Annotated in this window: 41 protein-coding genes and 1 rRNA gene (1 of these 42 running past the window's edge); 24 read left to right on the forward strand and 18 right to left on the reverse strand. The window is 44.3% G+C overall.

Annotated elements, in window-relative coordinates; translation table 11 throughout:
* A 5S ribosomal RNA gene (gene rrf, locus Xinn_RS03665) occupies nt 1-97 on the forward strand; the annotation flags it as partial.
* A 127-nt stretch (nt 98-224) separates the two neighbouring features.
* Here rrf and Xinn_RS03670 read toward each other — a convergent pair.
* The 4 genes from Xinn_RS03670 to Xinn_RS03685 form a co-directional block, all read right to left on the reverse strand.
* Entirely contained in the window at nt 225-581 is a 357-nt protein-coding gene (locus tag Xinn_RS03670; protein ID WP_086953884.1) for a YfiM family lipoprotein, read from the reverse strand.
* Between the two features lie 121 nt (nt 582-702).
* Complete coding sequence (gene pssA, locus Xinn_RS03675) at nt 703-2,058, reverse strand: CDP-diacylglycerol--serine O-phosphatidyltransferase (protein WP_086953881.1); 1,356 nt, start codon at nt 2,056-2,058, stop codon at nt 703-705.
* A 101-nt stretch (nt 2,059-2,159) separates the two neighbouring features.
* Nucleotides 2,160-4,802: a bifunctional acetate--CoA ligase family protein/GNAT family N-acetyltransferase gene (locus tag Xinn_RS03680; protein ID WP_086953880.1), complete on the reverse strand. Its 2,643-nt coding sequence runs from the start codon at nt 4,800-4,802 to the stop codon at nt 2,160-2,162.
* Between the two features lie 99 nt (nt 4,803-4,901).
* Entirely contained in the window at nt 4,902-5,579 is a 678-nt protein-coding gene (locus Xinn_RS03685) for a tRNA-uridine aminocarboxypropyltransferase (RefSeq protein WP_086953878.1), read from the reverse strand.
* 270 nt (nt 5,580-5,849) lie between these two features.
* On the opposite strand from Xinn_RS03685, the gene Xinn_RS03690 reads away from it, so the two are divergent.
* The 8 genes from Xinn_RS03690 (at nt 5,850) to Xinn_RS03725 (ending at nt 15,190) form a co-directional block, all read left to right on the forward strand.
* The gene (locus Xinn_RS03690; RefSeq protein ID WP_086953877.1) at nt 5,850-6,923 is read left to right on the forward strand and encodes a tRNA/rRNA methyltransferase; all 1,074 of its coding nucleotides are present in this window, start codon (nt 5,850-5,852) and stop codon (nt 6,921-6,923) included.
* A 621-nt stretch (nt 6,924-7,544) separates the two neighbouring features.
* Nucleotides 7,545-9,761, forward strand: a complete 2,217-nt coding sequence (locus Xinn_RS03695) for a TonB-dependent siderophore receptor (protein ID WP_244590123.1) — start codon at nt 7,545-7,547, stop codon at nt 9,759-9,761.
* A 76-nt stretch (nt 9,762-9,837) separates the two neighbouring features.
* Nucleotides 9,838-10,872 carry an iron-siderophore ABC transporter substrate-binding protein gene (locus tag Xinn_RS03700; RefSeq protein WP_086953873.1) on the forward strand — a complete coding sequence of 345 codons (1,035 nt, stop codon included), beginning with the start codon at nt 9,838-9,840 and terminating at the stop codon, nt 10,870-10,872.
* Complete coding sequence (locus Xinn_RS03705) at nt 10,859-11,869, forward strand: FecCD family ABC transporter permease (RefSeq protein WP_086953871.1); 1,011 nt, start codon at nt 10,859-10,861, stop codon at nt 11,867-11,869. Before Xinn_RS03700 ends, Xinn_RS03705 begins: the two co-directional genes overlap by 14 nt.
* 3 nt (nt 11,870-11,872) lie before the next feature.
* Nucleotides 11,873-12,925 (forward strand): FecCD family ABC transporter permease, encoded by a 1,053-nt coding sequence (locus Xinn_RS03710; RefSeq protein WP_086953868.1) that lies wholly within the window; start codon nt 11,873-11,875, stop codon nt 12,923-12,925.
* Complete coding sequence (locus tag Xinn_RS03715) at nt 12,925-13,752, forward strand: ABC transporter ATP-binding protein (RefSeq protein ID WP_086953866.1); 828 nt, start codon at nt 12,925-12,927, stop codon at nt 13,750-13,752. Before Xinn_RS03710 ends, Xinn_RS03715 begins: the two co-directional genes overlap by 1 nt.
* Nucleotides 13,742-14,503 carry a siderophore-iron reductase FhuF gene (fhuF, locus tag Xinn_RS03720; protein ID WP_169923521.1) on the forward strand — a complete coding sequence of 254 codons (762 nt, stop codon included), beginning with the start codon at nt 13,742-13,744 and terminating at the stop codon, nt 14,501-14,503. Before Xinn_RS03715 ends, fhuF begins: the two co-directional genes overlap by 11 nt.
* A 39-nt stretch (nt 14,504-14,542) precedes the next feature.
* Entirely contained in the window at nt 14,543-15,190 is a 648-nt protein-coding gene (locus Xinn_RS03725) for a Qnr family pentapeptide repeat protein (RefSeq protein WP_086953862.1), read from the forward strand.
* A 22-nt stretch (nt 15,191-15,212) separates the two neighbouring features.
* On the opposite strand, the gene Xinn_RS03730 is transcribed toward Xinn_RS03725, so the two are convergent.
* Nucleotides 15,213-16,112, reverse strand: a complete 900-nt coding sequence (locus Xinn_RS03730) for a LysR family transcriptional regulator (RefSeq protein WP_086953860.1) — start codon at nt 16,110-16,112, stop codon at nt 15,213-15,215.
* 112 nt (nt 16,113-16,224) lie between these two features.
* On the opposite strand from Xinn_RS03730, the gene Xinn_RS03735 reads away from it, so the two are divergent.
* The 12 genes from Xinn_RS03735 (at nt 16,225) to Xinn_RS03790 (ending at nt 41,490) form a co-directional block, all read left to right on the forward strand.
* On the forward strand, nt 16,225-17,550 hold the full coding sequence (locus Xinn_RS03735; RefSeq protein WP_086953859.1) for a M20 family metallo-hydrolase: 1,326 nt from the start codon (nt 16,225-16,227) through the stop codon (nt 17,548-17,550).
* Nucleotides 17,551-17,651: 101 nt separating this feature from the next.
* Nucleotides 17,652-19,178 carry a p-aminobenzoyl-glutamate transporter gene (abgT, locus tag Xinn_RS03740; RefSeq protein ID WP_086953857.1) on the forward strand — a complete coding sequence of 509 codons (1,527 nt, stop codon included), beginning with the start codon at nt 17,652-17,654 and terminating at the stop codon, nt 19,176-19,178.
* 522 nt (nt 19,179-19,700) lie between these two features.
* Nucleotides 19,701-20,882, forward strand: coding sequence for an arginine 2,3-aminomutase (gene blsG, locus Xinn_RS03745; protein ID WP_086953855.1), 1,182 nt, complete (start codon nt 19,701-19,703; stop codon nt 20,880-20,882).
* Nucleotides 20,883-20,954: 72 nt separating this feature from the next.
* Nucleotides 20,955-22,127, forward strand: coding sequence for a pyridoxal phosphate-dependent aminotransferase (locus Xinn_RS03750; RefSeq protein WP_244590124.1), 1,173 nt, complete (start codon nt 20,955-20,957; stop codon nt 22,125-22,127).
* A gap of 25 nt (nt 22,128-22,152) precedes the next feature.
* A complete protein-coding gene (locus Xinn_RS03755) occupies nt 22,153-23,115 on the forward strand; it encodes a TauD/TfdA family dioxygenase (protein ID WP_086953854.1) in 963 nt (320 codons plus the stop codon).
* Between the two features lie 90 nt (nt 23,116-23,205).
* Nucleotides 23,206-28,200, forward strand: coding sequence for a type I polyketide synthase (locus Xinn_RS03760; protein ID WP_086956467.1), 4,995 nt, complete (start codon nt 23,206-23,208; stop codon nt 28,198-28,200).
* Between the two features lie 4 nt (nt 28,201-28,204).
* A complete protein-coding gene (locus Xinn_RS03765) occupies nt 28,205-33,826 on the forward strand; it encodes an aminotransferase class III-fold pyridoxal phosphate-dependent enzyme (RefSeq protein ID WP_086953852.1) in 5,622 nt (1,873 codons plus the stop codon).
* Nucleotides 33,823-35,073: an MFS transporter gene (locus Xinn_RS03770; protein ID WP_086953850.1), complete on the forward strand. Its 1,251-nt coding sequence runs from the start codon at nt 33,823-33,825 to the stop codon at nt 35,071-35,073. The genes Xinn_RS03765 and Xinn_RS03770 overlap by 4 nt, the downstream gene beginning before the upstream one ends.
* Nucleotide 35,074: 1 nt before the next feature.
* Nucleotides 35,075-36,097, forward strand: coding sequence for a ketopantoate reductase family protein (locus Xinn_RS03775; protein ID WP_086953849.1), 1,023 nt, complete (start codon nt 35,075-35,077; stop codon nt 36,095-36,097).
* Nucleotides 36,097-37,305, forward strand: coding sequence for an aromatic ring-hydroxylating oxygenase subunit alpha (locus Xinn_RS03780; RefSeq protein WP_086953847.1), 1,209 nt, complete (start codon nt 36,097-36,099; stop codon nt 37,303-37,305). Before Xinn_RS03775 ends, Xinn_RS03780 begins: the two co-directional genes overlap by 1 nt.
* On the forward strand, nt 37,298-40,708 hold the full coding sequence (locus Xinn_RS03785; protein WP_244590125.1) for a non-ribosomal peptide synthetase: 3,411 nt from the start codon (nt 37,298-37,300) through the stop codon (nt 40,706-40,708). The genes Xinn_RS03780 and Xinn_RS03785 overlap by 8 nt, the downstream gene beginning before the upstream one ends.
* A 23-nt stretch (nt 40,709-40,731) precedes the next feature.
* Nucleotides 40,732-41,490 carry a thioesterase II family protein gene (locus Xinn_RS03790; RefSeq protein WP_244590126.1) on the forward strand — a complete coding sequence of 253 codons (759 nt, stop codon included), beginning with the start codon at nt 40,732-40,734 and terminating at the stop codon, nt 41,488-41,490.
* 89 nt (nt 41,491-41,579) lie between these two features.
* On the opposite strand, the gene emrB is transcribed toward Xinn_RS03790, so the two are convergent.
* From emrB to Xinn_RS03815, 5 genes are all read right to left on the reverse strand, one after another.
* Nucleotides 41,580-43,121, reverse strand: a complete 1,542-nt coding sequence (emrB, locus tag Xinn_RS03795) for a multidrug efflux MFS transporter permease subunit EmrB (protein WP_086953846.1) — start codon at nt 43,119-43,121, stop codon at nt 41,580-41,582.
* Nucleotides 43,122-43,136: 15 nt separating this feature from the next.
* Nucleotides 43,137-44,333, reverse strand: coding sequence for a multidrug efflux MFS transporter periplasmic adaptor subunit EmrA (emrA, locus tag Xinn_RS03800; RefSeq protein WP_086953845.1), 1,197 nt, complete (start codon nt 44,331-44,333; stop codon nt 43,137-43,139).
* Between the two features lie 261 nt (nt 44,334-44,594).
* Nucleotides 44,595-45,122, reverse strand: a complete 528-nt coding sequence (gene mprA, locus Xinn_RS03805; RefSeq protein WP_086953843.1) for a transcriptional repressor MprA — start codon at nt 45,120-45,122, stop codon at nt 44,595-44,597.
* Between the two features lie 129 nt (nt 45,123-45,251).
* Nucleotides 45,252-45,587: an L-valine transporter subunit YgaH gene (gene ygaH / locus Xinn_RS03810; RefSeq protein WP_086953841.1), complete on the reverse strand. Its 336-nt coding sequence runs from the start codon at nt 45,585-45,587 to the stop codon at nt 45,252-45,254.
* Nucleotides 45,580-46,308, reverse strand: a complete 729-nt coding sequence (locus Xinn_RS03815) for an AzlC family ABC transporter permease (RefSeq protein WP_211285998.1) — start codon at nt 46,306-46,308, stop codon at nt 45,580-45,582. Before Xinn_RS03815 ends, ygaH begins: the two co-directional genes overlap by 8 nt.
* 1,453 nt (nt 46,309-47,761) lie before the next feature.
* Between Xinn_RS03815 and Xinn_RS03820 the strand changes: the two genes are divergently transcribed.
* Nucleotides 47,762-48,235, forward strand: a complete 474-nt coding sequence (locus Xinn_RS03820; protein WP_086953838.1) for a methylated-DNA--[protein]-cysteine S-methyltransferase — start codon at nt 47,762-47,764, stop codon at nt 48,233-48,235.
* 197 nt (nt 48,236-48,432) lie between these two features.
* Nucleotides 48,433-48,642 (forward strand): transcription antiterminator/RNA stability regulator CspE, encoded by a 210-nt coding sequence (cspE, locus tag Xinn_RS03825; RefSeq protein ID WP_045969514.1) that lies wholly within the window; start codon nt 48,433-48,435, stop codon nt 48,640-48,642.
* A gap of 69 nt (nt 48,643-48,711) precedes the next feature.
* Here the strand turns inward: cspE and crcB are convergent, their stop codons facing one another.
* From crcB to lipB, 3 genes are all read right to left on the reverse strand, one after another.
* Nucleotides 48,712-49,086, reverse strand: a complete 375-nt coding sequence (gene crcB / locus Xinn_RS03830) for a fluoride efflux transporter CrcB (protein ID WP_086953835.1) — start codon at nt 49,084-49,086, stop codon at nt 48,712-48,714.
* A gap of 12 nt (nt 49,087-49,098) precedes the next feature.
* A complete protein-coding gene (gene lipA / locus Xinn_RS03835; RefSeq protein WP_086953833.1) occupies nt 49,099-50,064 on the reverse strand; it encodes a lipoyl synthase in 966 nt (321 codons plus the stop codon).
* Between the two features lie 143 nt (nt 50,065-50,207).
* Nucleotides 50,208-50,843: a lipoyl(octanoyl) transferase LipB gene (lipB, locus tag Xinn_RS03840; protein ID WP_086956464.1), complete on the reverse strand. Its 636-nt coding sequence runs from the start codon at nt 50,841-50,843 to the stop codon at nt 50,208-50,210.
* Nucleotides 50,844-51,024: 181 nt separating this feature from the next.
* On the opposite strand from lipB, the gene Xinn_RS03845 reads away from it, so the two are divergent.
* A complete protein-coding gene (locus Xinn_RS03845) occupies nt 51,025-52,485 on the forward strand; it encodes a TrkH family potassium uptake protein (RefSeq protein WP_086953831.1) in 1,461 nt (486 codons plus the stop codon).
* Nucleotides 52,486-52,619: 134 nt separating this feature from the next.
* Here Xinn_RS03845 and ybeD read toward each other — a convergent pair whose 3' ends face one another.
* From ybeD to mrdA, 5 genes are all read right to left on the reverse strand, one after another.
* Complete coding sequence (gene ybeD, locus Xinn_RS03850) at nt 52,620-52,883, reverse strand: DUF493 family protein YbeD (protein WP_086953830.1); 264 nt, start codon at nt 52,881-52,883, stop codon at nt 52,620-52,622.
* Between the two features lie 120 nt (nt 52,884-53,003).
* On the reverse strand, nt 53,004-54,212 hold the full coding sequence (gene dacA / locus Xinn_RS03855) for a D-alanyl-D-alanine carboxypeptidase DacA (RefSeq protein ID WP_086953828.1): 1,209 nt from the start codon (nt 54,210-54,212) through the stop codon (nt 53,004-53,006).
* Between the two features lie 205 nt (nt 54,213-54,417).
* A complete protein-coding gene (gene rlpA, locus Xinn_RS03860) occupies nt 54,418-55,452 on the reverse strand; it encodes an endolytic peptidoglycan transglycosylase RlpA (protein ID WP_086953826.1) in 1,035 nt (344 codons plus the stop codon).
* Between the two features lie 12 nt (nt 55,453-55,464).
* Nucleotides 55,465-56,577, reverse strand: a complete 1,113-nt coding sequence (gene mrdB, locus Xinn_RS03865; RefSeq protein WP_086956463.1) for a peptidoglycan glycosyltransferase MrdB — start codon at nt 56,575-56,577, stop codon at nt 55,465-55,467.
* Nucleotides 56,578-56,581: 4 nt separating this feature from the next.
* A protein-coding gene (gene mrdA / locus Xinn_RS03870) for a peptidoglycan DD-transpeptidase MrdA (RefSeq protein ID WP_086953824.1) crosses the window boundary here: on the reverse strand, nt 56,582-57,671 show its 3' portion. The gene runs 839 nt beyond the window's last position; the window shows 1,090 of its 1,929 coding nt (coding positions 840-1,929); the start codon falls outside the window, past its right edge — the gene reads right to left on this strand; it ends in the stop codon at nt 56,582-56,584.

The following is a 57,671-nucleotide window of genomic DNA, read 5'->3' on the forward strand; positions in this document are numbered from 1 at the left end:
TGGTCCCACCTGACCCCATGCCGAACTCAGCAGTGAAACGCCGTAGCGCCGATGGTAGTGTGGGGTCTCCCCATGTGAGAGTAGGACACTGCCAGACATTAATTAGCCAGAGAAGCCATCCTTAACCGGATGGCTTTTTTGCATTCTGGAAGAAGTAAAATTTATTTTTAGTAGATGGAAAAGTAATTCACCAATTTGTCTTGAGATGATTCAGAATGTTTGGATCACTTCAAATATTGATACAGGCTGTAACCTGTTATTGCTCCGGCCACATCATAAACCAAATCCTGCCAACTCCAGCCTGTTCCGGCAGGGCGACTATCATAAAGTTCTTTTGCTGCACCAAGCCCAATAGACAGAAACACACCAAACTGAGCACTTTCGCGATGTTTCCAATCTTGCTGATCACCATAAGCGTTACCAGCGGCAGCTATTGCAGCAGAAAATAGAAAATGTTGGGCTTTATCCTTACCGGTCCACGTATCATTTGCCTGACGAATATTAGAACACGCGGTAGTAGTAGATAGGAGGAGTATTGATATTAATATATTTATAAGTTTATTTTTTCTGGCCTTATTCATCTTAATTTTACGCCATTGTTTATAATTTAATAAATCATAGCGTGCTGATAAATAAGATACAAAAAATCTTCTCCTGTTGTGACAAGAGAAGATTAATAAATGAATAGTTATTTATCTATGTTTACAATATTCTGCTGATTAAGCGGTCAACGCGGATACGACGTAAACGGCGTATTAATTTGCGAACCTTAACAGGATAGAGCTGTATACTATCCAGTTCCTGATAGTTGTTGATAATCGTTGTATGAGTACGAATACAATCCAGCTCTAAAGCACGTTGTTGGCGCATTTCGTTATGCGGATCGTGAATAAGGATCGCATTTTCCAAATCCAGCCCCCATGCTCGCGGGTTGAGGTTATTACCTGTGATCAGCTGCCATTTGTTATCGACCCAAACACCTTTTAAATGGTAGCTATTATCTTCATCTTTCCACAACCGGATAGTCAATTGCTGGCTGTCGATAAAATGTTGCAATCGATTGGTAAAACGGCGCAGGTTAATCTCATACAGATAAGGCAAAGCTCCGATAATCTTGAACGGTTCTTCTGGCGGAATATAAAAATCATTAGCGGTTTTGTCACCAATGATAATTTCAACCTGCTTTCCTTGCCGCAATAATCTTGAAATAGAACGAACTAACACTGCCGGCAAATTAAAGTAAGGAGTGCAGATTATTAATTTCTTGTTGGTGCTGGCGATCAGGTGGCAGATAGTTTTATTCAGTGGGTTTTTTTTTCCTAATCCAACAAGCGGAGTGACTGCCAGCTCTTCATTTGATGCCTGATTTTCGACATGATATGTAGCACTGCGTAAATTTCCCCGGAATTGCCTGATAAAATTCTTTATTTCAAGGCTGCGGGGGCGGTTTGGGCAGGCCAGATTATTGACTGCTTCGGTAGCAATAATGCTGTCGTCAATATACTGCTTCATGGTAGCTGCAAGTTTTGCATTATGCAGTAAATGATAACGATCATAACGATATTTTTCATGGCGGTGCAGATAGACATTATTAATGCTGGCACCACTGTAAATTACGGTATCGTCGAAGATAAAACCCTTTAAATGTAAGACACCTAATGCCTCCCGGGTATTAACGGGAACGCCGAAAATGGCGATATGGGCATTCGGGTACTTTTCAGCCATAGAGCAATACCAGTCTGCATTTGTTGCAGTTGCTTCTGCACCAATACGGCCTCGTTGTGCGCGATGCCAGTCGACCAAAATTTTGATATCCAGCTCAGGCCGTTTTTGCTTGGCTTCATATAACGCAGTTAAAATATCTTGTCCGGCATCGTCATGTTCTAAATATAATGCGGCGATATAAATATGCTTTTCAGCATCCGCTATGCGTTCCAACAGGGTGCTGCGAAACTCTTTAGAGTGATAAAGGGTTTCAATGTCAGCAACTGACTGTGGTAATTTAGGCAGTTGTGCAAGGTGTTGTTGGTGTTTTGCTTGTTTAAATTTAGACAACATCACAGTGCGATTTTTCTCTTAGTTTGGATGGTTAAAATTCCATCGTAAATTTGTAAATCAAAATGATCTGGCGATGATACCACTAGTTCTGTCAATTGTGGCTAAAGTTTTAAGACAAGATTCACAATACCCTCTTCCAGCTGGATATCTATGGTAAATCCCAATTTTTTTGCAAGCCTGATCATATTGCGGTTTTCTGGCATTGTTATCGCGGTTAAGACCTGAATGCCGTGCTCTTTGGCGTAATGAATAAGTTTAGCCATCAACTGAGATCCTAACGTAATTCCTTTCAGATCTGATCGCACCAACACAGCAAATTCTGCTTCGATATTATCGGGATCAGCCATTGCGCGGGCGACACCGATAATTTCTGGTTTTGTTGTCGGATAACGAATCGCGACAAAAGCCATTTCACGGTCATAGTCAATCTGAGTCATATTGGCGAGATCATCATGAGTGAATTCATTGATCTCACTGAAATAGCGATAATAAAGATCTTCTTTTGTTACCTGCTCAATAAACTCTTTTAATAACGGTTCATCCTCCGGCAGAATCGGACGCAGTAAACATGTAAAATCCTCTTTGATATAAATAGTTTCTTCCAGTTCATTGGGATAAGGTCGAATTGCCAGTCGATTTCGCGGGTCGCCGGTGATTGGGGTTAATTCCATTGTGACATCTAACAGCGTGAACTCACTTCCCGATGCCAGTAAAGGATGAATATTCAGACGGGTGATTTGCGGGCAATCGATCAGTAAATTAGATACCCGGACTAACAGCTGGCTGAGTGACGGAATATCGAGGGGTTGCAGTGATGCACCGGATTTTATTTTGCCGCTCTTAATCGCCTGAATGACCAGATAACGGGCCAGAGCCAGATTCAGAGGGGGGAGAGCAACCGCAGCCTGCGTTTCATTAACCCAATCTATCCCTCCTTCGCCAAGCATAATTAAAGGGCCAAACACTTCATCCTGCTCAATGGCAATTCTCAGTTCCTGCGCACCAGCACGATTTGCCATATTCTGAACTAATAAGCCCTCAATTCTGGCTTGCGGGAAATTTTGCTTTACACGCTCAACAATAGCTTGGGCGGCTGTTTTCACTTCCTCCGCAGTACGAAGATAAAGCATAACACCCTGCACTTCTGATTTATGCGGAATATCGGGCGAGCGGAGTTTCAGCGCCACAGGATAACCAATTTTTTCTGCAATATTGACAGCATCGTCGCTGGAGCGGGCAATCCATGTTGGCAATGTATTCAGTCCATAGGCTTCAAGAATAGAGTGAACTTCATGAGTATCTAACTGGGTATTACCTTTATTAAGGGCCTGCTGAATACAATCGTGGGCGTGAGCTGTATCTGAAGTAATCCCAATTGGCAGAGCCGGTGTTTCTTTGAGTTGTTTCTGGTTACGGCGATATTCCACCATATGCATAAATGCTGTGATTGCGCCTTCTGGAGTTCGATAGGTCGGGATGCCTGCTTCACTGAATAACCGTCTTACTTCCTGTGAAGAGTACTCTCCACACCAGTTTGTGAATATTGTCAGCCATTTTCCACGGGGGTGTTCTTTGATAGATTGAATAACGTTTACTGCTGTTTGCATACTGTCGGAAATTGCACAGGGGGAATGAATTAACAGTAAGGCATCATAGCTACGGCTATCCAGCAATATTTTCAGAGCGTCAATATATTGTGTCGTTGATGAAGCATCACCGAGATCCAAAGGATTTTGCAAAATTTGCACATCAGGTAACACACTTGCCAATTTAGCAACAATTTCTTCCTCTAAGTCAGCCAATTTACCGGCTCTTCTGATCAGTTCATCCAGTGCCATAGCGGCAGGAGCCGTGCCATTGCTGACAATTAACAGGCGCTCTCCACGCAGTGGGCGCATAAAGCTCAGTGTTTCTACGGCAGAAAACATTTCATGCGTATCCTGAACTCGTAACAATCCGGCCCTTTGAATTGCTGCATCATAAGCGACATCAAAATTTTGCTGTTCTCCCAGTAACTGCTGCGCTTTACGGGTACGGCTGCTTTTGACAACCAGAATCGGCTTATTACGTGATGCGCTGCGCGAAGCGGAAAGAAAACGGCGGGCATCGCTAATATGTTCCAGATGAAGGAGGATTGCACTGGTCTTACTATCTCGCGCTAAAAAGTCCAGTAAGTCATCAATATCAATATCAACGCTGTCTCCCAATGCGATAAAATACGAAAAGCCGATATTGCGATGGTTTGCCCAGTCCAGAATCGTGTTGGATATTGCGGCTGATTGTGAAATAAATGCCAGTTTTCCTTTAATAATAGGAATAGGAGAAAAGCTGGCATTCAGTCCGATCCACGGAGCCAGAATACCGAGGCTGTTAGGCCCGAGGATGCGGATATGATGTTTTTGGCTGTATTGTTTTAATTCAGCAAACTGAGAAGGATGAGATGAGAGAATGATAACGGTTGTACATCCCAGCTCGGTTAATTGTGCTAATAGCGATAAGTTACGGCTGTGATGAGTACAAATAACGGCCAAATCGGGAGTTAGCGGAAGCTTTTCGATAGAGGGATAAGCCAGTACACCGAGAACAGAGCTTTTATTGGGAGTTACGGGAAGGATCGGGCCGGTGAAATTTCCGGCTAACAAATTCCGCATCAGGAGCGAACTGGCTTTTTCTGGTTTCTCGGAAGCACCGATAACGGCAATGGATTTGGGATGTAGTAAGGCTTCAAGTCCACGCTGGCTCATTTTTCGCTCCTTGTTAATATCAATTCATTTAAACAATTGTTATCAGTTAAGAAATTATCATGAATAACTTTAGCTGTGATCGGCAGGAATTACTGTGATTTATACCGTTGGATGATTTGATTTTCCTGCCAGATATTGTTCTCGAAAATGATTGAAGTGATTCAGTAATTGTTGGGATGCTTCAACATCGTTTGCTAACTCCAATGCTGCGGCAGCGACTTCAGCAGTACAGTGTTGTTCTTCCCTTGAGGGTATTCGCAGCAAATAGTCCATTTTGGCAATGCTGTTGATTGATAACAAAGGAATATCATCCAAATATGGGCTTTTGCGGAACATTTTTCTTGCCTCAGGCCAAGTTCCATCCAATATAATGAACAGCGGTGCTTTTTGCCTGTCTGGAATTTGCTGATATACCGTACGTGATGGCGTGGCGTAGCTATCAGGAAAAATCAGATACGGTTGTCGGGTTGGATCACGCAATACTTCAAGCATTCTTTGATCCGGTTCGGTTCTTGACCAGAGAAAAGCCTGTGTATCAGGTAGAACATCTGCAATCAGCTTTCCTGTATTGCTGGGTTTCATTGGCTCTGTATCAAACATAATAAGGCAAAAACGGCTGGCCGCTTTTACGGGTGAAATATTTTCACACAAACACCTTTTGTGGGGTAATAAACAGTATGTGCAACGCTGAACTCGACAGCCTCTTGCTTGAAAAGGGCGGGTAGAACGCGCGAGGCGATGTTGGCGAAGCTGATAAACGGCGTTGTTATTTCTCATTTAAGAACTCAGAAATATTTATATAACCTGTCATCTTTCAGGCTGCCTCTTTGCTGACAGTGCTTTCCCCATTTCAGTCTCCGTTTTAATCAATATACGGTTATCTGTGTTCTTGGGGGCGCTCTCTTGCCGCCGTGATGCAACTCAAAATTCATCAGGTATAAAGTCAGAAAAAAATTGGCGGATATTTTAATTGATTGTCGTTGCCAGAGGTAGCTTCGGACGCGAACATCGGGTAATCTTCGCGCCATAGCGAAGTTGGAGAAATGAATGAACGATTCCTATAGTGGTAAAAGTGGCAAAGTCAAAGTGATGTATGTCCGTAATGAGGGCAACGATGACAGCCGTAATAATAATGATCGCCGTAACAGCCATGATCGTCGTAACAATAATGATCGTCATAGCAACAATGATCGTCATAACAACAATAAACGCCCGTCAGGAAAAGGTCGTGAACAGGGTGGCAGACGCTACGACAATGATCGTCCTGAGCACTCAAAAGAGCGTTCACCATGGAGAACGGTTTCCCGCCCGGCAGATGAAGAGTCAAAACCTGATCACGGCGGCATTAGTGGCAGAAGTCACATCGATCCTGAACAACTTCGCCGTCAGAGACTGGAAGAGACCCGGATCTATGGTGAAAATGCCTGTCAGGCCATGTTCCAGAACCGCCCTGATGCGATTGTAAGAGCATGGTTCGTTCAATCAGTGACACCTCGTTTCCGTGATGCGCTGAAATGGATGGCTGCAAACCGCAAGGCCTATCACGTGGTGGATGATGAAGAGTTAGCTAAAGCATCCGGTACGGAACATCATGGTGGTGTTTGTTTTCTGATTAAGAAACGCAATGGTCTGAATGCTGAGGCTTATCTGCAACAGGCACCGGCAAAAGACTGTGTGTTGGCATTAGAAAATGTAGGTAACCCGCATAACCTCGGTGCAATTATGCGTAGCTGTGCTCATTTTGGTGTACAGGGAGTGATATTGCAGGATACGGCAATGCTGGAATCTGGTGCGGCAGTTCGTACTGCGGAAGGTGGTGCTGAACATATTAAAGGTATTGATGCCGATGGTTTTACCACTGTATTGGGTCAATTCCGCGATGCAGGTTATACCATAGTGACCACATCAAGCCATAAAGGAAGTACAAAATTAGCAGAAGCTGAGCTTCCTGAAAAAATGGTACTGGTACTGGGACAGGAAGGCGATGGCCTGACTGACAGCGTTTGGGAAGATGGTGATATCCGTCTCTCGATTGGTGGTACTGGCCGGGTTGAAAGCCTGAATGTTTCTGTAGCAACAGGCGTTATGCTGGCGGAATGGTGGCGTCAGAATAAAGTCTGATTGTTAATTAATGTTATAAATAAGGCTCTGGTTTTTTAATCAGAGCCTTATTTTTTTTCGGTAATTGATTATTTATAAAAACAATCAATTATTTTTCTATTAAAAATAAAACCAAATAAACAATTTCAAAGGTAACAATTAATTTGAAATATTATGTCTGTTGATTCGGCGTTCTTAGATTATATCCCTCAGCTTGTTTTTATCTAAAGTCCTTATATTTGCATGGTTGTTAATGCTAATGATTTTAATTATCATTATTGAAAATTAAAATACTATCTTAGTGAATCACAGTTAATACCCATAATGGGACAGAGATATCTTCGGTTATGAAAATTATCACACTGTAAAAGATCATTGAGATATTGATGTTTCATCAATAAAGGAATTCAGTAATGCTCAGTTGAACCGAGAATCACTATTACCCGCCAAGACAGATTTCCCTTGATATTTTTTATGGCTTTCTCTGTTATCTGAGCCTGTTATTACAGAAATATCTGGCATGACTGGAACACTAATAAATCCTCTTTATTCTTTAAGAAAAAAATACTCGATTACAGTTTGAAAGCATAAAAAAGCAGCACCAACATAACCAACATAATAACAAATCATTTTGATAACAGGATGAATAGAGTGATCAACGCAATTTTGCATCGCAACCATTTAACCAAGAAAAAAGTGCTTTCAGTCTTAATTCCACTGCTTATTACAGGGAGCAGTGTTGCAATGGCGGAAGAGGAGCATGGGAAGAGTGATAAAATTGTCGTAACAGCAGGAACGCCGGGGCATGAAGGCGTCACTGAAGACAGTGAGATGTACAATACGACTTCGATGGTGACATCAACCGGCCTGAATTTGTCTGCCCGTGAAACGCCGCAAAGTGTCAGTGTGATGACCAAACAACTGATGGTGGATGAAAATCTGGATAGTGTAAAAAGTGCTATCGGGAGTATTACGGGGATGACCGTTAATCAGTCTGACAGTGATCGCTTTACCTTTTCGTCAAGGGGAATGGCAGTCAGAAATATGTTGCGTGATGGCGTTCCGACTTTTTACGACATTCGCTTCAATTACGGTGATAACTTGATGGATACCATCATGTTTGACCGTCTGGAAGTGGTACGTGGTGCTGCGGGTCTGATGGTCGGTCCGGGCACACCTTCTGCGGCGGTGAATGTGATACGTAAACGCCCGACCAGCGAGTTCCGGGGCGAAGTCACTCTTGAAGGTGGCTTCTGGAATAAATGGCGTACCGGCCTTGATCTCTCCAGTCCATTAAATGAAAGCGGCACAATCAGAGGCCGTTTTGTTTCCGCCTACCAGCGTTCCGATGCTTTTACTGATCGCGAAAAACATGAGAAATATCCACTCTACGGCATTATTGAAGCTGATTTGACAGACAATACATTGCTGACCATTGGTGCTGATTATCAGATTAACCATACCCGTGGCGGAATGTTTGGTGGTCTGCCGATTTATTTTAAAGACGGCAGCAAAACGGATTATAAACGCAGTAATAGCCATGCACCGGATTGGACATTTTCTAAGGTTCGTTCGTCCTCTATTTTCTCCAGTTTGCAGCATAGGTTTAATAATGGCTGGGGTGTGAAAGGCACTTTCACCTATGACAATAACGCCCTTGATCAAAAAATATTATGGCCGATGGGTTTTCCTGATCGTGTCACTAATCAGGGAATGTACCCGGGTAGTATGACTCTGATCGATGGAAGTCGTCGTCAGCATAATTTTGATTTGCAGGTCAATGGTAATTATGGGTTATTGGGGCGTACTCATCACGCCAGTTTTGGTCTGAATTACCAGAAACAGAATTTCAGGAATGACTATTATTCAGCTTTATGTATGTTGTCGCGCAATTGTCCGGGATTAGGCGATTTTACTAAATCATCATGGGGTTACCCTGAACCAACATGGAGTAAAACTCGTACAATGGGTTCTTATGGCAATATTGAACAGACAGCGGGTTATGCTGTTACTCAGTTGTCATTAACAGATCCATTAACGCTGATTCTTGGCGGCCGTATCACAAACTGGAAAACCCGCGGTGATAACTTTGGTACTCCACAAAATGGTACTTACCTTCATCAATTTCTGCCATATGGTGGATTGGTTTACAACATCACTCCGGATTTCTCCGTTTATGGCAGCTATACCAAAATTTTTGAGCCGGAAGGTCGGATTAACCGTAAGAACCAACTCCTGAAGCCCGTTACAGGAGAAAATTACGAGTTAGGTCTGAAAGGTGTCGCTTTTGATAACGGTATTGATTACTCCTTGTCGCTCTTCGAAATCCATCAGAAAAATTATACAACCCGTGATAGTTCCACGGAACGGCATCCCGATATTCCAAAGAATTGGGTTGTGTATTCCACAATTAAGGAAGTCAAAACCCGTGGTTTTGAATCTGAAATCAGTGGGCAGGTTACCGATAACTGGCGCCTTTATGCAGGATATACCCAATTCCGCGCGACAATGCCTGATGGTAAGCGCACTAATACAGATAAACCAAATCGCCTGTTCAAGCTGTTTACCACTTATACCTTACCTGATGTCCTGAGCGATCTGACGCTTGGTGGTGGTGTTAACTGGCAGGGGAAAACTCTGACAGAGGTTGATAGCCCGAACGGGAAATGTGAAGACGGACAACGCAGTTTTACCACAGTTGATTTGATGGGACGTTACCATTTCACTCCAGATATTTCCCTGACTGTTAACCTGAATAATCTGTTCGACAAAAAATACTACAACTCATTTGGTGGTTACAGCCAGTACCACTACGGTGAACCACGTAATGTTTCGGCAACGTTACGTTATAAGTTCTGACTGATTAACGGGCGGCGGCGATGTATTTTTATCCCTTGGTGAGAGGGAGTTTGAAAGGTGAAGGGGATAAACAGTGATGTTGGTACAGAAAAGACAGACACATTGCACAATATGGGCTGCCGTGTCGTTAGTACTGCTGGCTGGTTTATTGGCAGGTTGTGATAAACCAGTCAGCACATTACAGGAAAATACCATTGGTTATCCTAAAACGATGACTACTGCGTTAGGAACTGCGGTCATTAACCAGCCGGTACAACGAGTTGTTGCGCTGGGAACCGGTACTGAAGATATTTTGTTAGATCTTGGTGTTATTCCTGTGGGGATTGAATCACACCGTTGGGGCGGCGATGCAGACGGATATTTGCCGTGGTTCAGGGAGGAGATAGAGCGTCGTGGCGCGGAATTGCCAGCTATTATCGAAATGTATCCAGAACTGGATATCGAGAAGATTATCAAATTAAAACCGGATCTGGTGCTGGCAACACAATCAGGTATTACACAGGAAAATTATGATCATCTTTCTCATTTTGTGCCTGTCATTGCTTACCCCCATCAACCGTGGCAGACAACATCCCGGCAACAAATCGAGCTGGTGGCGAGTGCATTGGATAAAGTACCACAGGGTGAAAAACTGAGTGCTGAATTGGATACTATTCTGACTCAGGCAGGAGGTACGATCCCTGATATCACCCGCTATTCCTTTGCTTATATCAAAGCCGGTACAACCGGTAATACCTTATCCATTTATGTCAAAAATGATCCTCGGGTGGATACCCTTGCACATCTGGGGCTGTCCTTATTACCGCTGGCTGATTCTATGACAGCACCTTTTGGTAGTTTCTCAGTCAATATTGGTCTGGAAAACGCAGATCTGCTTAACAACGCAGACATTCTGGTGACATGGTACAGCAATGAAAAAGAACGTCAGCAGACAGAAGAAAAACCCCTGTTTCAATCTATCCGGGCTGTCCGTCAGGGGGGGTATATTCCGCTGACCGATCAATCTATTGTGATGTCTATATCTTATGGTTCACCACTCAGCTTACGTTGGGGATTACCCAGATTTATGCCATTGTTGAAGCAGGAGATAGCAAAACATGAAGAACCCTAAACGGCGCACAATTCGCATATCGGGTTTGGTATTGATGGCCCTGCTGACCTGCCTTTGCATTGTGGGTAGCCTCAGTCTGGGGTCAAAACCACTACCGATGTCAGCAATCTGGCTGCATTACTGGCAGGGAGATCAGGGCAGTTATTATGATTTAGTCATCAATGCCCGTGAGCCACGTACTCTTATTGGCCTGATGGCGGGAGCTGCATTGGCTCTTGCCGGTGCAGTCACTCAGGGTTTGCTGCGTAATCCGCTGGGTGATCCCGGGTTATTGGGAATTAATGCGGGAGCGGCAACGACTGTGGTTTTTGTCTCTTTCATCCCTGCGCTGGAGGAACTTCCTCGTTTTTGGACTGCATTTATTGGTGCCGGTTTATCAACCTTATTGTTCTATTTTCTCAGTGGCGGTTCCCGCAATACTAATCCTGTCCGATTGGTTCTGACCGGTGCAGCTATCAACGCCTGTCTGTTTGCGGTGGTACAGGGAATAGTATTGATAAACGCACAGGTCATGGAAAGCTACCGGTTTTGGACGGTCGGTTCGTTGAGTGTGATGTCGCTGCATGAGGCCAGTTTATTGCTACCTTATCTGCTGGCGGCTGTTGTGTTGACGCTTTCACTGAGTGCTTCATTAAATGTCATGGTTTTTGGGGAGGGAATTGCGGGCGCTCTTGGTGCTAACGTTGCCCGTACCCGCATTCTGTCATTATTAAGTGCCATAATGCTGGCTGCCGGAGCGACAGCAATGGCTGGTCCAATTGCTTTTATTGGTCTGGCGGCACCCCATCTGATGCGGGCATTGGTGGGCAGTGATTTTCGCTGGCTGCTGCCTTACTGCCTGTTTGCTGGTCCTTGTCTGTTATTGATATCGGATATTGTGGGGCGTTTACTTATAGCGCCGGAAGAGATCATGGTCGGCATAATTACAGCCTGCATTGGTGCTCCGTTGCTTTATCTGGTCGCTAAAAACCGGACACAACAAATAATGGTGGAATAGAGTATGACTCAGATTGATTCACCGAAACCGAGCAGCCAGCCTTGTGTCAGAACCTTCTCATTGGGAAGAGCGGTTTTTATTACCCCATCATGGCATACGAGTAAAGTAATAATGCTGATTTTGCTGCTGCTGGTGGCGCTTTTCTATCTGACTTTATCATTAGGCAGGGAAGGAATGGATAACCCTTTTCTGATGACAGAAAATCCTTATCAGGAATTTATTTTATTACAAATCCGCTTGCCCAGAGCGTTATTAGCAATCGGAGCAGGTATGGCGCTGGCACTGTCGGGAACACTTTTTCAACTGACTACCCGCAATACACTCGGCAGCCCGGATATCATCGGTATTAATGCAGGTGCTGCGCTGGGCATTATGGTTGTGTTACTTATCTGGCCTGATGTACTGCCAATCTCTTTAGGGGCACTGTCAGGTGCCGGAATTGCGGTACTGCTGGTTTACCTCGGTAATGGTGCAGGGCTGGGCAGAATGCAGACAGGGAAAATAGTGATATCCGGTGTGGCAATTGCGGCATTCTGTATGGCAATAGTTGATTTTGCCGTTTCCAATATTCGTGTTGAACAGGCTCAGCAAATCCGTGCATTACTGAGTGGCAGCCTTGCCAGCAGAGGATGGCAGGATGTGGCAATTATCAGTGGTTTAGTTCTTTTCACTCCGATTTTATTCTGGCTGGGCAGGCAGTTACGTTATACCCATTTTGGCGATGATATTGCCAATACATTGGGTGTACCCGCCCGCCTTATTCAGATTATCAGCATATTGCTGGCTGTTATTTTCGCAGCAATGTCAGTGCTAGTTGTCGGCCCTATTTCTTTTATCGCGTTATCGGCACCCCAAATTGCCCGCCGGTTAGTACAGGCCAAAGGTGCGGCATTATTTTGCTCTGCGTTGGTTGGCGCTTTGCTGATGCTATTGTCTGATTTTATTACCCTAATTTTACCGACCCCGGCGCGTTTACCTGTCGGTTTGGTTACTGCGGTGATTGGGGGAATTTATTTGATGTATCTATTGTATGCAGAATTAAGGAGAACACGATAATGCCATCGGATGTAAGTTTCCCAGAGAAGGTTTCGCGGCTTAAAGCCCGTGATCTTTCACTGGCATACGGTAAAAAGACGATTATTAATGGTATTAATCTTGCAATCCACGATAACGAATTTAGCGTCATTATTGGCCCCAATGGGTGTGGAAAATCGACTTTGCTGCGGGCGGTCAGCCGAAGTATGCAGCCACAGCATGGTGAAGTTCAGCTTGATGGAATAAATATCCATCGCTATAAGCCAAAAGCGGTTGCACGTGAAGTGTCACTGTTAACACAGGGGGCGGTTGTGACTGAGGCGTTGACTATTTATGACCTCGTTTCGCGCGGTCGTTACGCTTATCAGACTTTCCTGCGGCAATGGTCAGAAACAGATGAACGTGTCGTCAAAGAAGCCTTACAGGCTGTAGACTTATGGGATATGTCGGAAAAATTAGTCAGCGAACTTTCAGGCGGCCAGCGTCAACGCGCATGGTTTGCCATGACACTGGCACAGCAAACGCCGATTATCCTGTTGGATGAACCGACGACTTATCTGGATATTTCTCATCAGGTTGAAATACTGAATTTATGCCAATGCCTGCATCAGCAGGGAAAGACATTAGTACTGGTTTTACACGATATTAATTTGGCACTACGCTATGCCACGCGATTGATCATGATGAAGAATGGTTACATTTATGCGGAAGGGAAACCTGAAGAAATTATCACCGAGCAGAGTATTGCAGAAGTATTTGGTCTGGCCTGCCGTATTATCCGTGATCCTGAATCGAGTAAACCGTTAATTATTCCAAGATATAATGGGAAGGTGCAGAGTGAAGAATAACCAAAACACTACCCAGATAACGTCAGAAATAGATGCTAATAATATTGTTGATTTATTCGATAGTGCATTCAGCCATTTTAATTCATCAATGAAAGTGAATGCAGAAAATATTCCAGAAAATAGCATGGTATTTTACCAATGGTCAAATGAAAAAGAATTTTTGCTATTAATGCAGCGTTACCAAAATGAGTACTATGCGAATAGTGATCAGAAACCAAATAATAAAGGGCTTTATTCTTTATGGGCACAGTGGTATTTTGGTTTAGTTGTTCCTCCTATGATGTTAATATTGCTGGAATACCCACTGGCCGTAGATGCTGACTATAATCTTTTTCAGGTTGAATTTCATGAAAGTGGCAGGCCGAATACGGTTTATTATCAATTAACCTGGATGAATGAGCCAATGTCGTTGCTGGAGCGTTATTATTCTTTATTGGATCGCCATATTATTCCTGTCTGTAGAAAAATAGAATCCTATCAGGGCATTAATGGTCGTTTATTATGGAATAATATTGGTTATGTGATGTATTGGTATTTAAGTAATTTCCGGGAAAGAATAAGTACTGAACAATATGATATTTTGATAAAACATCTCTTCTTTGAACCGAAATTACCGGATGGCAGAGATAACCCCTTATATCGTACAGTGATATTACGAAATAGTGTTATACAGCGTCGTTGTTGTTGCCAAAGGAATAAATTGCCGGGGGTGGGGAATTGTCATGATTGCCCACTTGAATCGACGGCATAGATAATATGTATGTTAACGCGAAATTGAGAGGGATTTATTATGCAGAAAATTGAGCTACGAGAAAAACGGATTGAACAGAATCAATTTAGAGGTCAGGTGATTAAAAATACTCACTTCTTTAATTGTGATTTCTCACATGCTGATTTAACCGATACCCAATTCATTGATTGCGTATTTTATGAACCAAAAAATCAGCTGAGTTGTCATTTTAAACATGCGATTCTGAAAGATACCAGTTTTAAAAATTGTGATTTATCGATGGTGGATTTCAGATATTCCGATGCCCTTGGTATAGAAATTTGTGGATGCCGGTTGCAGGGTGCCGATTTTCGTGGTGTGAGTTTTATGAATATGATGAGTCCCACAGTGAGTTTTTGTTCAGCTTATATCACCAAAAGTAATTTAAGTTATGCCAACTTTTCTGATGTTGTCCTCGAAAAATGCGAATTATGGGAAAACCGGTGGCATGGTACTCAGATTTTAGGGGCGACATTCAGTGGCTCAGATCTGTCTGGTGGAGAATTTACCGCTTTTGATTGGTGCGCCGCAAACTTTACGCACTGTGATTTGACTAATTCTGTTTTGGGTGAAATTGATATACGGCGGGTTGATTTTCAGGGTGTTAAATTAGAAGTATCTCAGGTTTCAGAAATCATGGAACAGTTCGGTATTGTGATTATTGGTTAGCAACAGGGCGCATGTCAGGCCGTCAGGGGCGGCAGTACATGCGGAACAGCTTGGCTAAATGTTCTCCGGCAGGGGTTAACTTTTTGTCTTTGCGATGGATCAGGCAAAACGTAGCCAATGGAAGTTGTTCTTTAAGATCTAAGGCGACAAATTGCTGATGAAACAGTGCATCATCTGCTAAATCTACAGCGACAATAGTCACAAAATCACTTTTGGCAACTAAGCTCATACAGGACATCAATGTTTCACATGTAACGCTAAAAACAGGGGGGAGTGCCATTAATGAAAGCATTTCAAATAACCGACGATAATAAGTACCTTTGGGGGTTGGCATAGTCCAGTCGCAATCAGATAGCTCTTCCAGAGAAGTCGCGTGCTCTTTGGGATGCCCTTTACGCACGATCACCTTGTACTCTTTTTCCGTCAGTTTCTCTGAGCTGAGGTCTGAATCTGCGCTGTCTGGGTAATAGGTATTGACAGAAAAATCCAGTTCACCCTGCCTGAGCTGAGGTAACATCGCCAGTAACTGCCCTTCAACAATGCGGAGTTTTACCGTGGGATACTCACGATGAAATTGTGCAATAATCTTTGGCATAATCGTACGGACGAGACAGCCAGCAATACCAATATTGACGACACCGCCGAGTAAGCCAATACGCTGCTGAATATCTTCCTGAGCAACTCTCAGCTCCTCAAGTATCAAACTGGCTCGTGATAAAAAACTTTGTCCACATTCCGTTAAATGAATTCCCTGATTGCTGCGGATAAATAATTTCGCCCCCAGTGAATCCTCTAATTCACGAATCGATTTTGTTAAAGCAGGCTGAGAAAGTGACAGAGTCCGGCTTGCTGATCGAATACTGCCATAGCGGCTAATTTCAACAAAAGCACGTATCTGGTGGAGTTTTATAGACATCACTATTTTCTCTTTCGCGATAACAATCAGTTATATAGATAAAGTTAATTGTATCTGAATTAAGCAATATTTCTTGTCTACATTTAAAAAATGACCACTTATGTGAGAGATAATGAATATGCAGCCTTTATTAAATGAATCTATCCAGCAAATTACCGGGCAATTACAGAACTGGCGTCGTGATTTTCACCATTTCGCTGAATCAGGCTGGTTTGAGTTCAGAACCGCAACCATTGTCGCCGATGAGCTTCATCGGTTGGGTTATAGCCTGAAAATGGGAAAAGAGGTGATTAAAGCAGAAGCGAGAATGGGGTTGCCTTCTGTACAGGCATTACAGGAGCAGGAACAGCGGGCGATTAAGCAGGGGGCGCTGGTGCAATGGTTACCACATTTTTCTGGTGGTTTTACCGGTATTGTTGCCACGCTGGATACCGGTAAGGCCGGGCCGACACTGGCATTCCGGGTTGATATGGATGCACTTGATCTGGATGAGGATCAGAGCCATGTTCACCGTCCTTATACTGAAGACTTTTCTTCCTGTAATGCAAAGATGATGCATGCCTGTGGACATGATGGTCACACGGCTATCGGGTTGGGACTCGCACGGATATTGAAGCAGTATGAGGATCAGCTCACAGGAAAAATCAAACTGATATTCCAGCCCGCAGAAGAAGGAACAAGAGGGGCAAAATCAATGGTTGAGGCCGGAGTTGTCGATGATGTTGATTTCTTTATTGCCATTCATATTGGCCTCGGCATACCAATGGGAGAGTTAGTCTGCGGTAATGGGAGTTTTCTGGCGACGACCAAAATAGATGTGATTTATCGTGGTGTTGCGTCCCATGCGGGCGGAAAGCCGGAAGAAGGCAAGAATGCGTTGTTGGCTGCTGCTCAGGCTGCTTTAGGGCTGAATGCAATGCCCCGCCATAGTAAGGGTATTTCGCGTATAAATGTTGGTGTATTACAGGCTGGCTCCGGTCGTAATGTTATTCCTGATCATGCATTAATGAAAGTGGAAACCCGTGGTGAAACTAATGAAATCAACGAGTTTATCTACGATAAGGCTCTCAGTATTATCGAAGGAGCGGCAACAATGCAGGATGTTGAGTATGAAATACAGCTCATGGGGGCAGCACAAAGCAGTAAACCCAGTCCGGCATGGGTCGATTTTATTTATCAGCAGGTGCAACAACATGTTCCAGAGCTTTCATCTGTTGTCAAAAGCGGCGAACAGGCTATGGGTTCAGAAGATGCCACTTATTTTATGGAGCGGGTTAAGGCAAACGGAGGTCAGGCTTCTTACCTTGTTTTCGGTACTGAACTTAGTGCAGGCCATCATCATGGGCAGTTTGATTTTAATGAAGATGTACTGGCAATTGCCGTGAAAACACTGGCAACGCTCACCATCCACCTACCTGATTTTAACACTCAGTTTAACCAGTAATTCAGTTTATCAATAATGCACCGGTTTGCCTGTTCAGGGTAAGCCGGTATCCGGCATAACATCACATAAATGAAAGTATCAGTAAATGCAGAGGAAAAACGATGAATCAGACCTCTATATCTGTACCTAAGAGCCCCGGATATATTTTGGGATGGATCGAAAAAGTCGGTAATAAAATTCCGAATCCTTTTGTTTTATTTATCTATCTGATTGCTGTGTTAATGATTGCGACTGCTGTTTTATCTTGGTTTGATTTGGCGGTAAAAAACCCGATAGACGGAGAGCTGGTCAGGGTTAAAAATTTACTCAGTGCTGAGGGAATACAGTGGATTCTGCCTAACATTGTAAAAAATTTTAGTAGTTTTACACCACTCGGCGCAATTCTGGCATTGGTTATCGGAGCCGGGCTGGCTGAAAAAGTCGGTTTGTTGAAGGCTCTGATGTATAAAATGGCGTCGGGTATAAATAAACGTTATGCCAGTTATATGGTGTTGTTTATCGCTTTTTTCAGCCATATTTCGTCGGATGCGGCACTTGTTGTGATGCCTCCGTTGGGCGCACTGATGTTTATCGCGGTTGGACGACATCCTGTTGCAGGCTTATTGGCTGCGATTGCCGGTGTAGCGTCAGGGTTCACAGCAAACCTCCTGATTGTGACTACTGATGTTCTGCTGTCCGGTATCAGCACGGAAGCGGCTAAAATGTTTGATCCTGATCTGCATGTCAGCGTTATTGATAATTGGTATTTTATGGCAATCTCTGTGATTGTACTGACGATTGCCGGAGCCATTCTGACGGACAAGTTTATTGAACCACGTTTACCTGTTTGGGAAGGAAATGCCGAGGAAAAATTAGAAGAACTCACACCACAACAAAATCGTGGGCTGTTAGTGACCGGGTTGTCTGCATTGATTTTCATCGGTATTATTGGCTTGCTGGTGGTGCCTGAAAATGCGTTGCTGCGTGATCCTCAGACGGGTTCAGTCATTCCGTCTCCTTTTATCAAAGGAATTGTTCCGCTGATTATTCTGTTTTTCTTTGTGGTTTCGATTACCTATGGCGTTTCTACCAAACGAATAAAAACACCTAATGATATTCCTGACCTGCTCGTTGATCCGATGAAAAGCATGGCGGGTTTCATTGTAATGGTGTTCCCTCTGGCTCAGTTTGTTGCTTTCTTTAACTGGAGCCATATGGGTAAATTTATGGCAATCGGGATTACGGGCCTACTGGAAACGTTAGGAATGACAGGCGCTCCTGCTTTTATCGGACTGATGTTTTTATCTTCCTTTCTTTGCATGTTTATTGCGAGTGGCTCGGCCATCTGGTCGATTCTTGCCCCTATCTTTGTACCGATGTTTGTTTTACTTGGCTTTCATCCCGCTTTTGCACAGATCATCTTTCGTATTTCTGATTCTGCTGTATTGCCTTTGGCACCGATGTCACCTTTTCTGCCGCTTTTTTTAGGATTTCTCCAGCGTTACTATAAAAATGCCCGGTTAGGCACTTATTATACGTTGGTACTGCCTTATCCTCTGGTGTTTTTTGCAGTCTGGATGCTGTTGCTTATCGGGTGGTATTTTGCCGGATTGCCCATCGGGCCGGGTGTCTATCCAACATTGCATTAGCTGTTATACACTTTCCATAGTAGTGAAAATTACTTTCTAATGATGAATCCTTATTCCGGCTGTGAACGGGGTAAGGGTTATTTTTATTATTTTGAAATGCTATTTATTGCAGTTTAATATTATAATTTTCATTAGCATTCATTGTTGATTATTAAACTAATATAACTATCAAATCATTGACCTGGTCTTATTGATAATGAATCTTATCTTCAGAAAAATATTACAGGTATATCTTACTTCTATAGGTAAAAAAATTACTAAGATAATTTCTCTGGTATGTTTATTTTTAATGGGGTGTTTTTTAAAAGGTGTTATTTATTTTTAAGGGAGGAATATATTTTAAAGTCTGCAATTTGGCTCGGTTTCTTTATATTACTGCCTGCTGTTATTGTCCCGTGAATTATTCCTTTGGTTATCCATACGGTAGCTATTTTATTACGCCTGTTTATGAATTTTATTGTCGTGGTTTAAAAGCATGACTTGCACTTAATAGAGAATCTAAAAGTATATGAGGAAAGTGGTATGTTCTTAAGTAAAGAATCGTTCAGTGATGAGGAGTGGAACGATCCCAAGTTTCAGTTACGTAACTTAATTAAAACAGCTGAGGGGTTGGAAAAATGGGTTGCGTTAACCGACGGAGAAAAGCAAGCCATAGAAGCCGTTAAAGGAAAATATCTGTGGCAGAGTACCCCGTATTATGCTTCGCTTATGGACAAACATGATGAGAATTGCCCAATTAGATTACAGACTATTCCTCATTTAAGAGAAATGAATGTTGCGGAAAATTCTGATAATGATCCGGTAGGAGATACAGCAAATCTCAAGACAGCCAGAGTGGTGCATAAATATCCGAATAGAATTGTTCTGCTGGTTTCAGATACCTGCCCTGTTTATTGCCGCCATTGTACGCGAAAGTTTCATACAACGGATGTCAGTGGTACCTATTTTGGTTCAGATCTGGCCGCATCTTATGAAGAAGACTTCGCTTATATCGAAAGCCACCCGGAGATTGATGATGTTTTGCTGACGGGAGGCGATCCCTTAATACATTATGATAAGTTTCTTGAAGCGATTATTAAAAGACTGAGAAGTATCAAACACATTAATATCATTCGTATCGGAACCCGTTATCCGGTATTCGCCCCCCAGAGAGTGACGGATAAATTCTGTCAGATGTTGGAAAAATACCACCCCATCTGGGTTAATACGCACTTTAATCACCCGAAAGAAGTGACCAAAGAAGCCGCTGCTGCCTGTGATCGATTACTGCGGCATGGTATCCCTGTGCAGAACCAGTCTGTTTTATTAAAAGGGATCAACGATGATGTAGAAACGATGCGCTCACTGCTTAAGGCACTCCTGAGAATAAGGGTTCGTCCTTATTATTTATACCATTGCGATAACGTTTCCGGGGTCTCTCACTTCATGACCACGCTGGAGAAAGGGCAGGAAATTATGGATGCGATGGTAGGGTTTGAGACAGGTTTTAGTGTACCGCAGTATGTGGTTACGACGACATTAGGCAAACTTTCTGTTAATCAGGCACATGTCACTACTCATGCAGATGGTCGCGTAATGGCGAAGAACTATAAACAGGATTCTTTAGATATTACGGAATATATCAAGCCTCCTTCAGATTCGAATAATTATTCTGCTGATCTTCGTAATAGCAAAGTGATTCCCTCTAAGAATATCGATATATAAAAAGCGATCTGTAGATTGTTTGTTTTTAAAACGAACAATTAAGTATTGCCATATTAATTAACAGGGTTATTCATGATGATACAAGAGAATCCTCTCTCATCCCGTATTGCCAGCAGGGCAAAAAATATTAATGCCTCAGTAACGGTAGGGCTGGCAGATATCGTTGCCAAATTGAAAAGTGAAGGCCGTGATATTATTGGGTTGAATGAAGGTGAGTTAAATTTCAGTACCGGCACATCTATTGTTAATGAAACTATCCGGGCATTGATAGATGGCAGAACCCGTTATAGTTGGCTCAATGGTGAGCCTGAATTAAGAGAGAAAATTTGCCAGAAAGTATTTGAAGATAACCGGATTAAAACGAAGCCTGAAAATATCATCGTCACTAATGGCTCCAAACAAGTTATTTATGAAATTTTACAGACAGTCATTAATCCGGGCGATGAAGTGATTATTCCTGTGCCCTGTTGGGCAACATACCTTGAAGCGGTCAAATTAGCCGGAGGGAAAGCGGTTTTAATTGAAAATATTGGTGTGGATCTGGATGTTGAAAAGATCAGACAGGCTATCACTGATAAAACCAAACTTATCATTATTAATACACCGAATAATCCGACCGGCGCTGTTTACTCGAAATCTGCATTACAGACACTGTGTCATATCGTCAAAGAAAAACAGATCTTCATATTATCCGATGAAGCCTATGAACAAATTGTATTTGATGGTGAACATCATAGTCTCGCTGCCATTGATGACAATGAATTCATTATCACGGTGCAGACATTTTCAAAAAGCTATGCCATGACGGGCTACCGTATTGGTTACATGATAGCCCACCCTGAATTAATCAGCAGAGTCTCTGATCTGCATGGTCATATGACCGATAATGTCTGCACTTTTGCCCAGTATGGCGCGATTGCTTCACTTGAAATGCCCAAGGATTTTTATCAGGAAAGGTTGGAGATACTCAAACAACGGCGGGATCGAACATACCAGTATGCCCGTGAATTTTTCGAGTGTGAGCGTCCTGCTGGTGCATTTTACCTGTTCCCCAATGTTGAAAAATACCTCAATGACCGTTGTCATGATGCTACTCAATTCTGTGAATATCTGCTGACTCATGCAGGGGTAGCCCTGATCCCGGCTGAAGCCTGTCTGTATCGCGGACATGTACGAATTTCTTTTGCGGCGCCAATGGAGGCTATTGAACAGGGATTTGAACGGATCGCAAACGTATTGCGCTAATTGCTGACCATGAGGATTAATAAGAATGAATCAAGCGATATACACCATTGAATTGTCAGGCTCAGAAGTTGATGAGATTCAGGCGCTGATCGGCGGCTTGCAGAAGCGTTATCACTCCACTGATGATCAAGCGTTTGTTAGCAGTCTGCCGGAGTGGGTGGAGTCATTACCCACCCGGTTACGTATTGAAGTCAAAAAATTCCGCCATCAAAGTTACCCGTTAGTGATCATAAAGGGATACCCCGATCTGTCTGAGGAGATGGGAGCAACGCCGAACCACTGGAAGGATGTTTACAATACGAGCAGTAATTATGATTACTACTGTTGTTTGATGTCCAGCTTATGTGGTGATGTAGTCGGTTTTTCTGATTTACAGGACGGAAAACTGGTGCAGGAGATTTTCCCAATCCAGAAAGATGCCGGAAAGCAATTAGGAACCGGCTCCGTGGATCTGTTACTGCATACTGAGGATACCTCGCTGGACTACCGTGCGGATTACCTCGGTTTTATGTGTATCCGCAATATTTACCGAATCCCGACTAGTGTGTCGATCCCCGATTTTTCAAAACTCAGTGAAAAAACCATCACTATCCTCAAGAAAAACAAATTCCGTATTTTTAATGACCGCCCTTGTCTGTCAAAAGAAGAACGGAATGAGGATTACACTGTCTGCCCAATCCTGACGGGAAGCGGCGATCATATTCATATGCGCTATGACCCTCTGTATATGGATAAAGCTGCATTGAATAGCGAAGAACTTGAAGCAGTGGCTGAATTGGAAGCATTAGCTGAATCATCAGTATTTGATCTGATTTTAAGCCCCGGTGAAATTGCTTTTATTGATAATTACCGCTGTGCTCATGGCCGAAAAGCGTACCAACCCAGATATGACGGCACTGATCGCTGGTTGAAACGCGTCCAGATTTTAACAAGATTACGGGATTTTAAACACTTGTCGTTACCCGGCCGCATCAACGTACTGCCTTAAATTTTCACTTTAAATTTAAGTAAAAAGGTGAATTTTTGCTGCCTGAAATCGTGATGTATGTGAGTGATCTTTTTTATTTGGCTTAAAAGTATGTGTAAACAAAATCAAAATGCAGAAGCCGATCGTTTTGTCGGGCAATGGAGCGTCTGTCTTCAGGGGCTGGATACTGAAAATGTACTTATTCTGGCATTACTGAAAAAGGCACTCAGCGATGTTGACGCAATACGCTTTAACGATTTGCAATCCGGGCGTCAGCTAAGCTGGCGCCAATTATTGTGTAGTATTGCCCGCTTTTATCGTTATCTGCATGAAGTGAATGTTACCCGTGGTCAGCGGGTAGTGGCAATTTCGCATAATCGCTGGGAATTACTGGCTATTGAATTCGCCTGCCAGCTTAAAGGTGCTATTTATGCTCCGGTATATGCAAATTATTCTGAAGAGATGATGACTTATTGCCTGTCATTGGCAGAACCCGCATTAGTCATCACTGAGAGGGTATCACTTGCGCAGGCGCTGGTGCAGAATGCCTCGTTGCAGGTGATGACACTGGAACAGTCCGGTATTTTCACTGACTTTGCCAGCATTGACAGCGAAACCGGCCTGATCAGCCCGGATAAAGCCGTCAGCCATGAAGCTATCGGGGAGGCGCTGCTCAGGGCGCTTGCGGCTGATTTACAGGCTGTGCAGTCAGAACAGGCATTTTGTTTGATGTTTACTTCGGGTTCCAGTGGCAAACCGAAAGGGGTGCTGCTCAGTCAGAACAATATCTTGTCACAGCAACGGGCGTTGCAGACATTATGGCATTTCGATGGCCCGCAGTCTTTTCTCAGTTATCTGCCCTGGCACCACAGTTTTGGCGGATTATTTGAAAAATACACGGCCATTTTTAATCAGGCAATGCTGCATATTGATAACAGCCGGGGCATGGATATTGCCCGGATGTGTACCAATCTGAGTCAGTTAAAACCGACACGATTTTTTAGTGTGCCAAAGATACTGACCGTGGTTGCCAACAAAATGAAGCACTCAGAGGATTTTTACCGTGCCGTGGCACCGACATTGCAGCAGATCTTCTCTGCTGCCTCCAAATTGCCTCCAGATATCGAAGACTATTTTAAGCATTGTGGTATCTCCGTAGCTGAGGGCTGGGGATTGACGGAAACCAGCCCATGCCTGACGCTTAAAGGGGCAGACTGTGAAGAACACAATAGCGTAGGCCGCCCTTTACCCAATGTCACCCTCTGTATTGATGAAGATAGTGGGGAGATTCTGGCAAAAGGGCCGAATGTGATGCTGGGCTATTACGCAGATGAAGCCGCTAACCATCGCTGTTTTAAGCAGGGATGGTTCAGAACCGGCGATCTGGGCCGGATGGTCAACGGTGAACTTGTGCTTCTGGGACGATTGGATTCGGTAAAAAAATTGTCTAATGGCGAAAAGGTATCCAGCGATGCTATTGAACAAAGTCTGCTTGAGAAGACCGATATTATCAATCATGCCATTATTGATATTGAACAACGCCCTTACGTGACTGCTTTATTATTTATTAACCCTGAGCTTTGTCGCCAGCGATTTGGTGAGGATTGCACACGACAATTTTCATCAGGGCAATCTTTATCAGGTCAATCTTTATCAGGTCAATGTTCATCACGCTTGCAGCAGCATATTGCAGAGGTGGTACAGCAGCATAACCATCAGGTGGAAGATAGTTCGCTGAAATTGATTGCAGTGGCGGTCACTGAAACTGCACTGTCCTCTGCCAAAGGTGAAGTTACTCCATCATTTAAAGTATCCCAGCGTACTGTGCGCGAAAATTATCAGGCTGTGCGTGACGCTTTATATGATACCAACACACCTTTCCATCTGAATCCGGCATGTCATTCATTTCTGAAAATTACGGAAAATCATCTTACTTCCCCCGCTGTTTCTGAAGATGTAGCGCCACTACAGCAGATTAACTGGCAAACATTTGTTCATATCATTGGTCAAGTTCGGGGTCAGAAGCTGACCGAAGATGATGCCCAACGCTCTTTACTGGATCTGGGTTATAACTCAGTCACTATCGTTCAGTTGGCTGCTGGTTTAAGTCAGGCTCTTGGTCATACTGTCACAGAAGTCGCGCTATTCTCCGGTTCGTCAATTCATCAGCTCTGGCAGAGACTGGTCGTACAAACATCGCCAAGACAAGCATCAGCAGTACAAGCCAAAGTATCACTGTCGTCCGCACAAGATAATGCTGATGTGGCGATTATTGGCTATGCCGGGCGTTTTCCGGGCGCAGAAGATTGCGATCAACTGTGGGAAAACCTGCGGACAGGAAAAAGTTTTTTCAGCCGTTGCCCGGAGGATCGTCCCTTTATGGCGCCGCTATTAGCTGAGTTTGAAACTAATGGCGTTCAGTTAAACGCAGCGTTTTGCGACGATATTCGCCAGTTTAATCACAGTTTTTTCCAGATTAACCCCAAAGATGCCCGGCTGATGGACCCTCAGCACAGATTATTGTTGATGGTGACATGGGAGGCGATTGAGCAGGCTAACCTGAGCCTGAATAATTTGAAAGAAAGCCGAACAGGTGTATTTGTCGGCATCAGCCAGAATGGTTATCGACAACTGTTACAGGAGCATCTCTCGGAGACGGGAAAAGAGGGATATCCGAGCAGCGCAATCAATAATCAGAACAGTGTATGCGCAAATCGCTTATCGTATTTTCTGGATTTAAGAGGGCCTTCGTTAACAGTTGATACTTTGTGTTCATCATCGCTGGTGGCATTGCATCAGGCGCGTTTGAGTATCGAACGGGGTGAATGCGATACCGCGATTGTCGCAGGTGTACACCTGCAACTGGATATGGCTCATTTCAGGGAAATGCAGCAATTAAGCGTGCTGTCTGATGATGGCGTATGTCGTCCTTTTGATGCTAAAGCGAACGGAACCGTTCTGGGCGAAGGTGCCGGAGTAGTGATCCTCAAACGTCACGATTTTGCCATTCGTGATAACAACGATATCAAAGCAACTCTGCTGGCTTCCGAAATTTATCATGGTGGCCGCAGTAATGGCATCACAGCCCCTGATCCGCTGGCACAGCAACAGTTGTTGGAACGGTGTTGGGCAAATGCCGGCGTGAAGGCGAGTGATATTGGTTATTTTGAAACTCACGGTACTGGTACTCATCTGGGCGATCCGATCGAAATGGCGGGTATCCATGCCTGTTTTCACGATCAACAAGCACAGACTCCCTGTTATTTAGGCGCGATCAAAGCCAATATCGGGCATCTCGAAGCTGCCGCAGGAATTGCCGGACTGATCAAACTTTTGTTGGTTGATAAACACAGAATGGCACCACCGGTGGCTGCATTCAGCCAGTTGAACCCTCGTATCACTTTAGTGGAAGGACAACTGGCGATCCCTGTCACTGCACAACCGCTCGCCCCTGAAAAAACATGTCTGGCTGTCAGTGCATTCGGTATGGGAGGAACAGGGGCGCATGTGGTGATCAAAAGCCAAAGTAAAGGTAAAAGTGAAACAAGGCGTTCTGATACAGAACCAGAAAACGAAACATTACCTTGTGTGTTGAGCGGGTGTGATCAAGCCCATCTGACAGCGATTGCCGGTCAGTTATTGGCAGATGTGCAACAACAGGTGACACAAAAGAAGTTTGTGCTCAGGAGTTTTTGTCAGGCACTGGCTCAACGTACCGTCTTGCCGGTTGTCTGTACATTGGGGGTAAGTAGCGCTGAACAACTGATTGATCAGCTATCTGCAATAGCCAGAGGGGAAGAGATAGGTTATCGCGTCAGTGAAAATGGCTCACCAGTGACTATTTCAACTGATAACACAACGATGGCCTTAGTTTTTGCCGGGCAGGGAACTCAGTCGGTAGCGATGGCAGCTCAGTTGTATCGTCATCATGTGCAGTTTGCCCGCTGGATTGATCATCTTGATCAATTGTGTTCGGAGATAGCCCACGAAAACGGGCAACTCAAGGTGGAGGTCAGACAACTTTTAACTGAGCCGACAGATGAACAGACGATCAACCGCACCGAGTTTGCTCAGGTGATTTTGTTTGCCTTCGAATATGCGCTCTATCAATGTCTGCGTCCCGCCATCGGGCGTGTAGATATGCTTCTTGGTCACAGCCTGGGGGAATATGTAGCGGCCTGTATCGCCAATGTATTCTCCCTGAAAGACGGGCTGAAAATCATCATCAAGCGCGCTCAACTGATGGAAGCCAGCGATCCCCGTGGTGCGATGATGATGGTGAATGGTTCGGCGCAGCAAGTGAGCATGCTGATTGAAAACAGACTAAAGACTGAGCAGCAGACTGAACTGACGATCGCAGCAGAAAACAGTGAAACTAATACCATCATCAGTGGTACACGTTGTGTGCTTGAAGATTTCCGGCAAGAACTGGAACAACAGGGTTTCCATGCCCGCTTTATTAAGACTAACCGGGCATTCCACTCTCCGATGATGGTTAAGGCGGCTCAGGAATTTGCTGAATTCCTCGCTGATATTCCGCTTAAAGTGGCAGAAGTGCCGATTTTGTCGAATCTGACGGGGCAACCGGAAACGGAGTGTTTCTCTACAGCAGAATATTGGCAGCAGCACATGTTAGGGCGCGTCCTTTTCCGGCGTAATCTGGAGAACCTGATAGCAATGGACGGGCTGAAGATCATTGAGATTGGCCCCAAAAGTATGCTCAGTATATGGCTGGCGGAGAAACAACCGCGCCATCTTGTCTCTGCTTATTGCCCTTCGCAGAGCAGTCAGCAACTCAATTATTGTGATTTATTGGCGGTATTAGCCAGCGATCATTTATCCGGTTCGCCGGGAGAATGGCTGACAATGTATTCACCACCCACATTCAATCCCGCCTTATTACCTGCCAGAAAACTACTGACAGAAACGTGCTGGTTTACGGAATACACCGCACCGTTAGTGACCGGATTAAGACAACAGAACCAGCCTGATAAATATGAAGATAGTGATCTGATTGATCATGAGAATTTCTTCATCATGCAACAGCAAATGGACTGTATGAACACCATTTTTCAAGCCCAATTAGAACTGATGAAGGGAAAGTAACGTAATGATGCAACTGCCAAATGACATTAAACACACTCTGCAAAGTTGGTTACAGTCGGAATTAGCGAGTGAGCATGTGCCTACCGATACTGACTTTCTGGCTCTGGGTATTGAATCTCTCACGTTGATTAAATTTAAAAACACGATTAAATCCCAATATGGAGTAGATATTGGGATCGGGAAATTTTTTAAAGGGTTATCGAATATTAATAAGGTTGCCAATTTCGTCACTCAGCAAGCTCAGCCGACTGTGGCTGACGGTACGAGTGATAAATTAACGATGCCGTTATCTGTACCGGAGGTGCCAACGCCACCACAGATACAGCCACAGGCAACTGTTACTATGCAACCTGTTACTATGCAACCTGTTACTATGCAGCCTGAGCCGCGAGCACCAGCAACAGCTTCACACACATCTTCAGCATTATTGCCTCCGGTTCTGCCTGTTGTGACTGCCCGTGAAACCAAACACGAGTTTGATACTAAACAGGGCATTATGGTGGCTCAGTTAAACGCTATGCAGCAACTGTTCCAGCAGCAGTTAGCGGTATTGCAGAATATCAGGGGAGGAACCCCAGGCTTTGCAACGGCGAATCCACCGCCAGCGTCAGTATTGGCTCCGGTATCTACAGAGTCTGTATCATCAGGTAAAATTCCGCAGAACAGCACTCCGGCATCCGGTCAATCCAACGAAATCAGCCACTCTGAACAACCTCAGCCTGAAGCGTCTATGCCAGCAGTTTCATCAGGTGAAAAAGCCAAATTTACCTACAAACCGAGTAAGCTTTCAGAACCTGTTCAGTGTGATGCCGAAACAACCGCGTTTATTCAACAATACAGCGCGAAAACTATCGCTTCAAAAAACATGATTCAGAAATATCGCACAGCTCTGTGTGATAACCGCAATGCGATCCAGTTCAACAGCAAACTCAAAGAGCTGTGTTACCCGATTGTGGGGAAAACAGCAAAAGGGGCACACTTTACCGATCTGGACGGTAACGTTTTTACCGATATTGCGATGGGGTTCGGCGTCCACTTTTTTGGGCATAATCCGGATTTTATCCAACAGGCGTTGCAAAAGCGCATCCAGCACGGTTTTCACCTTGGCCCCGTTGATGAATCTGGAATGGTTGTTGCCGATCTCATTACTGAAATCACCGGCGTTGAGCGGGTTGCTTTCACCAATTCAGGCACTGAGGCGATTATGCTGGCCTGTCGTGTGGCGAGAACTGCCAGCGGGAAACAAAAAATTGTCATCTTCAATAATGCCTATCACGGTCATTATACCGAGATCCTCTTTATGGGCGGTATGAAGCAAGGAGAGCAGTTTCCTCAATCCAGCGGTATTCCTGACAATTTAGGGCAGGATATTGTGGTGCTTAATTATGGCGAACAGCAAAGTCTGGATTATATTGCGGCACACGGGCATGAAATCGCTATGGTTATGGTTGAGCCTGTCCAGTCACGTAATATCACTTTACGGCCGACATCTTTTATTCAGACGTTACGTAAAATCACCGCGCAACAGAATATCGTATTGCTATTTGACGAAATCATCACAGGGTTCCGTTATCACGCTCAGGGTGCCCAACATTATTATCAGATCAAGGCCGATCTGGTGACTTATGGCAAAGTCATCGGTGGCGGTCTGCCCGTTGGTGTACTGGCTGGTAATGCCGCAGTGATGGACTATATTGATGGTGGTTTCTGGCAATTTGGTGATGCGTCATACCCGCCTAATGAAACCACCTTCTTTGCAGGAACGTTTTGTAAACATCCTTTGGCAATGGCAGCCGCCGAAGCGACGCTGTTACATATGAAAGCACAAGGGCCATCGTTACAGGCCGATTTGAACGACAGAACCACAGGATTCGTTAAACGGCTTAATGGGTTATTTACGGCGGCAAACAGCGGGATAGAAGTTGCGAATTTCGGCTCACTGTTCAAATTCAGCCAGAAGAAAAATCATGAATTGTTCTTCCATCACTTATTAATGAATGGCGTTTATACGTGGGAAGGGCGCACCTGTTTCCTCTCCACCGCCCATGATGATAATGTGTTGGAGGAGTGTTTTAATGCCTTCGAAAAAGCGGTTGAAGGGATTTCAGTTTCTTCTCGGTCTTCTTCTCAGGCATCTGCTGCTCGCCCGCTGGATAAACCGACCGCCGCGAAGATGCAGGAAACAACAGTTCTGGCTGAACCCAGAATGCAGAAAAATCTGGCGATGCAGAGCTGGTATGATCCGGCAGCCTCCAAATCTTACAATGAATTCATTCAGTGTGTGGTGATTGATGAATTGCAACCCCGTCGTCTCAACAGCACCATTGAGTATCTATTCAGTCGCCACCAGCAGCTACAACAGGTATTTTGCCCTGAAACGTTTAAAACGGTAACGGGGCAATTTGATTATCATGCTGCAATGCGTACTGAACAGCAGTCTCTTGATTCACCAGAGAAATTGTCTCAATGGCAACAAGCCTGTGTAGATGAAGAATTTATCCTCGATCGCGGGCCGATGTTCAGAGTGCATGTGGCGCAGATTGATTTGTCCAGACCATTATGGGGCGGGACTTCTTTGGCGCAGTACGCATCGGGTCATAACAGGGTGGATATTTTACTTTTGGTTGCCCACCATACTATTGTTGATGGTGTCTCTTTAGATATCCTCATGGATGAGTTAGTCAATATTTATCATGGCGCTAGTGACTTACCCCCCGCTTTGCAATATCAGGATTATCTGGGGCAGTTGGCAGCATTCAAAAGGACAGCAGATTTTATTCATCAGAAATCATTCTGGCATAAATATTTGTCTGGCTGGCAGAAGGATTTGGCTAATTTACCTGCACCAGTACCTGCTGTACTCACTGAAGAGGGGGATGCACTTGCTACAGGTGGCTTCCATCTGGAGAAATTACCGGCTGAATTAACGGCAAAGATTTTGCACTACGCCACCGAACATCGTCTGACACCTTACATGTTGATGTATAGCATCTACTCCATTTTTCTGGGATCGGTGCTTAAACAATCTCAGTTCGTTATGTCCACATCGGTGTCCGGGCGTAACTTTGAGAACTTTGATAACCTGATAGGGTTAACGACAGAGATGTTGCCCGTTCGGGTAAATATTTGTAACGAACAGCAACTTTTCAGCGAATATCTTGACCTGAGCTGTGAACAGTTGCTGGAGATCCTTTCCCATCAGGATGTGACCACTGATGATATCGTGATGCAAAATTCCAGTCTGGGCAATCGTCCGGAAATACTCACCCGTTATCTCAATTACGATTTCACTTTCAGCCCGCGCAAACTCAGCCTTAATGACAGTGGTAGCTGGTCGCTATTGCTGGATAACCCTAAACGCTACACGGTTGGTCAATTATCTTTGGATGTGTTCCAGAGCGAAAATAACCTGTATCTGAACTGGGAGCATGCGGTACAAGCCTACAGCAAGGTACAGATTAAAATATTGTCCGGCAAAATGAGGCAGTTATTGAGCTACGTGGTGAATGCGCCGGAGCAGGATGCACTGACTTTGGCTGATATTGCCACTTATCTGAAATCAATGGATACACCTTCTATTGCCATAGGGGCATTGAGGAAGGAGTTTCTCTATCAGGCACCGATCCATGCCCTGTTTGAGCAGCGTGCAGCCGATCAGCCACAGGCATGTGCAGTAGTGGATACCGGCTTGCCGGAAGGGGAGAAACAACTTTCCTTTGCTGAACTGAACCGTCAGGCAAATGCGTTGGCTCATCACTTGTTACATCAGGGATTACAGCCGGAAGAGCCTGTTTTTGTCCGTGTTCGCCGTGGCGTCCCTTTGGCTGTTTCTCTATTAGCTATATTGAAAGCGGGGGGCGTATATGTTCCTGTCGATAAGAAACTCCCTGTAACTCAGGTTGAGCATCTGCTTTCAGTGCTGACGCCACGATTTGCCCTTATCGACGGCGATTATGACATCTTTAACTCTCTCTCTCATGTTCAGTGCTTCGACTTTGATAATGAAGAAACGCTGTTGCGTCAATGTGGTGTGGATGAGGGAAATACCGCGTTACTGCAAAATCCGGCAAAAGTTATTCCGGCAGGGCAGACTGCTTACATAACCTGTACTTCTGGCAGTACGCAAAAAGCGAATTGCGTAATGAATTCTCATGGAGCCATCGCTCATCACTGCCTGATGATGAAAGAGTATCTGGCGATCAGCGCCGCAGATCGGATGCTCCAGTTTACCGATTTATTCTGGGATATTGTTCTGGAAGAGCTGTTCCCTGTCTGGAGTGCGGGCGGTCGGGTTGTCTTTTTTGGTGATACACCCCCGGATACCTTTGCTGATTTTAATCAATTGCTGATTGAGCAACAGATCACGCTGGCTGATTTACCGTCTATTTACTGGCAGGGATGGGTAGAGAGTCTGGACGATCCTGCGATGGATTATCCACCTCATTTACGCCGCATTTTAGTCGGGACAGAAAAAGTTGATCCCCAGACGCTTAAGAAGTGGCAGCAGCATGTGCCGAAAGGGGGAATTTTCTCCAATGCCTACGCTCAGACCGAAACGACCATTACGGCTACAGATTCGGTCATTACTGCTGATACATGGGTTGGTGAAACAGTACCGCTCGGCAAGCCGCTGGCGAATACCGGTTTTTATGTGCTGGACGAAGCCGGGCAGCCAGTGCCGCGTGGCGAACCGGGTGAACTGTATATCGGCGGTCCGTTAGTCTCCAAAGGTTATTATGCTAATAGCGCTCTGACCGCCGCCAAGTATGTGGCTGATCCGTATATTCCGCGTGAAGCCTGCAACCATGCCACTCCGCTTATGTATAAAACCGGTGATTTGGTCAGCATGGATGAACAGGGATGCTTATCATTCCTCGGGCGTACCGATTTTCAAATTAAGGTACGTGGTTATCGGATTGAGCCGACTCAGTTGGAAAGTATTATCGGCCAATGGGAAGAAGTCGAACAGGTTGTACTGACGACAAACAGTGTGATTGATCCACGCATACCGGTGGCGGAAACAAAATTACTCTGCTACGTGCAGACTCAGGCTGATAAAACGGAACAAAAAGCGTTAAGTGAGCGGATACGCCAGTTTATCCGTCGAAACTTTGCCCATTATATGCAGCCACATGCCATTATTTATCTGGCTGAGTTCCCTAAAACGACCAATGGCAAAGTCTCGATAAAGCTATTCCCTTTACAGCCCAGCTCGTTGCAGGTTAGTGCATTACCTCCGCATGGTTCTGACAGTACCGATAAAACCTCATCAACGGTCGATCTTAACAGCACGGCGGGTCGTTTGCTGGTGGCTCATCTTGGGCAACATGGGTTGAGTATGAATGAAAGTTTTGTGGCGCTAGGGGGAGATTCGCTAATCGCGATTAAAATTTTGTCTGCATTGCAAAAAGAGTATGGCATGACGCTGAGATTGCCGGAGTTTATGGCCTGCGAAACATTGGCTGACCTGATCGAATGGATTGAATCGGCTTTGGCTCAGGGCAGGGTTACAAGCGACTCTCAGGCATCCTTACCAGATAGCCATGCGGAGATGGGGATGGTTGAGCAAAAGGTAAAACCCGTATTACAGGCTCGTAGTCGTAAAAAAAAGGTAATGGTTGAATGAAGGGGATCAATGGTTTTTATCCGTTATGGATTGGCATTGCCGTATCGATTTTTGGTAGTGAACTGACCGAATTTGCGTTCGGGTTGTGGTTGCTGGAGAAGCAGATGTCAGTCACTGCCTACACAAACATGTATCTGGTATTAGTGCTTCCGGCCTTTTTACTGATGCCGTTAGTCGGGTATGTGATCGATCACTACGATAAACGTAAAGTGTTATTACTGACCGAAGGCATTGCGGGTTTAGCGCTGGCGATTGTGCTTATCTGCAATCACTTTGGTTATCTCAATAATATTGTGGTTTATCTCTATATCGCATTAACCAGTGTGTTGACTGCGCTACAGATTGATTGTTACAGCACCCTGGTGTTCCGGCTGGTTCCGGCTGGTTCGCTGAATCGGGCGAATGCGTTGGGCAGCCTCAGTGATTCATTACCACAAATGCTTGCTCCGATTATCGGGGCGTTTCTGTTCTCACACTATGGTCTGGGGATTGTGCTGTCTATTGATCTGCTGACCTTCATGATCAGTGCATTTGCTGCCGGATTATTGTTCAGAGTCAGCGCAGTACAGTTTCTGCCGCATGATGATGGCACGCTCTCTAAATTGAACTGGAAAGCTATTTTTCCGGATATCGGGTGTGTCCGGTTGGTCAGGGCATCACCAGAAATGACTTATATGATTGCGTATACCTTCTTTAAAGCCATTCTGGTCGGGGGAACGTTAATCACGATTGTGCCTTATTTCACCAACTACTTTTCTGTTGCCGATGCGGGTTACATGATGTCTATCGGTGGCGTCTCCATGGTGATTGTCAGCCTTATATCAGCATGGCGACCCACGATATTAAGGCGTATGCCGCTGTTGGCTCTGGAATTTTTGTTCGCGGCAGGTTTTGTGGTATTGACGCAGATAAAGAATATTTATGTCGCTGGTATTTGTATTGCGGTCAGCTTTATCACGATGCGGATAAGCATCATCAAAATGCAAACGTTGTGGCAGACCACGGTGCCGAAAATATATCACGGTCGTGTCTTCGCGCTGCGTAATCTGGTTAAGACATTCAGCAGTTTCATTATTTATCTCATCACCGGAATTGTATTGGATCTCTTACTGGCTCAAAAGAGTGGATGGGCGATTTGGGGGCAGGGTAACCCGATGGATTTTTACTTTATCGGGATCACCTTACTGATATTACCTCCCTTGCTTATCTCGACACGCAGATTATTAGTCGCTATAGGGGGGGAATAATATGCTCAGAATAGGCATTATCGGAACGGGGGCTGTGGCGTGTTACTTAGCCCATCAATGTAAGCAACAAGGGTGTCAGGTCTTTTTATTATCTTCACGCGGTATAAGACATCAAGAACAGTACATCAGCCAGATACAGTTGTTCGATGAGACAAAATCGGCACGGTCAGCCAGTCAGGATCTCGGCAGTATTGTTATTGATGAACATCTCACGGACTACAGTGAATTCTTGGCTAAAGAGTTCGATCAACTGTATGTGTGCAGTAAAACGGTCTCCAATCCGCATATTTGTCAGCAATTATCTCGTCATAAACGCAGCCTTCGCGGGCCGGTTATCTTATTTCAGAATGGTTTTGCCACAGAACGTCCATTCATTGATGAAGTATTGGGGGTCACGATTATTCGTGGAGTACTCAATTTTTCTGTGACTCAGCATGGCAGGCAAAAACTGAAACTGAGGTTTCTGAAAACCAGCTATCTTGGCATTCCTGAACGAGCCAGAGAACGGACAGAAGCGGACATGCTAGCGGCGTTGGATTTACTCAATCGGGCAGGCATCCCCTTCGAAGGCTGTACTGATATAGAGCATAAAACCTTTGCTAAAAATACACTGAATGCGGCGGCCTCCGTGTGTGGATTGGTCCGTTCAGGCGTGGAAACGGCGATGCGCAATAGTAGCTCCCGAACCATGATCCAGTCGATTATTGATGAATGTACCGCCATTGGTGAGAAAGCCGGATATGTTGGCGATAGTGAAAACTTCCGCCGTCAGTCAATGGGCTATCTGATGTCCATTCCTGATTTTAAATCCTCTTTGGTGCTGGATGTTTTGTACGATAAAGAAACAGAGGCAGATACCCTGCTCGCTTCCTTTATCAAACTTAGCCAAAGCGTGGATATTGCGGTGCCAAATCTGGATTTTGTTTATCGTTATTTCGATTTTTACAATACCTACGTAACCCAATCTTACATAAACCAATCTTATACATTCACGGATATGACTCTGGTCGAAGGGGATGCTTGATGAGTGATACTACAACAAGGTTACTTGACGGTGGTGAAGGCGTTCTGAATAACGTATTTTCTCCTTATGCTGATTATTTTATCGATATGAACAGTCAGCGTAATTCATTTATTGCAACACAACCTGTTGGGATCTATGAAAGTCAGATTAAGCATTACATCTGTCAGGAGTATTTTAATCACGAACAGAAAGGGCTGTGGGAAAAGATCCCGCAGTTTATAGCGCCCATTCAGGGACTGGAAAATATTGGTGATTTTATTACGGTTGATTACCAAGGGCGCGTTCCTATGATCGTGAGCAAAGTAGACAATGAGCGCTGTGCTGTATTTGAAAACGTGTGTCCACATCGGGGAGCGAGGATTGAAAGCCACACGGAAGGATGCAAAAAAGCCTTTGTTTGCCCTTATCATAGTTGGTCATTCAGCCATCAGGGGCATTTGATTGCGGCTCGCTGGCGGGAAGCATTCCCCGAAATACCTGAGCAATATTGTTCACTACATTCAATCAGAGCTCAACAAAGGTTCAGTATGTTGTGGCAAATACCGAATGATCCGAAACCTGACTTTTCACTGGATAATTGGTTTGCTGCCATTGAAGATCAAATGTCCGCTATCGGTTTTGAACAACATCAATTGCTGAATTCCCGCGAAAGAATGGTGCAGGCTAACTGGAAGCTGCTGATCGAAAACTTTATCGAATATTATCATGTCCAGTCGTTACACCAGAAAAGTCTGGCACCCACGCTGAATGGTCAATTGCATTCGCTGGATTCTTTTGCTCAGCACGGTCGTATTCTGACTCCACTGAAAAATCTGGCTAAGGTGCGTCAGCAGACACCTCATAAGATACGCAGGGAAATGGTTGCGACTTATTTACTGTTTCCTAACATCATTATCGGGGTACAGCCTTATCATGTTTTTGTCTCTTTTTACCACCCTGTCTCAGCCAACCAAACCTGCTCGAAGACCTTCAACTTTATCCATAACGGGGATGAAAAGATAAAGGAAGTATGCCAGTTAGATGTGGAATATCTGGCGGAAGCGTTAGAAGAAGATTATGAGGCCATCGAACAAGTACAGAAAAATCTGGAAATATCCAGTGCTCAGAGCTTGCTGTATGGTGAGGCAGAATCACTTATCAGCCAGTTGCACCATAACTTAGCGGCAATTTTGCACCCCAATGGCAGGGAGAAAAACAGGCATGAATAAGGTGAACGCCCCGATGCATACGGATATTGAGATGGACAGGGTTTTTGAAGTGGACAGTTTTTTGGAGACAGACAGTACTTTTGAGACAGACAGTACTTTTGAGGTTGATGAAATATGGGCATCTGCCGGTCAGCAAGATTTATGGCTGGCGGAACAGTTAACCGAAAAACAGCTCTACATTGTGCCAGTCACCTACGAGCTGGTGGGAGAGTTGGATCAGGCAAGATTATTGGACGCAATCGCTCAGACGATCCAAACCAGTGAAGCTTTCCGTACGGCATTTGTCGAAACTGAACAGGGGCTGGTGCAGCATATTTATCCTGCGATTGAGTTACCGGTTACTGTTGTGGATCTGTCGGAACCACATGATGCTTCAGATGATCATCAGCAGCCACAACTGCAACGGGCACTGGCTTATTGTCAGCGCAATCTGGAAACGCCATTTACCTTGAGCCAGCCCGGTCTGGCCCGTTTTATGTTGATCAAATTAGGCGAGCAGCACCATATTCTGCATTTTTGTCTGCATCACCTGATTTGTGACAACGATTCTGTCGCTTTAATTCTCAATAATATTGCGACTGCATACGCAGAAGAAGCGCGGCTCAGTAACAATACCGAAGCCGATATCCTCGAATACGCGGAATTTGCAGCCTGGCAGGATGAATTACTGCGTGGTGACTACCTGAACGATGATGAAGCTTATTGGCTGAGGGAATTGTCAGGAGTCGATGGCAGACTGGAATTCTCTGTCGGTAATCCTATACCGGTAAAGAATGAGCAGGGCGGTATGGTTCGGCGTTTGCTGGAACCGAATGTGGCTGACTCTTTCAATCATTGTGCCTCTGGACTGGGTATTTCATCGGCACTCGCTTACTTTACTGTTTATGCCGCGTTGTTGTACCGATTAACGGGGCAGCAAACGATTGTGTTTGGTGTTCCCACGTCTTTGCGGGATGATGAACGACTGGAAAAAACAATAGGTTACTTTATCAATGTGTTACCAATTAAAGTGATCTTCCACCCGAAAATCAGTTTTGCCGAAATTGCCGCTCAGTTGAGCAGCCAGCTTTACACGGGTATGCAACATCAGCAATGGCCTTACAGCCATATTGTGCGTAGTGTCAGCCATGCGCAGCAGATACCGCAGGCTCCGTTATTCAATGTCATGTACAACTATTTTGTCGGTCAGACAGACTGGACATTACCCGGAATGCGGGCTTATCAACATGAATTAACACCGGTCGGAGGAAAATTCCCATTAACGCTGTTTGTGGTTAATCACATTGATACTGTGGAACTCTGTTTTGAATACCAATATGCCCATGTTGCGCCAGACTATTCTGACGTATTAATCAACAGCTATCAGCGATTATGTATCGCGATGATCCTCAATGCCGATCAAGAGGTATTGGTTCAGTCTTTGCTGAGTGAGGATGAGTATCAACGCCAGGTGCTGGCATTCAATCAGACTGATATTCAGCTTCAGGATGACTTTTGCCAGCATTTCTTCCGCCAATTGAATGCTGAACCTGAGTTAACCGCCGTTGAATATCTGGCTGGGTCGCATTACGAAAAAATGAGTTATGAGAATCTATACTCTCTGAGCCAGAAAATTGCTGATGAGTTACGTCGGCATATCATTTCAGAAACGGCACAGCAGACCAGAGTTGTGATTTTCTCTGATGCCAGCCCTTTGGCACTGGCTACGATTATTGCCTGTCTGACGGAAGGTATTGTCTGGATCCCGGTCGATAGCCATTTACCTCTTAACCGTCTGTTGCTGATTATTGAGGATGCCTGTCCTGATGCGATCGTGATTGAAGAGAGTGTGTTTGAGGGAAATGTCGGAGAGGATAAAAATGCTTTGTTGGTCGCGGAGATGGCGCGCTTCAATACTCCGGTCATTGAGCTGACGCGTGAATGGGAAGTCGTGAGCAAAGACAATAACAGGAATTTTGGCTCGTTAGCCCCTAAATGGGAGCGCATTACCCGAACTGACTGCCTTTGCTACATGATTTATACCTCCGGCACGACAGGAAAACCCAAAGGCGTTGAAGTTTATCGCAAAGGGCTGAATAACTATCTCAACTGGGCAGCACAAACCTATAAGCTACCAAACGCCCGTGACTTGGGGGGGCTGGGTGTTCCTGTGACAACTTCCTTCGGCTTTGATGCCACCATCACCAGTCTGCTCTTGCCATTAGTGGCGCGAGGACATGTCATGCTGTTCTCCTCGCAAGTCAGTCAGGATAGCCGGGATGGGCCATTGTTGCGCTTATCGGAACTGAATAAACCATTGGGTTTGATGAAAACGACACCTTCACAACTGGAGCATCTGGCGCTCAGTCTGGGGCAGACATCGCTGGATGTTAAAGTCATTGTTGTCGGTGGCGAGCAGATGAGTCGCACTCATCTGGATTATCTCAACACGATTGCCCCTGAAAGTGTGTGCTTTAATGAATATGGCCCGACAGAAACCGTTGTGGGATGCTGTGTAGAGCAATTGAACATTGAGGCAGCCCCTCAAAAGGCTCAAGGTGTGTTGCCTATCGGCTCTCCCATTGCTAATACACGGATGTATGTCCTCAATGAACGGGGTTGTCATCAACCAGCCGGAGTGGTCGGTGAATTATTCATTGGTGGGGCGGGAGTCGCCAAAGGATACTGGCAACGGCCCGATTTAACGGCGGCTGTGTTTATTGAAGATACTTTCTCTCCTGTTAATGGAGAACGGTTGTATAAAACCGGTGATTTGGGTTGTTTCACTACGGATAACACACTGCTGTGTCTGGGACGGAAAGATAAGCAGATCAAACTCCGGGGCTATCGAATCGAGCCGGAAGAAATTGAATCGTGGATTAAGCAAATACCGGATATTGATAAAGCGGTGGTTGTCGTTGAGAAGCAGCCTTATGAGCGGCTTTGTGGTTATTTGGTAGCGGCTTCAGGTGTTGCAGCCAATACTCATCAACTGATTGAACGGGTCAGACAGCATCTGCAAGGTCAATTGCCGGATTATATGATCCCGACGCAATGGCAGGTAATTGAGGCTATCCCTTATACCATTAATAATAAAATTGATACTGCGGCTTTATTGACGTTAGGGCATCAAAATTCTCCTGTGGCAGAAGAGCATGCGGAATGTGAATTTAGCTCCGATATTGCCAGACAACTCGGCTCCCATTTCAGTGAGGTGCTAAATTGCAGCGCTGTTTCGCCGGAAGATAATTTCTTCGAGCTGGGAGGAGACTCTCTGATGGCGGTGCGTCTGCTGGCAAAAATTAATACCCATTTTACTATTGAGCTGAAACTCAGAGACTTTTACCAGCGCCCGTCGCTGACAAATTTGGTTGCGTTAGCTGAGGAACAGTTACGCCATCGTAATACGCATATCAGTGGGTAATTTTGGAAAAACAGGAGCATAGTTTGGCGAGTAATTTGGAACGTAATAAGTTGTTTATTATACCGAAGCCGGTTAATAGCCCGAGGCTGAGAATATTCTGTTTTCCCTATGCCGGGGGATCGGCCAAGACATATCTTGATTGGGCTGAACATTTTACGGATGACATTGAAATTGTTGCTGTACAACCGCCGGGGCGAACAACCCGGCTTGATGAAGCGCCGTATGAAAATTTGTATTTGCTGATAAATGAGTTAATGACTTATAGGGCATTTATCACTCAGGTTCCGTATGCGTTCATCGGGCACAGTCTGGGCTGTCGGATGGCATTTGAACTTGCCTGCAAATTGCAATCCGGCGGTTATCCGGCTCCTGTACATTTCTTTGCATCAGGCTGTACAGCCCCGCATTTGAGGCATCATTTCCCGGATACTCATGACTTGCCTCACGATGAATTTATCCACGAGTTACGGAAAATGAATGGCACGACAGATGAAGTCCTGCAACATAGCGAGCTTATGGATTTCTTGCTGCCGCTTTTAAGAGCTGACTTTAAAATGGCTGAAACTTATCAGGCAAAACCGTGCCTGCTGAAAAGCCCGATAACGGCTTTACGCGGAGATTCTGACCCGGACATTAAACCGATTGAACTTTATGCCTGGTCAGAATTATCCAGCGAAGGTTTAACTGTACAATCTATTCCGGGCGGTCATTTTTTTATCGACCAGAACAAAGAAAAAGTTATTGAAGTTGTATCTGCGTTACTGACTAAAGAACCCGAATGATATCGGGTTCCTCCGCTTAAAGAATCATCTGCGATTATCGGAAAAATTATTGCCGAAAATATGAACTTCACCAGCATCATAAAATCAGCTTAGTGCGCTCCGCCGCCACCGTGTGTCTCCGCTCCAAAAGGTGGTTTTGCTGCCCAGACCAGTAACATCAGAATCAGGAAGATAACGGCTGAAATCCAAAAAATCTCATTCGCTGAAATGATTAATCCCTGATGAGTGATCTCTTTTGCCAGATAGGCTGCAATTTGTTGATCATTCATTCCCAATTGCGAGAGTTGCTGATGAATCTGCTGATAATTGGGATTATATGGGTTAATTTGCTCGGTAAAGTTTGCATGGTGCATCGATTCACGCTGTGTCCACAGTGTGGTTGTGATTGATGTGCCTATTGAGCCTGATAGTATGCGGGTAAAGTTTGACAGACTGGAAGCGGACGCCATGCGTTCAGGCCCTAAGCCTGACAAAGTAATGGTTGTCAGCGGCATGAAGAAGCAGGCCATCGCAAGACCCTGTAAAAATTGAGGCCACGCCGCAGCGGCAAAATCCATTCCTGGTTCGAACGTATATGCCCGCCAGTAAAAACAGATGGTATAAACAATGAAGCTGAAAGTGACGAGCACACGCATATCAACTTTATGGCCATATTTACCGAATAGAGGGGACAGTAACAGGGGAAGTAATCCCACCGGTGCCGCTGCAAAACCGGCCCATGTTGCGGTATAGCCAAACACTTCCTGTAGTAGCTGTGGCAGCAGAACGATGCAGCCGAAGTACAGCATAAAGGCGAGGCTGATAGACAGCGTTCCGATAGTAAAATTACGCTCTTTGAACAATGAAAGATCGATTATGGGGTTATCGTCGGTTAATTCCCATATGACCAATAGTGATAATGAAATAACGGCGATGGTCGCCAGAACAATAATTTCAGTCGAGTTGAACCAATCCAGCTCCTTACCCTGATCAAGCATGATTTGTAAGCAGCCGACGCCCGCAATGAGTAAAACTAACCCTACTGTATCAATCGGTTTAATTTCAGTTTGGGTTTCCCGGCCCCGCAGGAGCTTCATGGTGACAAAAATAATCCCGATACCAAGAGGGACGTTAATAAAGAAAATCCAGCCCCAGTGATAATTATCACTGATATAACCGCCCAGAATAGGGCCGCAGATGGGAGCGACCACCACCATAACCGACCAGAGTGCCAGCGCCATATTCCGTTTGGCAGGCGGGTAGTTATTCAATAACAGACTTTGGCATAGCGGAAGAACCGGCCCCGCAACTAACCCCTGAATAACGCGGAAGGCGATTAACATCTCAAGGCTGTTGGAGATCCCGCATAACCATGAAGAAAGGGTGAAAAGTGCGGTAGACCAGATGAACAGCCTGACTTCCCCTAAGCGTTTTGCCAGCCAGCCGGTAATCGGAATGGAGATGGCGTTTGCAACACCAAAGGAGGTGATAACCCATGTTCCCTGGGAGTTTGATGCCCCTAAATTCCCCGCAATTGTTGGTATGGCAACATTGGCAATGGTCGAATCCAGAACCAGCATGAAAGTAGCCATTGCGAGAGAAATGGTCAGTAACGCTAGTTTTGTGCCTGTAAATGGTGCTTGTGTTACCATGACTCCGCCTTATAATTAATTCTTTAAGTTACTATTAATGATGTCGGTAACTATTTTGTTTGCAGGGGACATGTCTATCGTCAGAGCATTTGTGTGATAGGCCGGATTAATACGTTTAGTGGTGGATAGGGCCGTCCCGTTGGTGTCTGCTGTATCGACGGTGGTTTTTGTTGACAGCCCGATACGCAGAGGGTGGTTTATCAGATCTTTTGGGTCAATCTCAATGCGGACAGGCAGGCGCTGGACAACTTTGATCCAGTTTCCACTGGCGTTTTGAGCGGGTAGCAGAGAAAATGCACTGCCTGTTCCCATATCAAGCCCAACAACTTTTCCTGTATACACGATACTATCACCGTAAAAATCGGTGATGATTTTTGCTGGTTGCCCAATGCGCATCGCGGCAAGCTGTGTTTCTTTGAAGTTAGCTTCAATCCACATATCGGTGGCCGGTACGATAGCCATTAAAGGCGTACCTGTATTGATACGAGAGCCTACTTGTACATTGCGGCGTGAAACATACCCATCTACAGGGCTGACAATTTTGGTTCTCTGTAAATTCAGCCAGGCATCACGAACATCAGAGGCGGCTTTTTCCACTGCGGGCTGCTTTTCCAGTGGTGTATGCAAAATAACAGCCTGATTACTATTGTATTGTTCAATCGCGACTTTTAAATCCGCCTGAGCAAGCGCTACAGTTTCATAAGCATGTTGCAGCTCTTCTTTACCAATAGCTTCCCGGTTACCCAGTATTTTTCTGCGGTCAAAATCATGCTGTGCTTTTCTGAGGGCAATTTTTTTCTGTGCAATGATTGCCTGATATTTTTCACTATCAACTATCTGTTGCTGAGTGTTCCGAACCGTAATGGCGAGTGCATTCTGTGCCTTTGTCAACGCCAGTTCCGCATCTTTAGGATCGAGCTGAACCAGAACACTACCACTTTTCACAAAATCGGTATTATCAAAATAGACGGTGGTAACACTGCCAGCAATCTGAGGCATGATCTGTATCTGATTGCCTGTGACATAGGCGTTGTCCGTTTCCTGATAGTGACGCGAGAAGATATACCAGTAAATGGCGTAAATTACTCCGATGATGAGAAAGAATAAACAAGTTAAAATTAATGCCTTGCTGCGATAACGTTTTTTGCTTTCCTTATTTTTCTTAGGATGACTTGAAGTTGGTGGTACTGGATTTTCCTCACTAGAACTCATAGTGAATCTCCGTATTTTTCTGTTTATGTTGTTATACGAGCGACATGAATGTCATAAAAATCACTCAATTCCAGTAGTGTAGATGACACTACTGGAAAAGATAGACTATATGGATTTGATTATCATCAGAGGATAACTGTTAGCCATATGAGGTATCAAATGATACTGGCTAGCGGAAAAGTTTTTTTAGGTCATATTGCCATAATGTGATTTTTTCTGACTCAGTACTATTCAGGGAAAAGTCATTTCATGTAAAAACAATCACTTTTTCAAACAATCCCCAATATTATCCAACTGTGCCAATAATTTTCTCATCAAATTCTCTAATTGTTTCTGTTCCTCCAGATCAAGGGCAGACCAAAGTTTAATCAGGCACTCATGCTGAGGCGGGAGTAAACTATTCAAAAAAATTGTACCTTTTTCTGTCAGATGAAGATGGAGACAACGGCGGTCGTTGTGACTCTCCTTTCTTTCTATCCAGCCTTGCTTCTCTAATTCATCAGCAATTCGAGTTGCGTTTGTACGAGAAGAACCCAACGCTGCACTAAGTTCTGATGGCTGAATGCTGCGACTTTCTTTGGTATCCAGGATCATCAGTGCCATAAACAAGGTTTCGTTGATTCCTTGAGCTCTCAGCATGTTATTTCTATTTTCCAGCATCTTACTCTGGACATGCATCGATAAGCGAGTCAGTAATATCTCTTGATAGGGCAAACTTTTGTTCAACTCTTTTTGCTGTGCAACACGGCAATTAAGCAACTCTTCTGTGGGAGTGAATGAACTTTCCATTGTTTAGATACCTTATTAGTTTCAACCGGTAAAGTAACGTCTGTTAAAAACCATACAAATACTATATTAAAAGTTAAATTTAGCAATTATAGTTATTTATTATCATCATATTTCTTTTAATATTGATACCTAATTCATAAATACTTTGAATGTTAAGCCGAAAATGGCTGCTCCGGACAGTGTAGAGATGATAATGCTACGTGTCTTATAGAAGCATAAACCAATAGCCAGACAGCCTAAAAGCGTAGGAATAAATTTATTATGTGCCCGCATCACGTCAGGAATTCCTGCAACGATGAGGAGCGAACAAATTGATGCCACACCAATACTGTCCAATATGACCCCTATACTTCCCACTTTTGTTCCGGGATAACGATTAGAGCCAAAGGACAGCGGCAGGTAGCGGAATAAGAAGTTAGCTATCCCTACAACCATTCCGATTATGAGTATTTTATGATCAATCATGAGATGCTTTTTTCCTTACCTGCGCAGTATGATCCTGTACAAGGGCGCCTAAGCAACCACCAACAATTCCAGCCAAGATGGCGACAGGAATGGAAAAAAGCATGACACCTGTTAATGCACCTGTCAGAGCAACAATAACGCAGTAACTATTTTGTTTTTTGAAGGAAGAAAGCAGGAAACTTAAAAACAGAGCCGGTAACATGAAAGTCATTGCCGCTTCAACAGCGGGGTACGACTCCAGATAGCCATTGCCCAAAAGTGCACCAGCGACTGTACCCAATACCCATGACAGCCAGGAACACATTGCAATGGCGACCATCCAGTTTTCGCTCCAGCTACGCTGGTCTTTTATTAATTTTGTTGTGGCTGCGGCGAAAATTTCATCGGTTAACCCGAACGCCCAAATAACGGTTTTCTTCTTGGATAGCTTTTGATTGAGCCGATGGCGTAAGGCAGGGCCATACAGAATATGGCGTATATCCATTGCCATAACAGTCAGGGCTGCAACCCATAATGATGTTCCGGCACTGAGCAATGCAGTGATGACAAATTGACTTGCACCTGCATAGATGACACACGAAAAAAATATTGCTTCGAGAGGAGAAAAACCCAATTTGACTGCACTTAGACCAAAAGCGAAAGAGATGGGAATATAGCCGATAACAATGGGAAGACTATCAAAAACACCCTCAATAAATGAGGCTCTTTTGCCTGTTATCATGTGGTCATTTATCGGCGCGTTAGAACTTAAGCTATCGGGCACAGGTGTATCAGGTATCGACATAGGGTAATTTATTTTTTTTGTTAACAGGTAAAACAACACTAACAAAATATAATAAAAGTGAAAATATGAAATGTCTAAATTATTTAATAAATATTATTTAGAACAATGAGTTTGATCCAATAAATGGAGTAATTAGGAATATGGGTGTTGATTTGTTAATAAATTTATGTATGGCAGTGAAAGAGAACAGAGTGACGGGGTTTTTGCTCTGTGGTTTTTTGATTGCCCTGAATGTTCTTAATCTGATCGCATTGAGCGTTATCCGAACAGGTGTTCAGTGCCATAATTTTTCTGCATCATCATGAATCACTTCTTTTCTGCCTGCTTTTTTGTTGGTTACTGCATTTTTCCATCAATACCTGTCCACTGATTATATTTTTTGTCGTATTTAAATATTGGCATGAGTACAAATTCATCTGACTGGAAATTATACTGATTTTATTTAAAAAATTTATCGTGATTGGTTATCTTAAATTATCCAACTATCTTACCTATTGGTATTTTTCTGAATTTTGAGCTGTTTTATCAGGCGATTATGAAGGTGTAAACCCTGTTTTTTTGTAAATATTCAGCGAGATTGCAATAAATTAATAACCTGTTTTGAGTGATCATTGAATACTTTATATCGATTGTTAACTTTAGGCTTAATTGTCATGTAATAAATATTTAACTTTGTGAAATGGTATATTCTCTTTAATGGCTTCATCCGGATAAATTTTCCAAGCTATATACCGAAGAGCTGAGTTATGTTGACAAACTATTGTTTATAATTGTTAATCAAAAGATAATCTGTTTTGTAGATAACTGTTTGCATTTTAGACTTTATTTGAATCTTTCATTATCAGTAGTGCTATTTAATAGAAAGGTTCATTGATGTTATGACTATGGCGAGAAATAAACCCTCAGAAATTTTGCTTTTTGGGAGGAAGATATACTTTGAAATTTATTTGATATCGCCGTCAGATGAAAAGTGTTTGCGTCTGATTTTCGATGAGTATAACTACCGGATATCCAATGGTGTTTGCCATAAATTATCACTCTTCTGGTAAAATTCTTTATTGGTACGGGTGCTTATTGAAGAATAAAAAAGAGTATTGAAGCATTACACTTTGATAATCTCTTTATGAGACCGTTGCTATATATGGTATTTGTTTTTATGTTTATATCAATATATGGTGTTTTTATCTTTTTTGAATGTGTGTTATTAAAAGTAAGGTATTATATCTTATTGGCAATCCTCTGATTTTTATTATCAGTGGGCGGTATGGTTTCTTTATCAAATTGTCAGATGTGTAATTGAATTCATCATTGCAACTTGATGGAAGAGAGCTTTAGGCTAGTATGGAAATAATACAAAAATTATTAACAATAAATTAAATGGAGGTAGTTTATGTATCACCATTACCTGAATACTCCAGAAGGTTTTCCTAAACCTTATGTACACGTCACTGCTAATGATGAAGGAGTTACTAGTATTTATTTTGTTAATGAAAAGAAAGAATTAGAATCTAAAAATGCGATAACTAAGCAGTGTGTAAAAGAGCTACAGGAATATTTTAAAGGAAAGCGGGTTACATTTACGGTTCCTTTAAGTATGCAGGGAACTGAATTTCAGCAGCGGGTATGGCAACAGCTCTGTAATATCCCATTTGGTGAGATGTGGAGTTACAAACAATTAGCACTCACATTGGGTTCGGTAAATTATTGTCGTGCCGTTGGTATGGCGAACTCGCGTAATCCTATTTCATTGATTGTCCCCTGTCATCGGGTAATTGGGCATGATGGTAAGTTAGTCGGATATACAGGCGGGCTGAATATTAAGGAATGGCTGCTGGAACACGAGAAGAAAAAAGGTAAAAAGTAAACAAATCTAAAATGAAACGCCAATTGATTTGTGAAATGGCAATTGGCGTATAAAATAATTCAATGAAATTAAACAAAACGTGCGTTTTTGACATTTTGTTATATATTTCGTGATCTAGGTTGCAGACAGTAAGCTATATTATCTGTTGTACTGTATGTAGCACAGAGTTTGTGTCTTTTTTATTAAAGGTAAGTTTGATGTCTAAAATTAAAGGTAACGTTAAGTGGTTTAACGAATCTAAAGGATTTGGTTTTATCACTCCAGAAGATGGTAGCAAAGATGTTTTTGTACACTTTTCCGCCATTCAGTCAAATGGTTTCAAAACACTGGCAGAAGGCCAAAAAGTTGAATTTGAAATCACCGAGGGTGCGAAAGGTCCGTCTGCTGCAAACGTTGTCGCGATCTAATTTCTAATCCCATATTTTGAAAACCCGTTATGAAAACGGGTTTTTTTATGCTTTCCGATACCTTCCGTTTCAGAGCTTATTTATCACAGCAAAAGCAAGCATGGTCATCAATAAGGAACCAATCACATTCGCCAGAATGCTACCCAGTGCCCAGCTGATTTTCCCTGCCTGTAATAAATAAACCACTTCCGCAGAAAATGTAGAGAACGTTGTCAGACCACCACAGAAGCCCGTTGTTAACAGAAGCTTCCAGACTGGGTCGATATGTGTTGCTTTACTGAAATAAGCCAGCCCCAGCCCGATCATAAATGCTCCGATACAATTAGCCGTCAGAGTACCAACGGCAATCGGAGCTGAAACAGAATTCAGGCGGAGGCTGATAAACCAGCGTAAGACGCTGCCCAGACCACCACCGATAAATACAGCAAGAACGAGATTCATCAGTAGTGGTATCGCTTATTTGACTTCCATGCCTTTGGCCTGCATGTCAGCATGGTAAGATGAGCGAACAAACGGGCCACAGGCTGCATGGGTAAAGCCCATTGCTAACGCGGCCTCTTTCATTTCATCAAACTCAGCCGGGCTGACATAACGCTGAACAGGTAAGTGATGGCGGCTAGGCTGTAAATATTGCCCTAATGTCAGCATGGTGACGCCATGTCTGCGCAGATCACGCATCACTTCCAGAATTTCCTCATTAGTTTCTCCCAGACCAACCATCAGGCCGGATTTAGTCGGAATATCCGGGTGTGCTTCTTTAAATCTTTCCAGTAGTTTTAATGACCAGTCATAATTAGCACCTGGGCGGATCTGACGATACATGCGTGGTACGTTTTCCAGATTGTGGTTAAAAACATCAGGTGGTGTTGCGGTCAAAATTTCCAGCGCACGATCCATACGACCACGGAAATCCGGTACCAGAGTTTCAATTTTAATTGATGGGTTCTTTTCACGGATCGCAGTGATACAGTCAGCAAAATGCTGAGCACCGCCGTCACGCAGGTCATCACGGTCAACTGATGTGATAACAACATAGCGTAGCCCCATATCCTGAATGGTTTGCGCAAGTTTAACCGGCTCATTAGCATCAGGCGCATTTGGTCGGCCATGTGCCACATCACAGAAGGGGCAGCGGCGGGTACAAATGGCACCCAGGATCATAAAGGTTGCTGTTCCGTGATTAAAACATTCTGCAAGGTTAGGGCAGGAGGCTTCCTCACAGACGGAGTGCAGCCCGTTTTTGCGCATTGCAGCTTTGATTCCCTGAATGCGGCTGGAATCCGCAGGAAGTTTGATTTTCATCCACTCAGGTTTACGCAAGAGTGCTTCACGTTCTGTAGCCACTGTTTTCACAGGGATTAAAGCCATCTTATCTGCGTCGCGGTATTTGACACCACGTTCCATCTGAATTGGTTTACTCATAATCGTGCTGGTTCCAGTTATATTCTTCAGATTATAATTTATTGCCTGATTGCTACTTTGCTGATTAATAAGTTAAATTCAGCGCCAGAGTCATCGGGAAATAAATCTATTCAAATTTTTTTGAAAAATGTTAAAAAATTATATCATCTTTCATCGGTGAGTTGGAATCCCAAGATCTGGCAGAATTTTTGTGCCAGAACGGGCTGTACATCTTCAACAGTGATCCCGGTAACGAAGTCACTAAGCTGGATCATTTGCATTCCTGCATATCCACATGGATTAATACGCAAAAATGGTTGTAAATCCATTGCAATATTTAATGCCAGCCCATGGAAAGAACACCCTTTCCGGATACGCAATCCTAATGAACAAATTTTATTACCATTGACATATACCCCCGGTGCATCTGATCGGGCATAAGATTCCACGCCAAAGTGGGCTAATGTTCCGACAACGGTATTTTCAATCGCTGTGACAAGTTGACGCACCCCGATTTTGGCTCGTTTCAGGTCGATCAAGATATACATGACCTGCTGACCGGGGCCATGATAAGTGATTTGCCCACCTCTGTCGGACTGAATAACAGGAATATCACCTGCGGCAAGTATGTGTTCTGCTTTGCCTGCCTGACCCTGTGTAAATACTTTCTCATGCTGGACAAACCAGATTTCGTCGGGAGTTTCCGCTGTCCGCTGCTCGGTGAACTGGTGCATGGCTTCAGAAACCGGCTCGTAGGGTTGCATACCCAACTGGCGTAAAATAACGGTGTTATGTTGCAATGGAGTGTCATCATCGGTTAACAAAAGTTGCCCGCCAGTATAACGCCCTAAAAGGATTCTCACCAGTTCGGGAATGCGCTAATACACTAATAATGTTAATTAGACGAATATATTTAAATTTTATATTATCATAGTTATATATTTTGATGATTTCCCCCTTGTTTTCTGTTTGAGCTAACAGATGGTCAGAAAAAACCAACTTTTGATTGTAGGGCATCTTTGCAGTTCTCTGGTGCTCCTTTACAGCCTCTCAATGTTGCTGCCTACTTTTGTTGCCCTGTTTTATAAAGAAAAAAGCGTTTTTGCTTTTTTAGAAACTTTTATAATCGGGCTGATTCTTGGCGGTATTGGGTGGTATTTCACTCGAAAAACGAAAATACAGCCCAGTACGCAGGACGGATTTCTTATTATTGTCCTGTTCTGGTTGCTCTTTTCGTTACTTAGTGCCTTGCCTTTCGTTCTGGATAAGAGCCTGAATATCAATCTGGTTGATGCCATGTTTGAAGGTGTATCCGGCATTACAACCACAGGCGCAACGGTACTGAATGATGTTTCCACGTTACCTAAATCCATTCTTTATTACCGTGCACAGTTAAACTTTATTGGTGGTTTAGGCGTGATTGTTCTTGCTGTGGCTATCCTGCCACTGCTTGGCATTGGTGGTGTGAAACTTTATCAGTCAGAAATGCCGGGCCCCTTTAAAGAGGAGCGATTGACACCGCGTCTTGCTGACAGTGCTAAAAGTTTATGGGTCGTTTATCTGTTATTGGGCGGGCTTTGTTCTTTTAGCTTCTGGGCTGCGGGAATGTCTTTGTTTGATGCTATTTGTCATGGGATATCAACGGTTTCTTTGGGCGGGTTTTCGACCCGCAATGAAAGCCTTGGCTATTACGACAATTCCATGATTGAAATGGTGGGTGGTGTTTTTTCAGTATTGTCGGCTGTTAACTTCACGCTTTATTTCGTTCTTCTGACCCAAAGAAGCCTGAAGCCGTTGCTGAAAAATGCGGAGCTTAAATTTTTTCTGCTGGTACTTTCCATCGTCGTTTGCATTATTTGGCTGGAGTTATATCGCTCCGGTATGTATGGGCTGAAAGATGCTTTTGTGCACGGTTTCTTTATGACCAGCTCAATGATGACTGATAATGGTCTGGCAACGTCAGATTATGCACAGTGGCCGCCTCATACGATGCTGATGTTATTGGCAGTCAGTTTCTTTGGCGGCTGTGTCGGCTCCACGTGTGGAGGCATTAAGGCATTACGTTTTCTGATCCTGACAAAACAAAGTTTCAGTGAAATTAATCAACTTATCCATCCTAATGCGATTTCAACGATTAAGGTTGGTCAGGTGCCTGTGCAGGAAAGGGTACTGCGTTCGGTCTGGGGCTTTTTCTTTTTGTATATCTTTTGCAGCTGTTTCTTTATTTGGGCGCTGAATCTTCTTGGTTATGATTTGGTCACTTCATTTGCTACGGTTGCTGCGTGTATCAATAACATGGGAGTGGGCTACGGAGAGACAGTTCAGGGTTTTGGCAACCTGAGTGCTGTGGCTAAATGGATGATGTGTGCTGCAATGTTATTGGGAAGACTGGAAATCTATCCTATTTTAATTCTGTGTTCGAAAGCTTTCTGGCGTTTTTGATGAGGATTAACAGAGAGTCGGATGACATAGAACAGATAGGAAAAACTGATACAGATAGGAAAAAATGATAAAGAAAAGCGCTGGCGGAAAACCAGCGCTTTGTCGTAATAATCACAAATTAACAAAGTGATGTATTACAGCACGACACGTACCAGTTCCAGCGCGCCTAACTCTTCATACAGTGTTTCGACCTGCTCAATGTGAGTGGCATTGATGGTAATAGAAACAGAGTGGTAGTTGCCTTTGCTGCTTGGTTTCACATCTGGGGAGTAATCGCCCGGTGCATGGCGCTGAACCACTTCAACAACATGGTCCACCAGCTCAGGCTGAGCTAAGCCCATCACTTTGTAAGTGAATGAGCAGGGGAACTCAAGCAGTTCATTTAATTTTGTTTTCATGGGCACTCCTGATTTACTCGCCATGACAGAGTAAGAGATTCTGTCATGGCATGATTATTTTCTGACAAACAAGTTATCTTAATATGAGGTTCAACGCTTGTTTTTCAAGGCTTGAGGGTATTAACCAAGCCAGTTATGGAACATCAGTCTGATGTAATCAATCAGGCGGCTGAAGAAACCGCCTTCTTTCACTTCCTGCATCACGACTAATGGACGTTGCTCAATCGTTTTACCATCAAGCTGGAAATTGATAGTACCAACAACCTGATTCTGCGGGAGAGGGGCATGTAATTCATTATTGTTCAAAACATAACTGGCTTTCAGATCTTTCAGGCGGCCACGAGGAATGGTCAGGTAAACATCTTTCTCGACACCCAATTGTACTTTATCAGTATCACCGAACCAGACGGGTTCAGAGGCAAATTCTTTACCGGCTTGTAAAGGAGAGACTGTTTCAAAGAAGCGAAAACCCCATGTCAGCAGTTTTTTACTGTCTGTTTCACGGCCTTTGAAGGTCGGGCTGCCCATAACTGTCGCAATCAGGCGCATATTACCTTCAGTGGCGGAAGAGACAAGGTTATAGCCAGCACCGCTGGTATGCCCTGTTTTAATACCATCGACATTCAGGCCCTTATCCCACAGTAAACCGTTACGGTTAGGCTGGCGAATATTGTTGTAAGTGAATTCTTTCTCTTTATAGATGGCGTATTCATCTGGTACATCGCGAACCAGCGCCTGACCAATCAGGGCCATATCATGAGCAGAGCTGTATTGGCCTTCGGCATCCAGACCATGAACAGTCTGAAAATGTGTGTTTTTTAACCCTAAGTTCTGAACATATTTATTCATCAGGCTGACAAACGCATCCTGACTGCCAGCGACATAATCCGCCATTGCCACACAGGCATCATTACCTGATTGCAGGTTGATGCCACGGGAAAGCATGGCGACAGAAACCTGATCGCCGGGTTTTAAAAACATCAGGGAAGAGCCTTTGAATACAGGGTTTCCTGTTGCCCAGGCATCTTTACCCACGGTAACGATATCATTCGGGCTGATTTTCCCTGATTTTATAGCCTGACCAATAACATAACTGGTCATCATTTTTGTCAGGCTGGCAGGATCGCGACGGATATCTGAATTCTTTTCAGCCAATATTTTTCCTGAATTGTAATCAATCAGAATATAGGCTTCGGCATCGATTTGTGGGACACCGGGGATCATGGTTTTGAAGCTATCATCGGTGTTGGCGAATGCAGAAGCACTGACTGCCAGAGCAATGCTCAGCGTGGCATTTTTAATAAAACGGGAAGTAACTATGTATTTCATGATTGATTAGATAACGTCCGTGAAGAAGCATTGATAAAAGATGGGTCACATCATAACAAATGACGAAAAGAGTGACATTAAACAAAATCGGGACAGAAGGATATTTGCACTTTTTTACTCGATTGCTGTGGTGTTTGATGATGGGCTGTGTTTCCCCCGCTGGTAATAGCCTGAATAGAGGCAAATATCAGCGGGAGACGGCTAATCAGGGAGTGGTAATAAAGGAAGGTTGCTGCATTTGAGCAGTTAACTTCTTTTGTAACTCGACAGCCTGTTCGCGGCCATTGAAAGGCCCTAACTGAACGCGGTAAACATTGCCAAACTGAATCACACGTCCGGATGTATTAAAACGTTTACTTAATGACTGTTGCCACTCTTTGGCTTTAGTTTCAGAGCTGATCGCACCAACCTGTACCATATAACCGGATAGAGTGGCTGGAGTTGATTCTGATGTAGCTGGAGGCGTGACAACTGGCTTCGTTTGTGATGAAGGCTCTTGTACCGTTTGTGGTTTCTCCTGTTCCTGTACAGAAGAAGGTTTCTCTGCTTGTGAGGCTGGGTGATTATTCGTATTGGCGGATAGGTTTTGCTCTGAGTGAGTTTGCTCAGGTAAACCGGATGCCATGCCTGTGGCAGAAGCAGGTGACGAAGGACTTAACGCTGGTCTGTCAGGTAAGGCATAGCTCTGTTTGACAATTGTTGACCCTTTTGTACCCAAACCTGCAAGTAAGCCATCGGGTGCAACCTGAATGCCATCCAGTTTAACTTTGCTTTGCGGCATTAAGTTCAGACGGTCAGCAACAGCCCGTGATAATTCGATAATTTTTCCCGGCTTATTGTAAGGGCCACGGTCATTAATCCTGACAATGATCATGCGTCCATTACTTAAATTGGTAACGCGTACATAGCCCGGTATTGGCAGTGTCGGGTGGGCGGCGGTTAGTGCATAAGGTGTATCCCGTTCTCCAATCGCCGTCAATTTTCCGGTTGATTCTTCACCAAATACGCTGGCATACCCTGTCTGTGTAAACTGGGCAGGATCAGAAACGATGTGATACTTTACGCCATCTTTCGTGTAATCCTGATTGGCACTGGGGTGATAAGGTTCATAGACAGGCTCTGCACCTAATACGTCACGGGTCGGAACTGGCGGAACGGAGGTGGCCCCTCTTTCATTTTTTGTTGTACAGCCTGAAATCAGTACAGCCACGATGCCGAGAATAAGCCATTTTTGACGCATGAAATCTTTTCCTCATAGACTTTTGGATAATAACTTGCGATGGGTATGTATCGACATGATAATGCCGAATCCAGCCATTAAGACAATTAATGCTGAACCTCCGTAGCTGACCAGTGGCAGGGGAACGCCGACCACAGGCAGGATACCGCTGACCATGCCGATGTTAACGAAAACATAAACAAACAGTATCAATATTAGTCCTCCGACCATGACACGACCGAAAGTATTCTGTGCTTTAGAGGCAATAATCAGCCCACGGATGATAATCAGTAAGTAAAGCACCAGCAATACGATGACACCGATTAACCCCAGTTCTTCCGCCAGAACAGCAAATATAAAATCGGTATGACGTTCAGGTAAAAATTCTAACTGCGACTGTGTGCCCTGTAACCAGCCTTTACCAAATAACCCGCCCGAGCCAATGGCAATTTTCGATTGAATAATATGGTAGCCTTTTCCCAAAGGGTCGCTTTCCGGATCTAACAACATCATGACTCTGGCCCGCTGGTAGTCATGCATCAGAAAGAACCATAATATCGGTAAAAAACAGGCTGCCAATAAAACGGCTATCGCGATTAACCGCCAGTTCATACCAGCCAGAAACAGGATAAACAGCCCGGATGCGGCGATCAGGATAGATGTGCCTAAGTCAGGTTGTGCCGCGACAAGCAGAGTTGGTAAAAAGATCAGGATTAATGCAATTCCCGTATTTTTCAGGGAAGGGGGGCAGAGATCCCGGTTCATAAAGCGAGCCACCATTAAAGGCACCGCAATTTTGGCAATTTCTGACGGCTGGAAACGTACAATACCCAGATCCAGCCAGCGTTGTGCCCCTTTACTGATTTGCCCGAAAACATCAACAAGGATGAGCAGAATAACACAGACAATATAAAGGTATGGTGCCCAACTTTCATATATCCGGGGCGGCACCTGAGCAAAGACCACCATAACAACCAGGCCGATAAGTACCTGCCCGACTTTACGTTCCATCATGTCGGCATCCTGTCCGCTGGCGCTCCACATGATGAAAAGACTGTAGGCAAGCAGTATCAGAATGCACAATAGCAACGGGGTATCGATATGTATCCTGTTCCAGAAAGGAACTTTTTTCTGTGATTCTGTCATAGAATTACTCATTAGTTCGTGTCCCGGTGGTTGGCTTGCCGGCAGATAGTGGCCTGTTTTTATTAGCAGGCTCAGTAGCTGAGGGACGCTTATCACTCTTGATCAGGATATGATCCAAAATCTGGCGTCCGATGGCACCGACAGATGGCCCGGCTCCCCCATTCTCTAAAATAATGGAGACGGCAACGGTTGGATTATCATAAGGCGCAAAAGCAATCATCAGCTTGTGATCCCGCAGATGCTCTGCAAGTTTACTTGCATTATAGGTTTCATATCTGAATACCTGAGCTGTACCGGTTTTCACTGCAGCTTTGTAGGGAGTACCGGCGAAAAATCTGCGTGCTGTACCGTTCGGGGCGTTGGCAACACCATACATTCCCTCTTTGGCTATCTCCCAATAGCCGGAATGGATATCTCCGATGGGTTCAATCACGGGCGGCTGGTAAGGATGTACGCTGTTGTTCAGGTGCGTCCTCAGCAGGAAGTGGGGTGTTTTCACTTCTCCGTCATTGATCAATATCATCAGGGCCTTAACCATTTGCATCGGTGTTGCTGTCCAGTATCCCTGACCGATACCGACAGATATGGTATCCCCTTGATACCAAGGTTTTTTATAGCGTTTTTGTTTCCACTCCCGGGTTGGCATATTACCCGCAGTCTCTTCTTTCAGATCAATGCCGGTAAACTGACCATAACCAAACTTTATCATCCACTCTGAGAGTTTATCGATACCCATATCATAGGCGAGCTGATAGAAAAAGGTATCAGCCGATTCAACGATGGACTTATGCACATTAAGCTGACCATGCCCATAACGTTTCCAGTCGCGGTAACTCATGTTGGAGTTAGGTAATTGCCATCTACCTGTATCAAAAATGGTTGTATTCTTTGTGATAACACCGCTGCTGAGTGCTGCAACAGCAATAAACGGTTTTACGGTTGAGGCCGGAGGGTAAGCGCCTTGTGTTGCACGGTTAATTAATGGGCGGTTAGGATTATTGAGCAGGGCTTTATAATCCTTGCTGGAAATACCATCAATAAACAGATTCGGATCATAGCTCGGTGTTGATACCATCGCCAGAACTTCGCCGGTT

The organism is Xenorhabdus innexi (assembly GCF_002632485.1).
In the GTDB taxonomy this organism is placed as follows: domain Bacteria; phylum Pseudomonadota; class Gammaproteobacteria; order Enterobacterales; family Enterobacteriaceae; genus Xenorhabdus; species Xenorhabdus innexi.

What these genes read in the sequence shown, in the direction of transcription:
- Xinn_RS03670 (WP_086953884.1), bottom strand. Translation starts at nt 581, where the DNA reads ATGAATAAGGCCAGAAAAAATAAACTTATAAATATATTAATATCAATA.
- pssA (WP_086953881.1), bottom strand. Translation starts at nt 2,058, where the DNA reads ATGTTGTCTAAATTTAAACAAGCAAAACACCAACAACACCTTGCACAA.
- Xinn_RS03680 (WP_086953880.1), bottom strand. Translation starts at nt 4,802, where the DNA reads ATGAGCCAGCGTGGACTTGAAGCCTTACTACATCCCAAATCCATTGCC.
- Xinn_RS03685 (WP_086953878.1), bottom strand. Translation starts at nt 5,579, where the DNA reads ATGAGAAATAACAACGCCGTTTATCAGCTTCGCCAACATCGCCTCGCG.
- Xinn_RS03690 (WP_086953877.1), top strand. Translation starts at nt 5,850, where the DNA reads ATGAACGATTCCTATAGTGGTAAAAGTGGCAAAGTCAAAGTGATGTAT.
- Xinn_RS03695 (WP_244590123.1), top strand. Translation starts at nt 7,545, where the DNA reads ATGAATAGAGTGATCAACGCAATTTTGCATCGCAACCATTTAACCAAG.
- Xinn_RS03700 (WP_086953873.1), top strand. Translation starts at nt 9,838, where the DNA reads ATGTTGGTACAGAAAAGACAGACACATTGCACAATATGGGCTGCCGTG.
- Xinn_RS03705 (WP_086953871.1), top strand. Translation starts at nt 10,859, where the DNA reads ATGAAGAACCCTAAACGGCGCACAATTCGCATATCGGGTTTGGTATTG.
- Xinn_RS03710 (WP_086953868.1), top strand. Translation starts at nt 11,873, where the DNA reads ATGACTCAGATTGATTCACCGAAACCGAGCAGCCAGCCTTGTGTCAGA.
- Xinn_RS03715 (WP_086953866.1), top strand. Translation starts at nt 12,925, where the DNA reads ATGCCATCGGATGTAAGTTTCCCAGAGAAGGTTTCGCGGCTTAAAGCC.
- Xinn_RS03725 (WP_086953862.1), top strand. Translation starts at nt 14,543, where the DNA reads ATGCAGAAAATTGAGCTACGAGAAAAACGGATTGAACAGAATCAATTT.
- Xinn_RS03735 (WP_086953859.1), top strand. Translation starts at nt 16,225, where the DNA reads ATGCAGCCTTTATTAAATGAATCTATCCAGCAAATTACCGGGCAATTA.
- abgT (WP_086953857.1), top strand. Translation starts at nt 17,652, where the DNA reads ATGAATCAGACCTCTATATCTGTACCTAAGAGCCCCGGATATATTTTG.
- blsG (WP_086953855.1), top strand. Translation starts at nt 19,701, where the DNA reads ATGTTCTTAAGTAAAGAATCGTTCAGTGATGAGGAGTGGAACGATCCC.
- Xinn_RS03750 (WP_244590124.1), top strand. Translation starts at nt 20,955, where the DNA reads ATGATGATACAAGAGAATCCTCTCTCATCCCGTATTGCCAGCAGGGCA.
- Xinn_RS03755 (WP_086953854.1), top strand. Translation starts at nt 22,153, where the DNA reads ATGAATCAAGCGATATACACCATTGAATTGTCAGGCTCAGAAGTTGAT.
- Xinn_RS03760 (WP_086956467.1), top strand. Translation starts at nt 23,206, where the DNA reads ATGTGTAAACAAAATCAAAATGCAGAAGCCGATCGTTTTGTCGGGCAA.
- Xinn_RS03765 (WP_086953852.1), top strand. Translation starts at nt 28,205, where the DNA reads ATGATGCAACTGCCAAATGACATTAAACACACTCTGCAAAGTTGGTTA.
- Xinn_RS03770 (WP_086953850.1), top strand. Translation starts at nt 33,823, where the DNA reads ATGAAGGGGATCAATGGTTTTTATCCGTTATGGATTGGCATTGCCGTA.
- Xinn_RS03775 (WP_086953849.1), top strand. Translation starts at nt 35,075, where the DNA reads ATGCTCAGAATAGGCATTATCGGAACGGGGGCTGTGGCGTGTTACTTA.
- Xinn_RS03780 (WP_086953847.1), top strand. Translation starts at nt 36,097, where the DNA reads ATGAGTGATACTACAACAAGGTTACTTGACGGTGGTGAAGGCGTTCTG.
- Xinn_RS03785 (WP_244590125.1), top strand. Translation starts at nt 37,298, where the DNA reads ATGAATAAGGTGAACGCCCCGATGCATACGGATATTGAGATGGACAGG.
- emrB (WP_086953846.1), bottom strand. Translation starts at nt 43,121, where the DNA reads ATGGTAACACAAGCACCATTTACAGGCACAAAACTAGCGTTACTGACC.
- emrA (WP_086953845.1), bottom strand. Translation starts at nt 44,333, where the DNA reads ATGAGTTCTAGTGAGGAAAATCCAGTACCACCAACTTCAAGTCATCCT.
- mprA (WP_086953843.1), bottom strand. Translation starts at nt 45,122, where the DNA reads ATGGAAAGTTCATTCACTCCCACAGAAGAGTTGCTTAATTGCCGTGTT.
- ygaH (WP_086953841.1), bottom strand. Translation starts at nt 45,587, where the DNA reads ATGATTGATCATAAAATACTCATAATCGGAATGGTTGTAGGGATAGCT.
- Xinn_RS03815 (WP_211285998.1), bottom strand. Translation starts at nt 46,308, where the DNA reads ATGATAACAGGCAAAAGAGCCTCATTTATTGAGGGTGTTTTTGATAGT.
- Xinn_RS03820 (WP_086953838.1), top strand. Translation starts at nt 47,762, where the DNA reads ATGTATCACCATTACCTGAATACTCCAGAAGGTTTTCCTAAACCTTAT.
- cspE (WP_045969514.1), top strand. Translation starts at nt 48,433, where the DNA reads ATGTCTAAAATTAAAGGTAACGTTAAGTGGTTTAACGAATCTAAAGGA.
- lipA (WP_086953833.1), bottom strand. Translation starts at nt 50,064, where the DNA reads ATGAGTAAACCAATTCAGATGGAACGTGGTGTCAAATACCGCGACGCA.
- Xinn_RS03845 (WP_086953831.1), top strand. Translation starts at nt 51,025, where the DNA reads ATGGTCAGAAAAAACCAACTTTTGATTGTAGGGCATCTTTGCAGTTCT.
- ybeD (WP_086953830.1), bottom strand. Translation starts at nt 52,883, where the DNA reads ATGAAAACAAAATTAAATGAACTGCTTGAGTTCCCCTGCTCATTCACT.
- dacA (WP_086953828.1), bottom strand. Translation starts at nt 54,212, where the DNA reads ATGAAATACATAGTTACTTCCCGTTTTATTAAAAATGCCACGCTGAGC.
- rlpA (WP_086953826.1), bottom strand. Translation starts at nt 55,452, where the DNA reads ATGCGTCAAAAATGGCTTATTCTCGGCATCGTGGCTGTACTGATTTCA.
- mrdB (WP_086956463.1), bottom strand. Translation starts at nt 56,577, where the DNA reads ATGACAGAATCACAGAAAAAAGTTCCTTTCTGGAACAGGATACATATC.